Origin of the sequence: Rhodoferax sp. BLA1, from assembly GCF_013416775.1 — a bacterium.
Lineage (GTDB): Bacteria > Pseudomonadota > Gammaproteobacteria > Burkholderiales > Burkholderiaceae_C > Rhodoferax.
Map to the genome: position 1 here is coordinate 1 of NZ_SZVI01000006.1, position 57671 is coordinate 57671.

General features: G+C 56.1%; 47 protein-coding genes and 2 pseudogenes (1 of these 49 running past the window's edge). 26 read left to right on the forward strand and 23 right to left on the reverse strand.

Going from position 1 to position 57671, the window contains the following annotated elements; translation table 11 throughout:
- Positions 1–124 precede the first annotated feature (124 nt).
- The 12 genes and pseudogenes from FDG13_RS07145 to FDG13_RS07200 all read left to right on the forward strand — a co-directional run.
- A pseudogene (locus FDG13_RS07145) lies at positions 125–580 on the forward strand (DUF3473 domain-containing protein); the annotation flags it as partial.
- A gap of 7 nt (positions 581–587) precedes the next feature.
- Complete coding sequence (locus FDG13_RS07150; RefSeq protein WP_180126197.1) at positions 588–1628, forward strand: FemAB family XrtA/PEP-CTERM system-associated protein; 1041 nt, start codon at positions 588–590, stop codon at positions 1626–1628.
- Between the two features lie 8 nt (positions 1629–1636).
- Positions 1637–2857 carry a TIGR03087 family PEP-CTERM/XrtA system glycosyltransferase gene (locus FDG13_RS07155; protein WP_180126199.1) on the forward strand — a complete coding sequence of 407 codons (1221 nt, stop codon included), beginning with the start codon at positions 1637–1639 and terminating at the stop codon, positions 2855–2857.
- Complete coding sequence (xrtA, locus tag FDG13_RS07160; protein ID WP_180126201.1) at positions 2854–4443, forward strand: exosortase A; 1590 nt, start codon at positions 2854–2856, stop codon at positions 4441–4443. Before FDG13_RS07155 ends, xrtA begins: the two co-directional genes overlap by 4 nt.
- Positions 4444–4452: 9 nt before the next feature.
- Positions 4453–6360: an XrtA/PEP-CTERM system amidotransferase gene (locus FDG13_RS07165; RefSeq protein WP_180126203.1), complete on the forward strand. Its 1908-nt coding sequence runs from the start codon at positions 4453–4455 to the stop codon at positions 6358–6360.
- A gap of 69 nt (positions 6361–6429) precedes the next feature.
- Positions 6430–7401, forward strand: coding sequence for a hypothetical protein (locus tag FDG13_RS07170; protein ID WP_180126206.1), 972 nt, complete (start codon positions 6430–6432; stop codon positions 7399–7401).
- A complete protein-coding gene (locus tag FDG13_RS07175; RefSeq protein ID WP_180126208.1) occupies positions 7379–8848 on the forward strand; it encodes a lipopolysaccharide biosynthesis protein in 1470 nt (489 codons plus the stop codon). Before FDG13_RS07170 ends, FDG13_RS07175 begins: the two co-directional genes overlap by 23 nt.
- 18 nt (positions 8849–8866) lie before the next feature.
- A complete protein-coding gene (locus FDG13_RS07180; protein WP_180126210.1) occupies positions 8867–9691 on the forward strand; it encodes a glycosyltransferase family 25 protein in 825 nt (274 codons plus the stop codon).
- An 85-nt stretch (positions 9692–9776) separates the two neighbouring features.
- Complete coding sequence (gene wecB / locus FDG13_RS07185) at positions 9777–10922, forward strand: non-hydrolyzing UDP-N-acetylglucosamine 2-epimerase (protein ID WP_180126212.1); 1146 nt, start codon at positions 9777–9779, stop codon at positions 10920–10922.
- A gap of 15 nt (positions 10923–10937) precedes the next feature.
- Positions 10938–12158, forward strand: coding sequence for a UDP-N-acetyl-D-mannosamine dehydrogenase (wecC, locus tag FDG13_RS07190; protein ID WP_180126214.1), 1221 nt, complete (start codon positions 10938–10940; stop codon positions 12156–12158).
- Positions 12159–12160: 2 nt separating this feature from the next.
- Positions 12161–13378: a TIGR04063 family PEP-CTERM/XrtA system glycosyltransferase gene (locus tag FDG13_RS07195; RefSeq protein WP_180126216.1), complete on the forward strand. Its 1218-nt coding sequence runs from the start codon at positions 12161–12163 to the stop codon at positions 13376–13378.
- Positions 13379–13461: 83 nt separating this feature from the next.
- Entirely contained in the window at positions 13462–13890 is a 429-nt protein-coding gene (locus FDG13_RS07200) for a hypothetical protein (protein ID WP_180126218.1), read from the forward strand.
- A 16-nt stretch (positions 13891–13906) separates the two neighbouring features.
- Here the strand turns inward: FDG13_RS07200 and FDG13_RS07205 are convergent, their stop codons facing one another.
- From FDG13_RS07205 to FDG13_RS21345, 8 genes and pseudogenes are all read right to left on the reverse strand, one after another.
- Complete coding sequence (locus FDG13_RS07205; protein WP_180126220.1) at positions 13907–14668, reverse strand: glycosyltransferase family 2 protein; 762 nt, start codon at positions 14666–14668, stop codon at positions 13907–13909.
- Complete coding sequence (locus FDG13_RS07210) at positions 14661–15467, reverse strand: sugar phosphate isomerase/epimerase (protein WP_180126222.1); 807 nt, start codon at positions 15465–15467, stop codon at positions 14661–14663. The genes FDG13_RS07205 and FDG13_RS07210 overlap by 8 nt, the downstream gene beginning before the upstream one ends.
- Positions 15464–16240, reverse strand: a complete 777-nt coding sequence (locus FDG13_RS07215) for an NAD-dependent epimerase/dehydratase family protein (protein ID WP_370528183.1) — start codon at positions 16238–16240, stop codon at positions 15464–15466. The genes FDG13_RS07210 and FDG13_RS07215 overlap by 4 nt, the downstream gene beginning before the upstream one ends.
- Positions 16237–17259: a glycosyltransferase gene (locus FDG13_RS07220; RefSeq protein ID WP_180126226.1), complete on the reverse strand. Its 1023-nt coding sequence runs from the start codon at positions 17257–17259 to the stop codon at positions 16237–16239. The genes FDG13_RS07215 and FDG13_RS07220 overlap by 4 nt, the downstream gene beginning before the upstream one ends.
- Before the next feature lie 3 nt (positions 17260–17262).
- Positions 17263–18429, reverse strand: a complete 1167-nt coding sequence (locus FDG13_RS07225) for an FAD-binding oxidoreductase (RefSeq protein ID WP_180126229.1) — start codon at positions 18427–18429, stop codon at positions 17263–17265.
- Entirely contained in the window at positions 18419–20002 is a 1584-nt protein-coding gene (locus tag FDG13_RS07230) for a hypothetical protein (protein WP_180126231.1), read from the reverse strand. The genes FDG13_RS07225 and FDG13_RS07230 overlap by 11 nt, the downstream gene beginning before the upstream one ends.
- Complete coding sequence (locus FDG13_RS07235) at positions 19999–21627, reverse strand: GMC oxidoreductase (protein ID WP_180126233.1); 1629 nt, start codon at positions 21625–21627, stop codon at positions 19999–20001. The genes FDG13_RS07230 and FDG13_RS07235 overlap by 4 nt, the downstream gene beginning before the upstream one ends.
- A 275-nt stretch (positions 21628–21902) precedes the next feature.
- Positions 21903–22013 (reverse strand): annotated as a pseudogene (locus FDG13_RS21345) (SGNH hydrolase domain-containing protein); the annotation flags it as partial.
- A 252-nt stretch (positions 22014–22265) separates the two neighbouring features.
- Between FDG13_RS21345 and FDG13_RS07240 the strand changes: the two are divergent.
- The 6 genes from FDG13_RS07240 (at position 22266) to FDG13_RS07265 (ending at position 28293) form a co-directional block, all read left to right on the forward strand.
- Positions 22266–23207 (forward strand): glycosyltransferase, encoded by a 942-nt coding sequence (locus FDG13_RS07240; RefSeq protein WP_370528184.1) that lies wholly within the window; start codon positions 22266–22268, stop codon positions 23205–23207.
- A 22-nt stretch (positions 23208–23229) separates the two neighbouring features.
- Entirely contained in the window at positions 23230–23595 is a 366-nt protein-coding gene (locus FDG13_RS07245; protein WP_180126235.1) for a GtrA family protein, read from the forward strand.
- A 13-nt stretch (positions 23596–23608) separates the two neighbouring features.
- Positions 23609–24676: an acyltransferase gene (locus FDG13_RS07250; protein WP_180126237.1), complete on the forward strand. Its 1068-nt coding sequence runs from the start codon at positions 23609–23611 to the stop codon at positions 24674–24676.
- A 281-nt stretch (positions 24677–24957) separates the two neighbouring features.
- Complete coding sequence (locus FDG13_RS07255; protein WP_180126240.1) at positions 24958–26460, forward strand: hypothetical protein; 1503 nt, start codon at positions 24958–24960, stop codon at positions 26458–26460.
- A gap of 108 nt (positions 26461–26568) precedes the next feature.
- Positions 26569–27321: a bifunctional 2-polyprenyl-6-hydroxyphenol methylase/3-demethylubiquinol 3-O-methyltransferase UbiG gene (locus tag FDG13_RS07260; RefSeq protein ID WP_180126242.1), complete on the forward strand. Its 753-nt coding sequence runs from the start codon at positions 26569–26571 to the stop codon at positions 27319–27321.
- Between the two features lie 63 nt (positions 27322–27384).
- Positions 27385–28293 (forward strand): glycosyltransferase, encoded by a 909-nt coding sequence (locus FDG13_RS07265; RefSeq protein WP_180126244.1) that lies wholly within the window; start codon positions 27385–27387, stop codon positions 28291–28293.
- Positions 28294–29216: 923 nt separating this feature from the next.
- Here FDG13_RS07265 and FDG13_RS07270 read toward each other — a convergent pair.
- Together FDG13_RS07270 and FDG13_RS07275 are read right to left on the reverse strand one after the other, a co-directional pair.
- Positions 29217–30245, reverse strand: coding sequence for a hypothetical protein (locus FDG13_RS07270; RefSeq protein ID WP_180126247.1), 1029 nt, complete (start codon positions 30243–30245; stop codon positions 29217–29219).
- A gap of 1 nt (position 30246) precedes the next feature.
- Entirely contained in the window at positions 30247–31602 is a 1356-nt protein-coding gene (locus tag FDG13_RS07275; protein ID WP_255435145.1) for an MBOAT family protein, read from the reverse strand.
- A 385-nt stretch (positions 31603–31987) separates the two neighbouring features.
- On the opposite strand from FDG13_RS07275, the gene FDG13_RS07280 reads away from it, so the two are divergent.
- From FDG13_RS07280 to FDG13_RS07295, 4 genes are all read left to right on the forward strand, one after another.
- On the forward strand, positions 31988–33298 hold the full coding sequence (locus FDG13_RS07280; protein ID WP_370528187.1) for a phenylacetate--CoA ligase family protein: 1311 nt from the start codon (positions 31988–31990) through the stop codon (positions 33296–33298).
- A 2-nt stretch (positions 33299–33300) separates the two neighbouring features.
- On the forward strand, positions 33301–34431 hold the full coding sequence (locus tag FDG13_RS07285) for a TIGR03088 family PEP-CTERM/XrtA system glycosyltransferase (protein WP_180126254.1): 1131 nt from the start codon (positions 33301–33303) through the stop codon (positions 34429–34431).
- A 15-nt stretch (positions 34432–34446) separates the two neighbouring features.
- The gene (locus FDG13_RS07290; protein ID WP_370528185.1) at positions 34447–35652 is read left to right on the forward strand and encodes a glycosyltransferase; all 1206 of its coding nucleotides are present in this window, start codon (positions 34447–34449) and stop codon (positions 35650–35652) included.
- Positions 35653–35775: 123 nt separating this feature from the next.
- Positions 35776–37083: a putative O-glycosylation ligase, exosortase A system-associated gene (locus FDG13_RS07295; protein ID WP_180126256.1), complete on the forward strand. Its 1308-nt coding sequence runs from the start codon at positions 35776–35778 to the stop codon at positions 37081–37083.
- Here the strand turns inward: FDG13_RS07295 and FDG13_RS07300 are convergent.
- The 9 genes from FDG13_RS07300 to FDG13_RS07340 form a co-directional block, all read right to left on the reverse strand.
- A complete protein-coding gene (locus FDG13_RS07300) occupies positions 37066–37866 on the reverse strand; it encodes a glycosyltransferase (RefSeq protein ID WP_180126258.1) in 801 nt (266 codons plus the stop codon). The two genes, FDG13_RS07295 and FDG13_RS07300, sit on opposite strands and share 18 nt — an antisense overlap.
- Before the next feature lie 206 nt (positions 37867–38072).
- Positions 38073–39683, reverse strand: a complete 1611-nt coding sequence (locus tag FDG13_RS21350; protein ID WP_180126260.1) for a hypothetical protein — start codon at positions 39681–39683, stop codon at positions 38073–38075.
- A 116-nt stretch (positions 39684–39799) separates the two neighbouring features.
- Positions 39800–40765: a glycosyltransferase family 2 protein gene (locus FDG13_RS07310; RefSeq protein WP_180126262.1), complete on the reverse strand. Its 966-nt coding sequence runs from the start codon at positions 40763–40765 to the stop codon at positions 39800–39802.
- A gap of 5 nt (positions 40766–40770) precedes the next feature.
- Positions 40771–41754 (reverse strand): glycosyltransferase, encoded by a 984-nt coding sequence (locus FDG13_RS07315; RefSeq protein WP_180126264.1) that lies wholly within the window; start codon positions 41752–41754, stop codon positions 40771–40773.
- A gap of 24 nt (positions 41755–41778) precedes the next feature.
- Positions 41779–43269, reverse strand: a complete 1491-nt coding sequence (locus FDG13_RS07320) for an oligosaccharide flippase family protein (protein ID WP_255435147.1) — start codon at positions 43267–43269, stop codon at positions 41779–41781.
- A gap of 51 nt (positions 43270–43320) precedes the next feature.
- The gene (locus FDG13_RS07325; RefSeq protein ID WP_180126268.1) at positions 43321–44592 is read right to left on the reverse strand and encodes a hypothetical protein; all 1272 of its coding nucleotides are present in this window, start codon (positions 44590–44592) and stop codon (positions 43321–43323) included.
- 1 nt (position 44593) lies between these two features.
- Positions 44594–44959, reverse strand: a complete 366-nt coding sequence (locus FDG13_RS07330; protein WP_180126270.1) for an EamA family transporter — start codon at positions 44957–44959, stop codon at positions 44594–44596.
- On the reverse strand, positions 44959–46437 hold the full coding sequence (locus FDG13_RS07335; RefSeq protein ID WP_180126272.1) for a UbiA family prenyltransferase: 1479 nt from the start codon (positions 46435–46437) through the stop codon (positions 44959–44961). Before FDG13_RS07335 ends, FDG13_RS07330 begins: the two co-directional genes overlap by 1 nt.
- A 36-nt stretch (positions 46438–46473) precedes the next feature.
- The gene (locus tag FDG13_RS07340) at positions 46474–48645 is read right to left on the reverse strand and encodes a VanZ family protein (protein WP_180126274.1); all 2172 of its coding nucleotides are present in this window, start codon (positions 48643–48645) and stop codon (positions 46474–46476) included.
- A gap of 87 nt (positions 48646–48732) precedes the next feature.
- Between FDG13_RS07340 and FDG13_RS07345 the strand changes: the two genes are divergently transcribed.
- On the forward strand, positions 48733–49743 hold the full coding sequence (locus FDG13_RS07345; RefSeq protein ID WP_180126276.1) for a hypothetical protein: 1011 nt from the start codon (positions 48733–48735) through the stop codon (positions 49741–49743).
- 211 nt (positions 49744–49954) lie between these two features.
- Complete coding sequence (gene ald, locus FDG13_RS07350; protein ID WP_180126278.1) at positions 49955–51067, forward strand: alanine dehydrogenase; 1113 nt, start codon at positions 49955–49957, stop codon at positions 51065–51067.
- 102 nt (positions 51068–51169) lie between these two features.
- Here ald and xdp1 read toward each other — a convergent pair whose 3' ends face one another.
- Together xdp1 and prsT are read right to left on the reverse strand one after the other, a co-directional pair.
- Positions 51170–51979: an exosortase-dependent surface protein XDP1 gene (gene xdp1, locus FDG13_RS07355; protein ID WP_180126280.1), complete on the reverse strand. Its 810-nt coding sequence runs from the start codon at positions 51977–51979 to the stop codon at positions 51170–51172.
- Positions 51980–52168: 189 nt separating this feature from the next.
- A complete protein-coding gene (gene prsT / locus FDG13_RS07360) occupies positions 52169–55051 on the reverse strand; it encodes an XrtA/PEP-CTERM system TPR-repeat protein PrsT (protein ID WP_180126282.1) in 2883 nt (960 codons plus the stop codon).
- Positions 55052–55164: 113 nt separating this feature from the next.
- On the opposite strand from prsT, the gene FDG13_RS07365 reads away from it, so the two are divergent.
- Positions 55165–55956, forward strand: a complete 792-nt coding sequence (locus FDG13_RS07365; RefSeq protein WP_180126284.1) for a serine protease — start codon at positions 55165–55167, stop codon at positions 55954–55956.
- Between the two features lie 20 nt (positions 55957–55976).
- On the opposite strand, the gene FDG13_RS07370 is transcribed toward FDG13_RS07365, so the two are convergent.
- A complete protein-coding gene (locus tag FDG13_RS07370) occupies positions 55977–57245 on the reverse strand; it encodes a GNAT family N-acetyltransferase (RefSeq protein ID WP_255435148.1) in 1269 nt (422 codons plus the stop codon).
- Positions 57181–57468: a hypothetical protein gene (locus FDG13_RS07375; RefSeq protein WP_180126193.1), complete on the reverse strand. Its 288-nt coding sequence runs from the start codon at positions 57466–57468 to the stop codon at positions 57181–57183. Before FDG13_RS07375 ends, FDG13_RS07370 begins: the two co-directional genes overlap by 65 nt.
- Positions 57469–57534: 66 nt before the next feature.
- Here FDG13_RS07375 and FDG13_RS07380 point away from each other — a divergent pair, with 66 nt between their 5' ends.
- On the forward strand, positions 57535–57671 hold the 5' end (the start) of the coding sequence (locus FDG13_RS07380; protein WP_180126287.1) for a PilZ domain-containing protein. Its footprint extends 205 nt past the window's final position; the window shows 137 of its 342 coding nt (coding positions 1–137); its start codon is at positions 57535–57537; its stop codon lies off the right edge, out of view.

Below are 57671 nucleotides of genomic sequence, written 5' to 3' on the forward strand. Positions count from 1 at the left end.
CTCAGACATGCCAGTTGGCTCAGAAGTTTGGCGAAGTCCCTTTGGTTCATGTCGCACCTCCATCACCGCTCTTCTCCCACACTTTGGGTTGCTGTCCAGAACTTCAACAGCTAATTCAGACATAGCCTATGACAGCCTGCTGGAAGCCGGTTACAGCTACAGCTCCAGTATCTATCCAATAGCACACGACCATTACGGCATGCCGGATTCACCCCGATTTGCCTATGAAGTGCGACCCGGTCTGACCGAGATCCCGATCACCACGGTGCGCCTGTTTGAGCGCAACTTCCCCTCCAGTGGTGGCGGTTACTTCCGGCTGTTGCCCTACCCGGTGTCACGCTGGCTGATCCAACGCGTCAACACGCGCGACCGGCAGCCCGGCATGTTTTATTTCCACCCCTGGGAGATCGACCCCGACCAACCTCGCATTGCGGGCATCAACCGTAAGGCGCAGTTCCGCCACTACGTCAACATTGGGCAAACCCAGGCGCGCCTGGACCGCCTGCTCAGTGATTTCAAGTGGGGCCGGGTGGACAAAGTGTTTTTGAACCAGATCACACCGTTGCCGCTGGCGGCCTGACATCGGCATGACACAGGTTAAACGCCTTTCACCCACCGACACAACCACCGCCCAGCGCTGGGATAAGTTTGTGTTGGCCTGCCCACAGGCCACTTTTTTCCACCGTGCCGGCTGGCAAACCATCGTCACCGATGTGTTCAAACACGACAGCTATTTTTTGTACGTGGAAGGTGCAGACGGCCAGATCGAAGGGGTGCTGCCGCTCGGCCATATCCACAGCTGGCTGTTTGGCAACTCGCTGACCAGTCTGCCGTTTGCGGTCTATGGCGGCGCAGCGGCCAGCACTGAACAGGCAGCGGCGGCACTGGAGCAGGAAGCTCAGAAAATCGCCAAAAGTCTGGGCGTAGACCACCTGGAACTGCGCCACGTGGACAACCGCCATCCCGACTGGCCGACGCAAGAGCTGTATGTGACCTTTCGCAAAGAGATCCTGCCGTCGGAAGAGGCCAACATGCTGGCCATACCGCGCAAACAACGCGCCATGGTGCGCAAAGGCATCAAGAACGAGCTGCGCAGCGAAATCGACCCCAAGGTAGACCGCTTTTTTGCCCTGTTTGCCGACAACGTCCACCGCCACGGTACCCCGGCCTTGCCCAAGAAATACTTCCAGGCGCTCATGCGGGTGTTTGGCCCAGACTGCGAAGTACTCACCGTGGTCGCACCCGATGGCAAACCGCTGAGCAGTGTGCTGAGCTTTTACTTCCGCGATGAGGTGCTGCCCTATTACGCTGGAGATGACGAAGCCGCACGCGACCTGGCCGCCAACGACTTCAAATACTGGGAGCTGATGCGCCGCGCCTGCACACGCGGGCTCAAGGTATTTGACTACGGCCGCAGCAAAAAAGACACCGGCCCTTACGCCTTCAAAAAAAACTGGGGCTTTGAGCCAACCCAGCTGCACTACGCATACCGACTGTACAAACGCGACGACATCCCGCAAAACAACCCGTCCAATGCCAAGTTCAAGCTGCTGATTAACACCTGGCGGCGTATGCCGATTGGCCTGGCCAACTGGCTAGGCCCGTTCATCGTACGTAACCTGGCCTGAGGCAGCACATGGGCAAGCTGCTTTACCTGGTGCACCGCCTGCCCTATCCACCCAACAAGGGTGACAAGGTGCGCTCTTACCATTTGCTCAAACACCTGACACAACAGCACCGGGTGTTTCTGGGCACCTTCATCGACGACCCGGCGGACGAGGTTTACCTCGACACGGTACGTGGGCTCTGCCCGGATCTGTTTGTGGCCCGCCTGCACCCGCGCAGCGCCAAATTGCGCAGCCTCGTCGGGTTGCTCACCGGGCAATCGCTCAGCCAGCACTACTACCAACATGCCGGCTTGCAAAGCTGGGTAAAACAAACACTGGCCGAGCACAACATCAACGCCGTGGTGATTTTCTCGTCAGTCATGGCGCAGTACATCCAGGTGTCGTCCAAAGTGCCGATGCTGGTGGACTTTGTGGACGTGGACTCGGCCAAATGGACCCAATACGCGCCCGACCACCGCTGGCCGCTGTCCTGGCTGTACCGACGCGAAGGTGAACGACTGCTGGCCTTCGAGCGCAGTGTGGCCCAGCGCGCCCAGCGCTCATTCTTTGTGACCGACAACGAAGCAGCCATGTTCAGGCAGCTGGCGCCGGAAAGCGCCTGTACCGTCGAGGCCATCAGCAACGGGGTCGATGCCGAGTTTTTTGCTCCTGAGCCGAGCCGACCATCCCCTTTTGCTGGCACAACTGATCAGCAGAAACCCATCCCGCTGGTGTTTACCGGTGCCATGGACTACTGGCCTAACATCGATGCCGTGACCTGGTTTGTGACCGACATGCTACCGACGCTGCGCCAACAGTGGCCACAGCTGTGTTTTTACATCGTGGGCCGCAGCCCGCCACCCGCGGTGCAGGCGCTGGCCGGCCCGGGCGTGGTGGTGACCGGCACGGTGCCCGATGTGCGACCCTATCTGCAGCACGCGGCGGTGGTGGTGGCGCCTTTGCGGGTGGCACGGGGCATTCAGAACAAGATTCTGGAGGCCATGGCCATGGCCCGACCAGTGGTGGCATCTGACTCGTGTGCACAGGCCATCCATGCCGAATCTGAGACCGAGTTGTTGTCCGCCACCAACCCGCCCGACTTCGTCGTCCAGATCAGCGCCTTGTTGGCCTCACCTGAGCGCAGTGCGCGTGTAGGCAATGCCGGGCGACAACGGGTGCTCAGTGATTACAGTTGGTCTGCCCACTTGTCCAAAATCGACACCTATCTGAACCCGAAGGCCCATCCATGACCCCTGCTGTGCAACTCAAACCTCAACACCACTGGCCCCGTGCCGGTCTGTTGTTTGGCTTGCTGGCGGTCGTTTTGGTGGCGCTGTACTTTGACACTGCCAGTGCCATGGTGGGCATCTGGTGGCGCTCCGAGACCTTCACCCACGGCTTCCTGGTGCTACCGCTGGTGCTGTGGATGGTGTGGCGCCGCCGCTTACATCTGTCCCATCTTCAACCTCAGCCCAGCGCCTGGGGTCTGGCGGCGCTGCTGTTGGTCGGTTTTGGCTGGCTGCTGGGTGACCTTGTCGCGGTAAACGCGCTGACGCAACTGGCGTTTGTGGCCATGCTGGCGCTGCTGGTGCCAACTTTGCTAGGGCTGGCGGTGGCACGTTCGCTGCTGTTCCCGCTGACTTTCCTGTTTTTTGCGGTGCCATTTGGCGAATTCGCCATGCCCCAGCTGATGGCATGGACTGCCGATTTCACCGTGCTGGCCTTGCGCCTGAGTGGTATTCCGGTCTACCGCGAGGGTCTGCAGTTTGTCATCCCCTCGGGCAACTGGTCGGTGGTGGAAGCCTGCAGTGGCGTGCGTTACCTGATTGCCTCACTCACCGTGGGCACCCTGTTTGCCTACCTGAACTACCAGTCCTCAAAACGACGGGTGTTGTTCATCATCGTCTCGATCCTGGTCCCGGTGCTGGCCAACTGGTTGCGTGCCTACATGATCGTGATGCTGGGCCACCTGTCTGGTAACAAGCTGGCCGCCGGGGTCGACCACATCATCTACGGCTGGGTATTTTTTGGCTTTGTCATTTTGCTGATGTTTTGGATCGGTGCACGCTGGTCCGAGCCGGAACCCAGTGTCAGCGCGGCCGACATCGACTCGGTCACCCTCAACAAGCCTCTGCCGGGCGGCACCCCAATGACACGTCCCCGGTTCGAGCTGTTTACGCTGCTGGCAGCGCTGATCCTGGCCTGGCCACTGGCCGCACGCTTGGCTCTGGATCACAACAACGCGACTGCGCCGGTACAGCTATCGGCACCAGCCGAGTTGTCGACCAATTGGGTGGCAGATACCAGTGCGCCGGCCATCTTTGAACCCGCTTTCCAGAACCCGTCGGCAAGTCTCAATACCAGCTATGGCCAGGGTGAACAGCGTGTTGGCCTGTATCTCGGTTATTACCGTCAGCAAAACTACCAACGTAAACTGGTCAGTTCTCAAAACGTGCTGGTCCAGTCCCAAGATCCCCTCTGGGCGCAGGTGGTCAGCGGCACTTCATCCATTACTTTTAATAGCAAACAAGTCAATATCCGTCAGGGTGAACTGCGAAAAGTATCCGTATCCGCCAGTCCCACCGATGAACGTCTGATTGCCTGGCAGCTGTATTGGGTCAATGGTCAACTCACGGCCAGCGACATCCATGCCAAGCTGTACGGCGCGCTGCAGCGACTGCTGGGACGGGGTGACGACTCCGCTGTCGTGATCCTCTACACCCACAAAGGCCAAGGTGCAGAAGGTGCGGAGCGCCTGCAGCGTTTTGTGCAGGCCAATGGGCCACGCATCATCGCGTTGCTGGAAACCGCCCAACACACCCCAACCCATCCCTGAGCAAAAACTATGTGTGGCATCGCCGGACTTTTTGACACGCGCGGCAAACGCGACTTTGCGCCCAAACTGATGGAGCGTATCAACAACGTGCAGGCCCACCGCGGCCCGGATGAACTCGGCCTGCACCTGGAGCCAGGCCTAGCCTTTGGTCACCGGCGCCTGTCGGTGATCGACCTCTCCACCGGGCAACAGCCGCTGTTCAACGAAGACCACAGCGTGGCCATCGTCTTCAACGGCGAGATCTACAACTACCAAGCACTGACCACCGAGCTAAAAGCGCTGGGCCATGTGTTTCGCACCCGCAGCGACACCGAGGTCATCATCCACGCCTGGGAAGCCTGGGGCGAGGCCTGTGTGCAGCACCTGCGCGGCATGTTTGCTTTTGCCGTGTGGGACCGCAACCAACAAACGCTGTTTCTGGCGCGTGACCGAATGGGCGTCAAGCCGATGTTCTACGCGCTGCTCAACGATGGCAGCTTTATTTTTGGCTCCGAGCTTAAGGTCATCACCGCGCACCCAGACTTTGTCCGCAACATCGACCCGCTGGCAGTGGAAGAGTACTTTGCGCTGGGCTACGTGGCCGACCCGCGTTGCATCTACACCGGTGCGCACAAGCTGGCGCCAGCACACACCCTGACGCTGCGCCATGGCCAGGGCTTGCCAGAGCCCAAATCTTATTGGGACGTGGTCTTCACACTGGACAACACCATCAGCGCCGAAGATGCGGTGCATGAACTGCGCGCACGCTTGGACGAATCGATTCGACTGCGCCTGATGGCCGAGGTGCCGCTGGGGGCCTTCCTGTCCGGTGGCGTGGACTCCAGCGCTGTGGTGGCCACCATGGCCAGTGTGTCGACCACCCAGGTGCGCACCTGCGCCATCGGTTTTGACGACCCCAAGTTCAACGAATCCGCTTTTGCCCAGCAGGTGGCCGAGCGTTACCACACCGACCACCACCTGGAAATTGTCAAAAGCGACGACTTCGACCTGATCGACACCCTGGCCAGGCTGTACGACGAACCTTTTGCCGACAGTTCCGCCATCCCGACCTACCGCGTTTGCCAGCTGGCGCGCAAACATGTCACCGTGGCTCTGTCGGGTGATGGTGGTGACGAGAGTTTTGGCGGCTACCGGCGCTACCGCCTGCACGCTGCCGAGGAGCGTGCCCGCAACATGGTGCCTCTGGGCCTGCGCCAGCCGCTGTTTGGCGCACTGGGCCAGCTGTTTCCCAAGCTGGACTGGGCACCACGTATGTTCCGCGCCAAAACCACCTTGCAGGCGCTGGCGTTGAACTCCACCCAGGCCTATTTACACAGCGTCTCGGTGCTACGTTCTGATGAGCGTGAGGCCCTTTATTCATCAGGGTTCAAGCGCGCTTTAGCTGGATACCGTGCGAAAGAAGTGTTCAAACACCACGCAGCCAAGGCCAACACCACCGACCCGCTGGCGCTGGTGCAGTACCTGGACTACAAAACTTGGTTGGTCGGTGACATCAATACCAAGGTGGACCGTGCCAGCATGGCGCACTCGCTCGAAGTGCGTGAACCGCTGATGGACCATGAGCTCATCGAATGGCTGGCCACCCTGCCCAGCGAGCTCAAGATCAAGGGCAAGGAAGGCAAATGGCTGCTCAAAAAAGCCTTTGAGCCCAGCCTGCCCAACGATGTGTTGTACCGGCCCAAGATGGGGTTCTCGGTGCCCTTGGCCAAGTGGTTGCGTGGCCCCTTGCGCGAGCGCTTGCAACAAGCCGTGCTGGGGCCACAGTTGGAGGCCACCGGCTACTTCAACACCGACACGCTGCACACCATGGTGCGCCAACACTTGAGCGGCCAGCGCGACCACTCGGCACCGCTGTGGACCTTGCTGATGTTTGACGCGTTTTTGCGGCAGGCAGCAGAGCTGCCTGATGTTTTGTAGCCAAATTAGTCTTTAGCCCTTATAAAACATGGGCATGTTGCTATTGAATCAAAAGTATTCAATCTGAGTATGAACACCCGTCAGCGCCCGTGGACCGTGGTCATTTTTGCCTGCCGGGAGTCTTTGTCCCAGTTACGGCAAACGCTGGATGCCGCAAAGGTATCTGCCACCTCATGCGCGGTGATCCATGTCCTGATCAACGGCAACTCGGCATTGGCCAGCGCCTTTGCGCAAGATCTGACTCAGCGGCAAGTGAGCTCCACCAAAGATGAGGGTGGCCCCGCAGTCCAGGTCTGGTCCATCCCTCTGGGTGACAAAGCCAACGCATGGAACCAATACATCCATCAAATCTGGGCCGGTGAGGAAATTGCTTTTTTTATCGATGGTTATGTCAGAGTCAAGGCCAATGCCATTGAACTACTTGGACATGCTGTGATCAACAACGACCATGCACTCGGAGGTAGCGGTGTACCCACCATGGGACGAACAGCCATGGCGTTGCGGCAAGACATCATCACTAATTTGGGCTTTCACGGTAACTTTTGCTGCATCAAAGGCGCGGCAATTCGGCAAATGCGCGATCAACACATCCGCTTGCCCATGGGTTTGTACCGCACCGACGGTCTGATGAGAGCCATCCTCGTGTACTCACTTGACCCCGGTAGACACGCTTGGGATGAGTCGCGCATCCACGTTCACCCCGACGCAACCTGGCAAATCGACCCGGCTCACTGGTGGCATATTCAGGACGTGCATGCCTTCTTCAAACGCTATTTTCGGCAGCTTCGAGGCACACTGGAAAATGCCGCACTCAAGGACCACCTAACCCGCCGTCGACGCTCACCGGCAGAATTGCCGGCCACGGCCCGAAATCTGGTTCTGGAGTGGGCGATGCGATACCCAGATGACTTCAAACGCATAACGCGTAAAAATGTACTGGCAAAACAAGCACTCGCGTCATTTCAGTCTGTCGGTTTGATGCCAAGTCACACCATTAAGCCAACCCTCGTTTGGCACCATGACACCCAAACCACAAGTTAGTCCCAAGCGGGCCCTGATATCAGGGGCTTTCTGGACCGTGGGCACACGCTGGATGGTCAAGGGGCTGGGCTTTGTCAGTACCCTGATAGTTGCGCGTTTGTTGCTTCCCGCAGACTACGGCATTGTGGCCATGGCCACCCTGGCAGCCGGCCTGATCCAGGCCATGCTGGACTTTGGTGCCTCTACCGCGCTGCTGCGCAAAGGCGCGGTGACCCAGGCTGAGATCGATTCAGCCTGGACCTTGCGCCTGCTGGAAGGCTGTGCCATTGGCTTGCTTCTGCTTGGCGTGGCCCAACCCAGCGCCTTGTATTTCAAAGAACCCCGCGTTGAAGCGGTGATGTGGGTGCTGGCAGCCTGCATGGTCATCAGCAGCGCATCCAATATCGGCTTCACCCTGGCGCAGAAGGAATTCAATTTTTCGCTGCAGTTCCGTCACAACCTGATCTGCAAATCCATGGGTGTTTTCTCCACCATCGCTGCCGCGTACCTGTTGCGTGACTACCGCGCCCTGGTCATTGGTGTAGTGACCGGTTATGTCAGCGGATGCGTCATGAGCTACGTCATGCACCCCTACCGCCCCCGCTGGAACACGACCCAGATTGGCGAGATCTGGGCGGTGACCAAATGGCTCATGCTGGCCGGAGTGGGGGGGTTCTTTCTGCGAAAAAGTGACGAACTGATTGCCGCACGCATCGGCACCACAGGGGAATATGGGCTCTACAACGTGGGCGCAGACCTGGGCCAATTGCCCACCGGAGAACTCGGGCCAGCCATGCTGCGGGCTTTTTTGCCGGTCCTGTCCTCGATCCAGGACGATGTGGCCCGCACCAACCAGGCGGTGCTCAAGACCCTGTCTGCTGTCAACACCATCACCCTGCCGGTGGGTTTGGGCTTTGCGGCGGTGGCGACTCCGGCGACCGTGCTCCTGCTGGGTGCCCAATGGGTGGAAGCTGCCCCATTTGTTGCCTTGTTTGCGCTGGCTGGTGTCGTGCAATTTGCTGCGTCGCCACTCTCAACGCTGCTGGTTCTGCGGGGACACACACGTTTACAAAACCACATTGTGTGGGCTGAATTTGCGGTGTTTGTGCTGTGCAGCCTGGTTTTGGTGCCGCAGCTCCATCTGCCTGGCTTGGTTTGGGCACGCATTGCAGCCAGCGGTGTCAATGCCATGGTCACGGCACTGTGCGCCAGCTTGTATTGCAAGCTTGCACTCAGTGCCATGGTCAAGGTGCTGCTGCGTCCCACACTAGGTGCTGTCAGCATGTATCTTCTGGTCAGCCTGGTGATGCCATGGGTGCCTGGCAGCGCCTGGAGTCTGGCGATTTGCGTCACGCTGGGCGCCTTGGCCTACACAAGCTGGACCCTTCTCACCTGGTTTGCCGCAGGCAGGCCAGAGGGGCTGGAGTCGACCATCTACGACTTTTTGGCATCTGGCAAACGCGCCTGATGCCACAGGAGACACAGCGTGCAAGTGGTTCCCGTTTTTGTTGTCAGTTTAAAAAGCGCCACGGCTCGGCGAGCGGCCCTCAAGTCGCATCTGGATGCTTTGGGCATCCAGTTCGAATGGATCGACGCCGTCAGAGGTGATGCGCTTAGTCCGCAGTACCGCCAAGAAGTCAACCCCACCGGGAATATGTCACCCGGGCAACTGGGCTGCTACCTGTCGCATATCCACATCTATGAACGCATCATTGAACAGAAGCTGCCGGTGGCACTGGTTCTGGAAGACGACGCGGTTTTGCACCCCAGCGTGAAAAACCTTGTGGCAACAGGTTGCCAACATCTGGAGTTTGATTATTGTTTTTTGGGCAGTGACGACCGGGGTGATGCCGGTTTTGTGTTCTACAACGCGGCGACACCGGTCCCCCTGAGTAAGGCACACCTGAGTTACCCGCTTTCCTCTGGGCCTTTTTGCACCCATGCCTACTGCATCACGCTCCAGGGAGCCCAAAACAGGCTGGCGTGTGCGTATCCCGCGCGCAGTGCCATCGACCATTACCACCATTTGCCCTACACCCCCCGCTTGATGGCCGTGGTGCCCATGCTGGCATTTGTTCATGAGCTGAGTGCTGAGCAATCCATGTCTTCACTGAACTGGTCGGCGCTGCAGACCGTGACACGCAAACACTGGTGGTACTACCCGCTACGTGATGTGCTGAAGTTGAAGGTGTTGAAAAAGTGGCTGGCACGCAGGCACACCAGGTTTCCCCATCCGGGTCAATGGCGATCGTTCCCCTCTGCCTTCAGAGTGGTTCGTAAAAACACACTCAAGCGTTCTGCAGATGCCTGATGACAACGCCCTCTGGAGCGCCCGGTTTACACTGTCAGCCACGGTCATTTAAATCCAATCGGCCGCACCGATAGTCTGCCAACCTATGCCTACCCAAAAAGTCCTCATCATCTTCGGCACCCGCCCTGAGGCCATCAAGATGGCTCCCGTGGTCAAGGGTTTTCAAGCAGCTTTCCCAAAGATCCAAACCGTGGTTTGTGTCACCGCACAACACCGCCAGATGCTGGATCAGGTGCTCAAACTGTTTGACATCACCCCGGAGCATGATCTGAACATCATGAAACCCGGACAAGACCTGTTTGACATCACCAGCAACATCCTCATCGGCCTCAAAGCTGTGCTAGCTGCTGAGAAACCCGACCTGGTGCTGGTGCACGGCGACACCACCACCACTTTGGCTGCCAGCCTGGCGGCTTATTACGCGGGTGTCCCGGTGGGCCACGTCGAGGCCGGTCTGCGCACCGGCAACAAACACGCACCGTTCCCCGAGGAAATCAACCGCAAACTCACCGGCGCCATTGCCGACATCCACTTTGCCCCCACCGATGCCGCGCGCCAAAACCTGCTACGTGAAGGTGTTGACCCCGCCACCATCTATATCACCGGCAACACCGTGATTGACGCCCTACTTGCCGTCTCGCAGCGACTCAAAAACCAGCCTGAACTCAGCACCGATTTTGACGAACAGTTCCAGTTTCTGGATGCCAGTAAAAAACTCATTCTGGTCACTGGCCACCGCCGTGAGAATTTTGGCGAAGGTTTCCAAAACATCTGCCAAGCCCTTGCTGATATTGCCTGTAGCGCTCCTGATATTGAAGTACTTTACCCGGTGCACCTGAACCCCAACGTGCGCCAGCCGGTGGCCGACATCCTGGCAGCGCGTCAGTTGTCCAATGTGCACCTGATCGACCCGGTGGACTATTTGCCTTTTGTTTATCTGATGAACCGCGCCCATCTCATCATCACCGACAGCGGCGGTGTGCAAGAGGAAGCACCGTCGCTGGGCAAACCGGTGCTGGTGATGCGCGACACCACCGAACGCCCCGAGGCGGTGGCCGCGGGCACCGTCAAGCTGGTGGGCACCTCACGCGAGACGATTGTCAAGGAATGCCTCAACCTGCTGAACAACCCGGCCAACTACCAGCGCATGTCGCAGGCGCACAACCCTTATGGGGATGGCCAAGCGACACAGCGCATTGTTGATACTGTTTTATCCATCCAAACGCGTTAAAAGGGGATCTTTGTCATGGCACGCCTGAGTCAAAAAATCATCGTCATGGGCCTGGGCTACATCGGCCTGCCCACCGCCTCTATGCTGGCTACCAAGGGGCACCAGGTGCTCGGCGTGGATGTGAGCGAACACGCGGTGAACACCATCAACAGTGGCCGCATCCACATCATCGAGCCCGATCTGGATATCCTGGTGCGCTCTGCGGTCAACAGCGGCAACCTCAAGGCCTCCCTCACCCCCGAAGAAGGTGACACCTTCATCATCGCCGTGCCGACACCGTTCATGGAAGTGGATGGCAACCCCAAAGCGCCCGACCTGACCTATGTGGAGGCGGCCACCCGCGCCATCGTCCCTTACTTGCGTGAGGGCAACCTGGTCATCTTGGAGTCGACCTCACCGGTCGGCACCACCGAGTTCATCTACAACACCATTGTTGACATGCGCCCGGAACTGACGGGCAAGATCCACTGTGCGCACTGCCCCGAACGGGTGCTGCCCGGCCACATCCTGCGCGAACTGGTGGACAACGACCGCATCGTTGGTGGCCTGACCAAATCTGCCAACGAACAAGCGCGCGACCTCTACAAGAGTTTCTGCAACGGTGCCATCCTGCTCACCGACAGCAAAACCGCTGAACTCTCCAAACTGGTGGAAAACTCCTTCCGTGACGTCAACATCGCTTTTGCCAATGAGTTGTCACTGATTTGTGATCACCTGGGTATCAATGTCTGGGAAACCATCTCGTTGGCCAACCGACACCCTCGTGTCAACATCCTACAGCCCGGCCCTGGCGTCGGTGGGCATTGCATTGCGGTGGACCCCTGGTTCATCGTCTCCAGCGCACCAGAACAAGCCAAACTGATCAAAACCGCGCGTCAGGTCAACGACGCCAAGCCGCATTGGGTCATCGACAAGGTCAAGGCCAAGGCGGCACGTTTCAAAGATCCCGTCATTGCCTGTCTGGGCCTGGCCTTCAAGGCCAATATCGACGACACGCGTGAATCACCCGCGCTGGAAATTGTCAAAGACCTGATTGCCCAAAACGTCGGTCGGGTCATGGCCTGTGACCCGAATGTGCGTGCCGAGAAGCTCGCCTTTCCGCTCTTTGATCTGAAACAGGTCTTGAAAGAAGCCGACATCCTGCTGCTGCTGGTGGACCACACCGAGTTCAAGGAGATGGACATGGATGCCATCCGCGACAAAGTGGTGATCGATACCCGGGGCGTGTTGCGTTAACCATGCGAATCCTGCACGTTCTGGACCACTCCATCCCGCTGCACAGCGGCTACACCTTTCGCACCGCCTCGCTCCTGCGTGAGCAGCGGGCACTGGGCTGGGACACCTTTCACATCACCTCACCCAAGCAGGGCGATACCCAGGAATCTGAAGAGTCGGTTGATGGCCTGCACTTCTACCGCACAGCAAGTGGCACCGGCCTGATGGCAGATCTGCCCGTGGGTCGGGAAGTGGCTTTGATGAAGGCACTTGGGGAGCGGCTGGAGCAGGTCGCCCGCATCGTCGAACCCGACATCATCCACGCCCACTCCCCCGTGCTCAACGCTTTGCCCGCGCTCAAGGTGGGGCGCAAGCTGGGCATCCCGGTGGTGTATGAAATCCGGGCCTTCTGGGAAGACGCTGCGGTGGACCACGGCACCACCAACCAAGGCAGCCTGCGTTACCGCGCCACGCGTGGCCTGGAAACGCGGGCCATCCGGCGTGCTGACCATGTGTTCACCATTTGTGAAGGCCTGCGTGCCGATATCGTCGCGCGCGGCATCCCCAGCAGCAAAGTCACCGTCATTCCCAATGCCGTCAATGTGGAGTCGTTCCAGTTAGGTAGCCCGCCTGACCCGGCCTTGCTGGACAAGTTGGGCCTGACTGGCAGCACGGTGGTGGGGTTTATCGGCTCGTATTACGCCTACGAGGGACTTGACCTGCTGGTGGCTGCGCTTCCGCAACTGATTGCCGCCCGGCCCGATATCAAGCTGCTGCTGGTAGGCGGCGGCTCACAAGAAGTCAACTTGCGCCAGCAGGCCCAGCAGCTTGGTGTGGCCGACAAGGTGGTGTTTGCGGGCCGCGTGCCACACCAGGACGTCAACAAATACTACGATCTGATCAAGGTGCTGGCCTACCCGCGCCACCCGATGCGCCTGACCGAACTGGTCACACCTCTGAAGCCACTGGAAGCCATGGCCCAAGGCCAGTTGTTTGTGGCGTCCGACGTGGGCGGCCACAAAGAGCTGGTGCAACACAACCAGACCGGCGTGTTGTTCAAGGCCGGTAGCGCTGATGCATTGGCGCAGTCGCTGCTGGGCTTGCTCAATAACCCGGACTTGTGGCCGGTGCTCAAAGCCAATGGGCGCGAATTTGTCGAGAATGTGCGCAACTGGAAGAACAGTGTGGCCAACTATGTGGGGCCGTATGAGGCGCTGGCACGGCCTGGTCATGGGCGCTAATTTGATGCACAAAATCAACCTCTAGCCCTTATAAAACAAGGGCAGGTAGCTACTGTATTTATATTGACTTGGGGGAAGCCTGCATGTACCCACTCAACCAGACAAGAAGGCGTTATGTGACATCGGCTTTGTCGGTGGTGGCCCTGTTCAGTATGGGTGCATGGTCATCACGCACCCAAGCGGCCACCAAAGCGACTGCGAGTTTTGCGCAAGCCAACCTGCTGCGCCTGGCGCGTCAGCCAGACGCTGCACGGGTGGGCGAGGCGATGCTGCCACAGTTGGCATATCCAACACCCCAGGCACTGGTGCAAACACTGGCCTCTCGGCTATCAGGGTTTCTGGGCAGCGACCTGCGCCAGGTCTGTGACACCGGCCAGCTCCAGCTGGCGTTTCAGAAAGCCGTGCAGGACGACTTTGCACAGGGTCGATGCCAGACAGTCAGCGGCTGGGTATTGACTCACACCGAGGTCGAACTCTGTGCGCTGGCCGCCTTGTCTGCCCACCACGCCTGACTTCGTCCAGACAACATCAGCTGGTTGATTTGCGTTCCCGTGCACCCGCGCGACGGATGTAGTCGCCCAGCACACAGTAGGCGATGGTCGCCAGATAACGCGGCCCAAGGCGACCAACGTTGAACTTGGAGACACCGCCATCTCGGTCACGCCAGCTGTTGGGAATGATCTTGGCGCGGGCCCCTGACAACACCGCCTTAACCGACATTTCCACCGTGAGGTTGAAGTCGGCGCTGATCAGCGGGGCCATGGTCTCCACCACGTGGCGGCGATACCCTTTGAACCCGTTGGTGAAATCACGGTACTCACGGAAACCGGTTAGGTAGGCGATCAACAGATTGCCAGCGCGATTCAACATTTTTTTGACCAGCGGGTAGTCCTGCACCTGAGTTTGCCCGGAAAAACGGTTGCCAAAAGCACAGTCGTAACCGTCGGCCAGGGCCTGGGCGTAGGCCACCACGTCACTCGGGCTGTCGGAGCCATCGGCCATGGACACAATCACCGCATCACCCTCAAAACTGCTCAGGCCAGCACGCACCGCCAGACCGTAGCCACCCTTGCCGTGATTCCTGATCGGTTTAACAGCAGGGATTTCTGCAGACAAGCGACTCAGAATGGCCCAGGTGCTGTCACTGGACTGGTCCTCCACGACGCGGATTTCATAGGCTAGGCCAGCCGTAGCCAGCGCGCTGGACAGCGCACGAACCGTCGGCTCGATCACCGCCTCTTCGTTGTAGGCCGGGATCACCACCGACACTTTGAAATGTGACTCAGCCATAACAACGCGCTGCCAGTTGGGCCGCCTCCTGAATGTCGACCAAGGGTGTGCTGGTGCGCCGCATTTCCACCGAACACCAGCCGGTGTAGCCGACGGCACGCAAAGCATCCCCCACGGCCAGATGGTCGGTCCGTGGGCTGGTAAACGGCCCCAGGTCGGGCTCTGAGGCATGCACGTGCACCAAGATGTCAGCCACCTGCGGCACCGCAGCCACCGGGTCGTCCCCGGCCAGCACGGTGCAGGCGGTGTCCAGATGCAAACCAATGCCGGGGTGGTTACAGCCGCGCACCAGTTCCTCGGCTTCTTGCCAGCGGGTGACAAAGTTGCAGTTGTAGTAGCTGGGGTTGGCCTCAATCGCCAAGATCACCCCGGCGTCGGCACACACCTGCCCGGCTTGCCGGAAAAATCCGATGGCGTGTTGCATCGCCTGCGCAGGTGTCAAGTCACCACGATCGCGGTTTTTGGGGGAGCCAAACACCAGCACCTTGGCCCGCAAAGCGGCGGCCAGTTCAGCCACGCGGGCCAGATGCTTGATCAGGTCCGCCTGCTGCTGCGTTGAGCCAAACACCTGCAAGTCTGGTCGTCCAAACAGCAGCGACTGCAGTGAGGGCGTCTCAAAACCTGCCCCAGCCATGGCTTGTGCATAAGCTGCTGCGGCCTCGGGTGTGGCACCCTCCCAGTTTGGCCACAGCCGTGTCGGTGCCACCTCGACGCCCTGCACCTGGTTGGCGCGCAGCAGGGCGAGCGCCGCCTGGTCTTCATCCGCAGCCCAGGCAATGTTGCTGAACGCCAACTTCATGGACTCACCCCTTCACTTGCCAGATAGGCGCCAAGCTGGTCCAGCACCGTGTCTGCCGACGCGATCCAGCCACCGCTGCCACCATACAGCGCTGCGTAGCGAGTGCGATGGTCATAGTGCGCCTCTGGGGCCGGGGTTTGACCGACCTGTTTGTTGGGAAAGTAGCGTTGCAGAATGGTGTGGGTGGCAACGGGCTGGGTGAACAGGTGCACCAGGTCCAACTGGTGTTCAAGCGCAACCGTGATGTCTGCCCATAAGCGGGTGATGTCGTAGTACTGGAAGCTGCTGGCGGGGTTGATGGCGGCCAGCATGTTGTTGTGCATCAGGTCGTAAATCACGTTCTTTTTGAGCCCGGGGCCAAACAGACCGGGCAACCTGACCACCAGTGTGTTGGCAAACTGCGCCCGCATGAACTGCTCCAATGCCAGCCGATGGGTGCCATAGGCGTGGTTTTTGCCCCTTGTGACATCCGCCGATTCGTCCTGCGGTGCGTCAGACGGGGGAATGGCATCCACCGTCGAGATCAGCACCAGCTGTTTGGCCTGCACAGTCTTGAGCAGCGCCATGATTTGTTGCAGGTTTTGCCAGTCTTGCGCAGGCTCTTTGTTTGCTATCCATTTATTAGCAGGTGCCCCAGAAAATACAAGGGTATCAAAGACTTTTCCTTCTATATCCTGAATGTTTCTGGAGTTAAAAAAAGACTCGAAGGTAGTTTGATTGCACAGGTTGGAACCGACAAACCCGGTATGCCCCACGATGGCGTTGTGTGTCATGCAGCTTGTTCCCTTTCTTCTGTCACGTTCAACTCCGGTGCATACGACATCACACTGCTGTTGCTTTGGGTGGTGTAAAAGTACAAGGGCCGTCGGCCAATGTTCTCAAGAATCTGCTGCATGTATTCCGACATCACCGCCAGCACCAGACTCAAGAAGAAAAACAGGATCGAGATCTGCAGTGACAACGACGCCCATCCCGCCGCCACAGTGGGATGGGTGAGCCAATACAACACCACGTAGATGCTGTAAATCACTGTCAGCAAACTGATGCCCACGGAAACAATCGACACCAGGCGCAACGGTTTGGGAGATAGGGACAAGGTCAGCTCCACCGCGCGGTAGCCCGAATACATCCAGTTCAAACCACCGCCTCCCGAGTTGGGCACGGGTTCGGGGTCGTAGACAATCTTTTCGATGCTGTAACCTGACAGGGCGGGCGCCACCGACAAAATCCGGTGCCGGTCCACCGCTTTCAGAATGAAGTTCAAGGCCCTGCGGCTGAACAGCCGGGCGCTGGAAAGCGCCGGTGGCAGCCGGATGTGGTTCAGCCGTCCGAGCGCTTTCAAAAACCGCTCTTCCATCTTGTAGTACGGTGTCCTGGCGGCGGCCCGCTCGCGGGTCACGGCATACACAATGTCCTTTTCGTCCAAAGCGACCCGGATCAACTCCCGCACCAGGCCCGGCGGGTCTTGGCGGGGGTCCAGCACAATCACATAGTCGCCAATGGCGTGGTCCAGTCCGGCAATGGTGGCAATGGCCATGCTGTATCGGTTGGCCAGGTTGAACAAAGCCAGGTTGGGCAGACGCGTCTGCAGCGCCGCCACTTTGGCCTGGGTGCGGTCGGTGCAACCGTTGTTGACCAGAATCACCTCGTAAAACTCGAAATCTGTGCGCAGGATATCGACCAGCCGCTCCACATACGCCTCAATGAAATCCTCGGCATCGAGCAAAGGCAAAACGACCGAGGGAAACACCTCCCTGGGAAGGCGTGTATTGGGTGCTTTGCTGGTACTCATGGTTTACTCCTGAGGGATGTTCACCCGGATATCGGGTGGCAGCAACTTGTCGATATAGGTCAGCACATCAAAAATGTTGTCGATCTTGCCGCCCATGATAGAGACCAGCCCGGGCATGGCCGCATCCCGGTGAAACAAAATCGGCCGGGCATCGTCCACGGCGGTTTTTGTCATCAAGGTCTTCACGTCAATCAATGGCTCAACCACCTCGACGTTCTGGATGCAGGGCACAAAACGCTGCGCGTCCCGAACCATCCACGGCCCGCGCGACCGGCCGACTTTGCCCTGCGGGTGGCCGCGCAAATAGTCTTCCAAGATCACCAGCGGGTTGACCGGCTGGCAGCTCTGGTTGTTTTCAACCCAGCTCACATGGTGGGTGTGGCGCACATGGGTCAGTGAATGCAAGCACCGTGCCGGAAAAGGCATGATCGAGAAGAATTCACCGTCCATCAAGGTGATGCCCCGGCCTTTGAGCTCGGGCGGCGGCTTAACCAGCAACACCTCTGAAATCTTGTGCTGCAGCGACATCTGCGGCACCCCCTGCCGACCACTGACATGGTTCAGTGCGGCATAACTGCAGTTAAACACCCAAGGCGCTGAAAAAACATCCCCCGCATGCGTTTTCACCAGCAAACCCTGTGCCGCTATGGGTGCGCCGGCCACACCCGTCACCCGGGTTAACAAATGCACCTGGATGCCCAGCTCCGGCATCACTTTGAGCGCCTGCGCCAGCAGCGCCCGGGCATCAAACGCAGGTTCCACCGCTTCAAAGACCTCTTCCACCAAGCGGTGGTCGAACAAACCGCGGTCTTCGGCAGTGGCACGTTGCAGCGGAATGCCCGAGGCCTTGCAAAAGTGCGCAAAACCGCGCGCCGACACCTTGGAGTCGTAACGCGCGATGGCGTACAAGGGCCGAAACTCGGTGAACACCGCCTCTGGGTAAACCTCACAAAACTGCGGCATGTTGGCGCGGCTGCGAATGGCCGTCTGAAAGCTGCGCGGGTAGTGGTAACCGTTGTGCAAACGCGCCTGGTTGACATAAGAGGCGCGTTGCATCAGTTCAGCCCCTTGCTCCAGCACATCCACGCGCCAGCCCTTCTGGGCCAGATGGATGGCCGTGGCGCAGCCAAAAAATCCGCCACCGATCACCACAGCACGTTTATCCGCCATCTTGGACACCCGAAGCATTCACCATGTGATAGATCGCAAAACCTGCACCGACCTGGAACACATTGAGACCATTCAGCACAGGCAGTGCACCATAGCGCTCTGGCCCCACCACCAGCAGGTATACCCCACCCAGCGCAGGCTGACCGGGCGAATGAACCTGTTCTGAGATGCTCTTGGCCAAAGCTATCAGATCAGATGGCTGGGGCACCTTGAAGGGGTTGTCTCCATGAAACTCTTTGATCGGCAAAAACTCGTTCAACACCACCATCGGCTGCTTGTGGCGATCCGCAAACGTCATGGGCACAAACACATTGCCATACACCGACGCGTAAGAGCCAATGTGTTTGAGAGGTGGATGCCACGTTTCGCGCGCGCCCGGCTTGGTCAACACCATGCTCGGCTCAGGCGCGGCCGTCGCGGCGAAAAGTGTTGAACCAGAGGGTATTTTTTGCATGGCGCTGACAATGCCTTCAATCACACCTTGGTGCGCTTTCCAGTCACTCATCAGGCCCACGGTTTTGAGCAGTCCAAGCCCAAGCGCGACCGTCAACACAAGGGCTTCTGCCCAACGTGTCGAGGTCTCCTTCGTGCCAAAGGCGAGCAAAGTCACCATCGCTGCCAATGGCACGATGCGCACATCTGCAAATGAAGACCCCAACATATCCGGTGGCAACACCACAAAGGCCAACCACAACAGAGCGGCTGCGGTCAGTACCCGTCGGTTAAGCATCAGTTGCCGGTTCAACCACAAGGTCAGCATCAAAGCGGCAAGACCCAGCAAAACCACCACGTCCGCCCATAAGACGCCACTTTGCAGGCTGAACAAGGCAGCATAGGGTTTTGCGCCTAACCAGGGGCTGTACACCAGGCCGTCACCTGCACGCTCCGACCCAGGAGACACCAACAAGAACAGCACCAAGGACGCTACAAATGGAAGAGCATCCAGCGTAAGCTCCCTAAGGGCTAATGGCCATTTTTCTCGTGAAATGGCCATCAGGTGGATGTGCAGTTGAAAAGAACCAACAAGAATTGCATAGACCGCAAAACCACCCATGTGACCCCACATCAGGAGCACAGCCACACCAAACGCCACCCAGCGACGTGTCCACCCGGAAGATGACCACAACCAAAGCGCGGCCCCCCACAACGCCAATGCTGCAGCAAACAGATAGTTAAAAAAGCCGAATAAAAATATACCGTTGTAGATCAGCAGTCCAGACAGTAGCGACCATGCGGACCAGCGTTTGAACGCAACGGCGTGCAGCACGACACAACCCCCCAAAAAAGCCAACTGCGTCAGCGCCAAAAACAGCTTGCTCGCCGCCACAGGCGACATCAAGAGAGTCAGGGGCAACACCACCGCATCCATCGCCATATTGGGCAATAACCAGCTACCAAACTGGTAGTAGGTACCTAGCAGCCCAGACTTCTCACCCAGCGACAGAATGGCCATACGGGCCAAGTGAAAGGGGTAGTCGTGCACCGGGACATAGGTCACCCAAAAAACAGGGGCTACAGAGAAAATGGCCAGCAGCAAGCCACCCGTGCCAATCCACCAACGCCGTAGACTCATGACAACCTCGCTTTCAGGTGGTCAGCCAAGCGCAATGCCAGCGCCACAATTGTCAGCGTCGGGTTGGCATACCCCCCGGTTGGAAAAACCGCACTGCCAGCGATGTAAAGGTTGTCGATGGAATGCACCCGAGCATCCGCATTCACCACCCCTTTTTCTGGGGATGTCGCCATACGCGCCGTGCCCATGTGATGGAACCCCCCTTTCATATTTTCTGGCCAAGCTGCCCCCGGGCGCAGGTCCAATCCAATCTTGGTTCGCCCCAGACCGATTTGGCCAAAACCTTCTGCCATCCAATTCAGCGCCGTCATCGCCGTGCGGCGGTCGTCGTCACCCATGCGCCAATCAACTTCAACCCGGCGCACACCATACCGATCCACGGATTTGCCCAAAGTGACACGGCTGTCAAACCTGGGCCGCTGCTCGAAACTCAAGTCAGCGACGGCACCCAGAATCTTGCCTGCACTCGCGTTGATCAAGTTGTCGTCTGACTTGAACAAAGTTTTATAGACACTGTTCGCAATCACATCCCAATCAGCCAGCATGTTGCTCACGTGCTCGCCCAAACGGTCTGGCACCTTGCCTGCAGCCAGTTCGGCATAGGTTTGCCGCATCGAATCCAAACCTTGCGCGGACTCCGTGCTGGGCTGCAACCAAATTCGAAATCCACCCACACCAGCTTCAAGGGCCTTGGTGGGGTTTGACGCCAGCATGCCAAAAAATCGCCCGCCAGCGATTTCTGACATATCAAAATACAGCGGCAGATTCAAAGGAATCTTCGCGGAAGAGGAAAATCGAACTGCGGCGCTGTTCGGTATCCAAGGGTGATCCTGAAAATACCGACCCACCAAATCATGCTCGTTGCCCGCGCCGTGGGTGTGCATCTGGGTCGATGACAGCAGAATTCGCGGCGTCTCAATGCCCCCCACTGCCAGGACGAACTGTTTGCCAGAGATTTTGATGTGCCGACCCGCCTTTGTGACGGCCGTGAGACCCACAACACGTTTGACCGACCCTGTGACCGCCTTGTCTGGCAACAACTCAAGCACATTGGCGCCGAGCAACACCTGAACATTGGGTGCGGCGTCCAACTCTTGCCGATAACGTTGGCCAAAGTGCGTTGGTGGACTCAGTTGGAAAATGGCCGTGCGCAATCTGTCTGTGGCAAAGGGGATCGCTCGCAACAACTCCCCCCCTTTTTGTCGCTGCCAGAACTGCACATCATCAAAAGCCACGGGGCCCAGCTCGGTGACCTTCCCTGCTGCCAGGTAATAACTGTCCAAACTCTTGCGGGATATCGGCCAGCCGCTTTCGGGCCAATCTTTGCGACTCTCAAAATCTTCCGGTTCCAGCGGCCGACACCAACCGGCCCAGCGATTGGTCGCGCCACCAAAATAGCGAACTCGAGACACATCCAGCGGCTGACTGGGTAAACCCACCAAGGCGCCCCGGCAGAGGTCTTGCTGATCCTCTTCCAGCTCCAGCCCACCACTCTCCAGCAGCAAGACAGACGTGCGGGTGTTGGCAAACTGACGCGCCAAGGTGATGCCGGCTGCCCCTGCACCAATGATCACCAGGTCTGCATAAAAGTCACTCACACCCGGGCTCGTCAATTGGATCAACATGCGCTTCCTTACAGGCACTGAAATAGATCAACGTGTCAAATCGCCCGGCTCGACAGCGCGGTGCCACACAATGCTAAGCCCTTGTGGCGAGTTCACGGCCATTTTTAACAGACCCTGTGACAACATGACAACGACACCGTGGCAATAAAACCCACGCGGGGGCATCCAGAACGTGATCGGACAGTCCTGTGTTCAGAAGGCCAGGCTTGCAACACAAGCACTGCCTCCTATGCCAAATCACGCTACAGTCCTTTATTTATAAGGGCAGAATGCTATTAAAAAGATATTTTACCAAACACCTGTGCAAACATAGGCGTCAGTCGCTTGTTGCCAAACTCACTGAGGTGGTCGTCGTCAGAGTAGAGGGGATGGCCGCTCACACTGCCATAACAGCGGCCGGCCGGTACGGATCAAACAACACAAGCACCGCGTCGCCAGCAGCACAGCGCACAACATCAACAGGTCGACCATCAAAAACCCCGACCAACCCCGACATGCCATTTTGCAGATGTACCTGTTGCCACAGGCAACACGTTGGAAGTCTTGTTTTAGCGGTCTCAATACTGATCCGCGGCAAACCGCAAAAGTTTTCACTTATAGTGAAACGAAGAAAATCCGATTTGCACTGGGAGTATGTAGTGAGTGATGTCCAAGGAGCCGTAGCACCGCTGTCTGTCGCAGTACTTCTGCCTTGTTACAACGAAGGCCTGTCGATCCGACAAGTGGTTGAAAACTTCCGCAAAGTGTTGCCCGCTGCAACCATCTATGTTTATGACAACCGCTCCACTGACAACACGTCGGAAGAGGCCCGCGCTGCAGGTGCCGTGGTTCGCGCAGAAAACTGGCCTGGCAAAGGCAATGTGGTCAGACGCATGTTCTCCGACATTGATGCTGACATCTACGTCATGGCCGATGGTGATGGCACGTACGACGCCAGCGCTGCAGACCACATGGTGCAAACACTGGTGAACGACCATCTGGACATGGTGGTGGGCACACGGCGCGATGTGTATGCCAACGCGCACCGCCTCGGGCACGGTTTTGGCAACCGCCTGTTCAACGGCATGTACCGCAGTCTCTTTGGACCGTTGTTCAACGACATTTTTTCTGGTTACCGCGTCTTTTCAAGGCGTTTTGTCAAAAGTTTCCCCGCTGTGTCGAGTGGCTTCGAGATCGAAACAGAAATGTCGGTCCATGCCAGCCAGTTGCGCATGCCCATTGCCGAAATTGCCACAGACTACGGCGCCCGCCAGGAAGGGTCTGTCAGCAAACTGCACACCTTTCGGGATGCATTTCGCATCATGTTCACCTTCTTGATCCTGTTCAAAGAGATCCATCCAGCCCGGTTTTTTGCGGTGTTGGCCTCGGGCTTGTTGCTGCTGGCGGTGCTGCTGGCGGTTCCCATTGTTCTCACCTTCCTGGAAACGGGCCTGGTGCCCCGGTTTCCCACGGCCATTTTGGCCACAGGAATTGTCCTGGTGGCCTCCATCTTCATGGTCAGCGGTTTGATCCTTGACAGCGTGGCGCGTGGCCGACTTGAACAAAAGCGCATTTGGTACATGACCAATGCCAAAAAGTAGCAGTTTGCAAAATCTGCGCCCCATGTTTCTCCGCTTTCTGCTCGTTGGCGGCTCGGGCTTTGTCATTGACGTGGGTTTGACCTATCTGCTCATCAGCTTGGGTGTTGCACCCTGGTTGGCCCGCCCACCGGCTATTGCCAGCGCAGCCGTTTTCACCTGGCTGGCCAATAGGCAGTTCACCTACCAGGTGAGATCTCAGAAAAGCACCCAAGAGGCAGCCCGGTACGCGCTGGTGGCCACCCTCATGGCTGCACTGAACTATGCGGTTTACCTTGTCTTGCTGGGGCTCAGCGTGGCCCCAGTCTTGGCAGTCACGCTGGCGACAGCCATTCAGACGGTAGCCAGCTTTTTCGCTTATCGGCGCTTTGTGTTTCATCTGCCACGGTGATGCCATCCAGTCCATGAATCGCCAACTCTCCGCCTATCTTGATCTGATGCGGGTGGTCTGCGCCACGCTGGTGGTGCTGAGCCATTTGGGACATGGCCATCTGGTAGGTGGGTATTTGTGGCCGTTCACGGCGGTTGGCAACGAGGCGGTGATGGCCTTTTTTGTGCTGTCGGGTTTTGTCATCGCCTTTGTGACGGATCAGCGCGAACACAACGCGTCCACCTACGCTGCGGCCCGCCTGGCCCGGCTCTATTCGGTGATCCTGCCAGCCATGCTGCTGACTCTGGGTTTGGATGCCATCGGCCAAGCGATCAACGCCCAGAGTTACACCAACTCGCATGCTGCCGCCAGTGACAGTCCGCTGACGGGTTATGTCCTCTCGGCCCTCATGCTCAACCAGTCTTGGGCGCTGAATCAACACTTTGGCAGCAATGGTGCTTATTGGTCGATCCCTTTCGAGTTTTGGTATTACTTCATGTTTGGCGCGTTCATGTTGCTCAAAGGCTGGGCGCGCTGGTTGTTCACTTTGCTGGGGGCCACCCTGGCCGGGCCAAAAATTTTGGCCTTGTTGCCGGTCTGGCTGATGGGTGTGACGGTTTACCACCTGCTACAGCGCCACAAACCAAGCCATTTGGCGCTGGTGGCCGCACTGGGCAGCTTGGCACTTCTGGCTGGCATGCTCTGGACAGACGTCACCTCGTTTGGTCAATCCACCTTTTGGGGTATGGCCCCCGACAGTCGGCCATGGCAGTATGTGGTGGGCCTGTGTTTTGCAGTGCACATTTATGGCGCGACCGGGTTCGCTCAGTGGTTGGCCAAACCTTTTATGTGGTTTGCGCGACCATTGGCACTGCTGTCAGGCTCGACCCTGGCGCTGTATCTTTTTCATTTGCCCATTATTGGCGTCGTGAATGCGGTTGCTGCGGCGCAGGGACGTTCGGTTTACACCACCACCGCCATGATCGTCTTGCCGTTTGCTGTGGCACTCACGCTGGGTTACTGGTGTGAGCTGCAAAAGAAGCCGCTGCGCGCCCTGTTGCTCAAACTTTGGCGGGTGAACCAATGCCCACCAAGCCGATGAACCGAACCCGCCATACCGCTGTCGCGGTGGCCGCAACGTTATTTCTGTTGTATGGCGCTTTTGCTGTTTTCCTGGGTCAGGACACCAGTTGGGACACCCTCAATTACCACGTCTACAACCCCTATGCATTTCTGACTGGCCGGCTCAGCCTTGATCTGGCCCCCGCTCAACTGCAGAGCTACTTCAACCCGGTGCTCGATCTGCCTGTGTATTGGCTGACACAACATGTGCGGCCTTGGCTCGTCGGGTTTTGGCTTGGCGGGTTTCAGGGACTCAACGCTTTGCTGATTTTTTTGATTGCGCGTTTGCTTTTATCCAGCGGTGAGAAGGTACCCCTTTGGACGCCGCTTGGCTTGGCCTGCCTGGGCTGCCTGAATGCCAGCTTTGTCGCTCAGTTGGGCACGGCGGCGGGTGACAGCAGCAGTTCACCCTTTGTTCTGTTGGCGCTGTATCTGGCTTGTCTGTGGCATACCGCATTGCCCCAACACCAAGCAAGGTCAGCGCCTTGGGCGGTTTGGATCGGCTTGCTGATGGGGCTGGCCGTCGGCCTGAAGCTCACCAATGCGCCGTTCGGTTTGGCGATGGTGTTGGTTCTGGCGGTGTTGCCCATGCACCCGGCGAACAAGGTTCGCCAGATTTTCCTGTACGGTTTGGCTGCCCTCTGCAGCTTTGCAATCAGCGCTGGATGGTGGTTTTACCTGGTGTGGATCAAGTTTGGCAACCCGCTGTTTCCGCAATTCAATCGTTTGTTCAAGAGCGACCTCGCTGCCGCGACCTCGGTCATAGACACCCGCTGGGGCCCAGTCACGACGCTGGAAGCCTTGGCCTGGCCGTTTTGGATGAGCTTGCGCCCCTGGCGCATCCATGATGCTCTGCTTTACAACCATCTTTGGCTGCTTGTTTTCATTGTGGGCGTGCTTGCTTTGGCAAGCCACCTGTGGCGGCGCAGGCAGAGCCAGAACACAAACACAACCCCCGCGTTGCTGGTGCTGGTCTTTGTCGCTAGCGGCTATGTCGTCTGGCTCAAGGTGTTCAGTATTGGCCGCTATATGACGGTGGTGGAAATGCTGCTGCCTTTGCTACTGTTGCTCGGTCTCAAGAGCATTATTTGGCCGAAGCCCTCACTGATACTTACTTTTACGCTCTCTTTTTTGAGCTTGATCTTGGGTTTGAAACATTCCAACTTCGGCGTGCGGGCGGCTTGGGCACAGCAAAGTTATGTGGTGACCGTGCCAACCATACAGAACCCAGCCAGCGCCACGATCTTGATTGCGGCGGGTGGCGAACCCATCAGCTGGCTGCTGCCGCACTTTCCCAGCCAAACCGCTGTGCTGCGAGTCTCCGGCAACTTTCCCAGATCCAACGTATATGACCAGATGGTGCGCCAGACCGTGGCGACACGGGCAGGCCAGGTGTACGCGATTCTTCCAACAGCGGTTGATTGGACTGCCACCCGCGCGACGCAACTCAATGCCCGGCTGGCAGCAAGCAACTTGGCGCAGCATCCTGCGGCCTGCAAGCTGATGGGCCAGTTGATCCACTCGACGCCGCGCTATCGGGAAATCCAATTGCTGTATGGCGTTGACGGCCGCTGTCACGCACAAGCGGAAGACAGGGGGGCATCTTTGCTTCACAATCCAAACGACCAGATCGACCAAGGTACCCAGGAACTGGCTGACATCGGTTATCGGCTTGCAAAAAAAACCTGCCACAGTTACCCCGCTTTTGTCGGACAGATGTCACTACCATATCAGTTTTGCAATATAGAGAAGATTGACTCTTAGCCCTAATGACCGAAGCCCTAATAGCTATTTATCTCATAGCACTCGAGAGTTTCCATAAACATGGTCTCGCGCAATTCGTGGCCAAACCGTATATTAAGGAAATGCCCTATGGGTAGCGAATTTGGTTCCAAACCGACTGTTATTGTTGATCAATATATAGCTGCCTCGAAGGCATCAGGTACAAAACAAAATTACAAGGGACTTGCCATTCATGCATTGCCTGGTTTGCACGAGTTTATTCACGCCAAAATTGAAGAAGTCATCCCCGCCGGAAGCCATGTTTTAGAGTTGGCAGCAGGATCCGGCGCCATGAGCCTGAGGTTAAAAGACAATGGTTTTCATGTCACTGCAACCGACTACGTTTCCAATAACTTCAGATTACATGAAAAAATCCCGTTTTTTGAAACTGATTTGAATGGGGATTTTTCAGATAGATATGAGGGTGTATTTGATGCCGTTGTGGCGATCGAGATCATCGAGCATATTGAGAATCCAAGACATTTTGCACGACAATGTTTCAGATTGTTAAAAAAGGGTGGACGGATCATCTTTTCAACACCCAATGTCGACTCGGCAGCATCCATCGTCAGTCATATCCGGCATGGAACATACCAGTGGTTCAGCGATGCTGATTATGCACACGATGGTCATATATCACCATTGATGCAATGGCAAATTGATAAATGCTTTAAAGAAGCTGGTTTTGATTTTATTTACAAAGGCTCATTCGGCAATCTTTATGAGAGACTCCAAGGTTCACCGCGCCTCATTTTTTTATCGAAAATTGTCAATAAGTTGTCATCACTTGAGAAGACATTAAAAGGACAAATATTTGTCGCAGTCGCAGAAAAAATACAATAAACAGATCTGTACATATTTTCTGCAAGCATCATCCAAATCAGATTATCTTCACCATTAACAAAAATGAAACGCATCGCCGTTATTACCAGAACAAAGAATAGGCCATTACTGCTTAGCCGCTGTCTAGATTCGCTTGCCAAACAAACTTACAAGGATTTTCTCTGGGTCATTGTTAACGACAATGGTCATGCTGAAGAAGTTGACGCCATTGCGCGCAAGGCGGCGGAGCAGAAAATATCCGTTCAGGTCATTCATCGAACTGAGAGTATCGGCATTTCGGCTGCAGCAAACAATGGCATTACGAGTTCAACATCAGAGTTTATTCATCTACATGATGATGACGACACTCTTGAAGCAAATTTTTACCAGGAAACAATTGCATTTCTGGATGAGAAACCTCACTACTTTGGTGCAATCACGTCAACAACACGTGTTGACGAAAAAATTGAGTCTGATCGTGTTGTCATCTTAAATCGTTATGAGTATTATAAGTTTGACAGCACGCTGTATATCGCTGATTTAATCTGGAAGAATCAGTTTTCACCCATATCTTTCATATATCGACGAAAAATACTAGAAACAATTGAAATGTATGATGAATCCCTTCCTGTGCTTGAGGACTGGGATTTCAATTTACGTTTTGTTCAAAAATATGATATTGGTGTGATACCAAAATTTCTTGCCAACTATCATTGGCGCGTCGGAGCTCAAGCAGGTCATCTTGCTCAAACGGTTACCTCTGGATCAGGTCTACACAAGGAATTTACAGCGCTTGTTCGAAATAAACTCCTTCGCCAGGATTTGACTTCCGGGAAGTTTGGCTTGGGTACATTGATGGCATTGGGACGGTACCATCAACTTCAGCACAATACACTGGGTTTGATGAATGACAAACTTGATGCGCTTTTGCTATTCAGACGTATGATCAAAAAACTAGTGAGCATTTTCTCTCTTCGTAATTTTCAGCGCTGATCACCAGCATCAGGATTTCTCATACTCCAGATATTGATTTTTTCATTATCCTCTTTTCAACAAACGATAACCACCTTGTTAGATGTTTTCCTCACCATCAATGTTGAAATTTGGTGCAATGATGGCAAGAGTATTGAGGAGCGATTTCCACATGCTTTCCGTGAATACGTTTATGGCTCAACGAGCGTGGAAATTTCGACCTGGCCTTCCAAGCAGAAGTTTTTAAAGACATGGTTTAAAAAGCGTGTGTTTTGTTGAGCCACTTTTCTCACTTCGATCCGGTACTGAACCATTGACCGAGATGGTGAATTTATTCACTAGGAACACGCAAGAAATTCAACTCCATCTGGATGCGGAGTGGCTCGCTGAGTCTCCTGTGGCAAGGATCGACGTCCCACATGCCAATCGGCAAAATTTTCGGCAAGTAACAAGCCCCCGGCAAGGCCGGGGCTTGTTACTCACCGTCTTGAAATGTATAGTCTTTTATATCTATCGCCAGACGTTGCTGCAAATCTACATCAAAAATAACATGCTGTTTTTACGGCTTTATGGAAAACCGATAATCCTTTCTGCGTTGACAGACCTATAAAGTGGGCGCTCTCACCCAAAAATTGGGCGACTTTATTGACAAAAGCGCTTCGATTTATATTGCCAAGGCATACAAATACCAATCGCTTTATCCGATTGGCATCGGGATAGATATGTTTATCAATACCACCGACCATCAAAGCAATTTATGCCAGCATGATCCGTATCAGACCATGGTATGCCCCATAATTTACACCCATGAGGCGAATGATATTTTTATATATTTGCATGAATTGACTTTTAACTAATTCAAAATAGTTCACTCATTGTTCTGCGTCGGTACACCATTCTGATTGGCATTGCCGCAAGTCCGAGAAACTGTTTCACAGTGATACCTATAACCCACCCAGAGCTTTCGATGCCGCCTGAGAAATCAGTCCGATTGCCAGCGGATTCAAATGTTGATCATAAGGGCCAACTTCGAGCTTCAAGGCAGAGTTGGCCACATGCGCTGCAAAGATCGGCTGGGTGTCGATCACGGTTGCACCTGCTTCGTTGGCCAATTGCATAAAGCGTTCCCGACCCTCATCAGAAATAGACTTACCGCTATATAAAACAGAGCGATCACTGTCTAGCACAATAATCAGTCTGCCCTGCACATGCGGCTTGATGCGCGCAAAGAACACCTGGGTCACCCTGTCGACGATCCGTAATTCCTCGCTGGTGGTGATAACAGAAGCTTTGGCGGCAACAGGTTGCGGCGGCGACGCCGGCTTGAACAACGCGCCCAAGCCCGCTGGGGTGACCCGCAGTTGGCTCACCAGGTACTGCGCCAGCGCTGAATGGCGCAGTAGCCGTTTAACCATCCCCGCTGGTAGCAGCGTCTTCATCAACGGCGCCAATGTGATCGGGTCCAAACACGGACCATTCACATGACCTGACCCACACAGCGACTGCGCAACATCACCTCGTTCCATCAAGATCACAAAGTCACGCACGCCCAGCTTTTCATGCGCATAACGAATGCGCTCGGCATAGTCCAGCAACGATGTGCCCGGGCTGCCCATGGCATATACGGGACGACTGCCCAGCCAATGTTCCAACTGCTTACCGGGGCGGTCTGGCGCCGGCAGCATAGAGGCCTCAACAAAACTGTCACCAATCAATGCCACCGCGCGCGCATCCCGAACAAAGTCACGGTGCGCGGCATAGCCCAGATTATTGGCCGTTAGATGCTGGGCGTTTCGCAGATCCCAGCCTGTCGCCGCTACCCATTGGTGTCGGGGAGGGTAGGTCAGAATCACCGGATCGGTGTAATAACCCGTATCCGTCGAGGTTGACACCGGCAACACCCGGCACAACAATTCCAACGCCAACAACACACTCAGAACGCCCACCAGCCACAACGTAAATGTGCGCAACATGTCAAAAATTAAAGTAAATGAAAGCGCTGACCGAGGTGCGTGTCGCATTTACCAGCAGCAGCAGCAACACCGCTGCCGCCCCAGCGCCCAGCAACACAACCCGTAACGACGGATAGCTTTGACATAAGTCCAAAAGCTTTATTCCAAACAAATTGCTGTTCGGCGCCAAGAAGGCCATCACCCCCAGCCCAGTGCACCACATCAAACCAGTCGGCAAGTTCAGCCCGGCGTTCCACAAAAGCACGTGTGGCGCGGCATGGCTACCCATACCCAGCATGCTTTGCCACAACCGCACTGCACCCGACAGGGTCTCGGCCCTGAAGACCACCCAGGCCAACACCACCGACAACATCGTCAGTAGCCAAGCCAGCAGTGTCCACACCCGGCTGGCAGCCAACTGCTGGCAAAGACGCTCACCACACAACGCCCTGAAGGCGTGGTTCACCGCCAAATAAAGCCCATGCAAAAAACCCCACACGGCAAATGACCAACTGGCGCCGTGCCACAACCCACCAAGCACCATGGTCAGCATCAGGTTCACATAACGTCGCACCATGCCATGCCGGTTGCCCCCCATAGCAATGTACAAATAGTCCCGTAAGAACTGCGACAGCGACATGTGCCAGCGCCGCCAGAAATCGCTGATGTTGGTTGCCCGGTATGGTGAATTGAAGTTGAATGGCAAACGCACGTTAAACATCCACGACAGACCGATGGCCATGTCCGAATAACCCGAGAAATCAAAATAAAGCTGAAACGTATAAGCCAGTGCCCCCAACCATGCCTCTTGCATGGACATGATCGAGCCCGCGTCAGCAGCGTGAAATATCGGATCTGCATAGGGGCTGATGCCATCGGCCAACACAATCTTCTTGAGCAATCCCAGCGCAAAAATCGCCACACCCGCCGTGAAGTTGCCCGCGTTAAACCGATAAGTGGCTGACTGCCGAAACTGCGGCATCATCTGCGCGTGGTGCAACACCGGGCCGGCAATCAGGTGAGGAAAATAGGTCACAAACAAGCCGTAGTGCACCCAATTGCGCTCCCGCACACCTTTTTGCGCTGTATCCACCAAATAGGCAATTTGTGTGAAGGTGAAAAATGAAATGCCAATGGGCAGCACCACTTCGGCCAACTCCCAGGTCTGGCCCAACGCTGCATTCAGGTTGTCGACAAAAAAATTGGCGTACTTGAAATAGCTCAGCAACGCCAGATTGGCCAACACGCCCAGAATAAGCCACCTCTTTTGGCGTGGTTTCTGGGCCTGCGCTGCAACATCTGCAGCCAAAGCGATCCTTTCACCGACCAAGTAGTTGCCAGCAACCGATGCCAGAAGTAACAAGGTGAACTGTGGCATCCAGTAACCATAAAAGAATACCGATGCAACAAATAACCACAACGCTGCTGCCCTGTGACTGAATCGCGCCACCGCAAAATAGCCGCCCAATACCACTGGCAAAAAGAAAAAAGTGAACGTTATGGTCGTGAATAACATGGATGAACTTTACTGGGTTGCGCAGCAGAGACTGTGACCGATTGCGCGCATGGCATTCCTAGCCGTTCGGACCTGCCCGGACTCAGCAAATGCCCGCCAGTGCATGAGAGCGGGACAAACAGACGCCAATGTATGCCCGGTCATAATCTGATCAATGGTCTGGACAGTCTTCAAGACACAGCATTTGGAAGTTGAATAGGGCAAGGATAACGACATGGGCTTGTACACATCTCTGGTTTCATCGTTTGTGTTTCCCTTGCATGAACGCCTCAAACACCACAACTCTGTGGCATTGCGCCAACAAATGGAAGAAGTGCAATGGTGGTCCACTGACCGCATCGCGGCCTACCAATTACAACGTCTGCGGGATTTGTTGATGGATGTAGGCACCCATGTGCCCTACTACCAAGCACTCTTTGCAAAACATGGGTTTCACCCTGACCGCGTTCAGAATACGGCCGATTTGCAGCGTTTACCCTTCTTGAACAAACCCATCATCCGTGCCAATACAGATGCCCTGAGGCATACCAAGGCACAGAGGTTGGCCCGCTTCAATACGGGCGGCTCGTCTGGGGAGCCTCTTGTTTTCTACATCGGGGAAAAACGCGTCAGTCACGATGTGGCGGCCAAGTGGCGCGCCACCCGCTGGTGGGGTGTAGACATTGGCGATCCGGAAATTGTGGTGTGGGGGTCTCCCATCGAACTGGGTAAGCAAGACCACATCAAAGCTTGGCGCGACAAGCTGTTGCGAACTCAGTTGTTGCCTGCATTCGAGATGTCGGAGTCAAAGTTGGACCAGTTCATAACCACCATTCGCACGGTCAAACCAATGATGCTGTTTGGCTACCCTTCGGCGCTGACGCACATCGCCAAACACGCGCAAAAACGTGGCATCAAGATGACGGACCTGGGAATCAAGGTGGCCTTTGTCACATCAGAGCGGCTCTACGACGAACAACGCAGCACCATCGGCCAAATATTTAATTGCAAGGTGGCCAATGGCTACGGCGCGCGCGATGCAGGCTTTATCGCCCATGAGTGCCCTGCGGGCAACATGCACCTGACAGCAGATGACGTCGTGGTTGAAATAGTCAACGAAGCGGGCCAGGTGCAGCCAGCAGGGGTTGTCGGTGAGATTGTGGTAACCCATTTGTCTACCAATGACTTCCCGTTCATTCGATACCGTACCGGTGACATTGCCGCACTGGGTACTGCGCCCTGCAGTTGTGGGCGAGGGCTGCCACTGCTGCAAGACATCCAGGGCCGCAGCACTGACTTTGTGGTCGCAGCTGACGGTACGGTGCTGCATGGTTTGTCGCTGGTATACATATTGCGAGATCTGCCTGGTGTCCAGGCGTTCAAAGTCATTCAGGAAACCCGGACGCTGACCCGGGTGCTGTTGGTGGCGGATGCGCACTTTTCCGACGCATCTTTGGCATTGATTCAAAGCGGCTTCAAACGCAGATTGGGTGATGAAGTGGAAGTGATTGTTGATCTTGTGGATCACATCCCGGCTGAAAAGTCTGGCAAATACAGATACATCGTCAGCCACGTTTGACCATGAGCCCACGCCTTCGCCTCGTGCATGTGGTGTACAGCTTCTCGGTGGGCGGTCTTGAGAACATCATCGTGCAGTTGATCAACCGATTGCCCGCAGACCGGTTTGAACATGTGCTGCTGTCGCTCACCACGATCGGAGACTTTGCCCAACGCATTGAGCGACCGGGCGTGCAACTGATTGCTCTTGGCAAAGGCCCTGGCCACGCCGTGCCGCTGTACCCAAAAATTTGGCGCCTGTTTCGCCAACTCAAGCCCGACGTTGTGCACACCTGCAACCTGGCGGCGCTGGAGGTGTTGCCGCTGGCGTGGGCGGCGGGTGTGCCCAGACGCATACACGCCGAACACGGCTGGGATGCCCATGACCCGCAGGGGCGCAACCCAAAGTACCAACGATTGCGGCGACTGTACCGTCCGTTTGTCAGTCACTATGTTTCCGTCTCCAAAGATCTGGACAACTATCTTGCAGCCGCCATTGGTGTGCCAGACCAGCGGCGCAGCCTGGTGGCCAACGGCGTGGATACGGATGTGTTCAGACCTGCTGAAACGGGTGTTGCGCCGCAGGCGTGTCCGTTTGATCCGGTACAGCATTGGCTGGTGGGCACCGTGGGTCGGCTGCAGACTGTGAAGAACCAGCCCTTTTTGGCGGCGGTATTTGTCATGCTGTTGGCGCAGCACCCCGAAGCCGCAGCACGCGCCCGCCTGGTGTTGGTGGGTGAAGGCCCGCTGAGGGCAGAAGTGGAGCGCATCCTGGCGGAAGGCGGCGTCAGCCACCTGGCGTGGTTGCCTGGTATGCGCCACGATGTGGCGACCATTTTGCAGAGCATGAGCTGCTTTGTGTTGCCGTCCCTCACCGAGGGCACCTCATGCACATTACAAGAAGCCATGGCGACCGGCCTGCCCACGGTGGCCACCGCTGTGGGAGGCACGCCAGACCTGGTGACGGCAGGCCAAACCGGACAGCTGGTGCAGCCCGGGGATGTGGCCGGCATGGCGCAGGCGCTCTGGGTTTATTTGAGCCAACCCGCGTTGGCGCTGCAGCACGGCACACAGGCACGTGCCCATGCCTTGCAGCGCTTTGCTTTGACCAGCATGATCCAGCGTTACGATGCATTGTTTTCGGCCCAAATCTAGCAAGCTATCTGCACTGTGGACACGCACTCCCCTCACATCCTGGTTTTTTCAAGCCTTTTCCCCAGCCAAGCGCAGCCGACGGCGGGGGTGTTTGTACGTGAACGCATGTTCAACGTGGCCAAACACTTGCCGCTGTGTGTGGTGTCACCCAAGCCCTGGTTTCCGTTGCAGGGCTTGCTGCGTCTGATCAAACCACACTTCAGACCCGAGACCAATCGGTATGAGGAGCAAGCGGCCGTCGATGTGTTCCAGCCGCGCTACCTGTCTTTTCCTGGTGTGCTCAAGCGCTTTGACGGTGTATTGATGGCGCTGGGTGCTTGGCGCTCGGTGCGCCGCCTACAAAAACAGGGACGGGTGCAGTTGATCGATGCCCACTTTGCGTACCCGGACGGTTATGCAGCCACACTGCTGGGCAAATGGCTGAATCTGCCGGTAACCATCACCCTGCGTGGCACCGAACACCGCCATTCAAGAGACAGGACATTGCGCCAACCACTGCACAAAGCGCTGCAACGCGCCGTGCATGTGTTTGGCGTGTCAGAGGACCTGTGTGATGTTGCACGGCGACTTGGCCTGCCCAACAGCAAGTTGCAGGTGGTGGGCAATGGGGTTGATTTGACCAAGTTCAGTCTGACTGAAAAACCGCTGGCCAGATCAGCGCTGGGATTAGACAGCAGTGACGTGGTGCTGGTATCGGTCGGTGGCTTGGTGGAACGCAAGGGGTTTCATCGCGTGATCGAGGTTTTGCCTGAGCTGCTGAAACAGTTTGCCAATTTGCGGCTTCTGATTGTGGGTGGGGCCACAGCAGAGGGCAATAACCGAGCCCAACTGGAGCAACAGGTCAAAGATCTTGGCCTGCAACGCCAGGTACAGTTTTTGGGTCCACGACCACATGACCAGTTGGCGCCAATACTGAGTGCCGCTGATGTGTTTGTCTTGGCCACAGGCAACGAGGGCTGGGCCAATGTATTTCTGGAAGCCATGGCCTGTGGCTTACCCGTGGTCAGCACACAAGTGGGCGGCAACAAAGAAGTTGTTACAAGCGACGACTACGGATTTCTGGTGCCTTTTGGCGACAGCGCTGCGTTGTGCACTGCACTAGCCACAGCCATTCAAAAACAATGGGACACCCGTGCCATTGTGGCTTACGCACAAAACAACTCGTGGGAACACCGCGTGAAAACCTTGGTACAAAAATTCAAGGAACTGACACATGATTGAAGGCATGCTGTTTTGGTTGGATCTGGGTTTGATGATCTATTTGTGCTGGCGACTTATCAAACTCAGGAAGGGCGAGGCCCCTGATCTAGGCCTATTTTCATTCAAAGAAACGGATAAAAAACCATGAGAGATATGGTCATGTTTTTGGCCATGCTGGGCATGGTACCCATGGCCATTATGAATGGTTTTGTGGCTTTTTTGTTTTGGGGCTACACCACGGTATTAACACCGGCTCACTACTTATATGGTTTCATGCTGGGTGTGCGGTTCAACTTTATATTTGCCGCCGTTGCCTTGGGTTTGCTTTTTCTTGGCAAAACAGGCACCAAGGGAACAAAATTAAAACTATCCGCTACTTACTGGCTTCTACTCGCCTTTTTTATACACGCCAGCTTGAGCACCCTATTTGCGCTACGCCCCAACCCCATGCTCGCCATCCGGTATGAAGATTTTGTCAAGGGATTCGCATTTACACTGGCTATTCCATTTTTTGTAAGAGATCGGGCCGGGATTCATGCTTTGTTGGTAATGCTAGCACTTGGACTGGGCTTACATGGTGTTGTGGAAGGGTTGAAATTCATCGCCTCAGGTGGCGGTCATAGAATGAACGGTATTGGCAATTCGTCACTGACCGACAACAACTTATTTGCTGTAGGAATGGTTATTGTCTTGCCTATTTTGCTTTATTTTTCTACGGTATTTAATAACAAATACAGCAAAATTGCTGCCATCATCGGCGCACTGTTAACAATATTAACCATTATTGCCACCAATTCTCGGGGTGGCTTTCTGGCGCTGTCCGTCCTGGGCTTGTGGTATTTCGTAGGAAGTCGTCGCAAGGGACTTGCTTTATTGGGCGTTCTGGCAGGTGTCGTGATCATTTTTTTGGCCGCACCTGACAGCTGGTTTGACAGGGTGTCTTCGATTCAAACTGCAGATGAAGATCTCTCTTTCATGAATCGGGTTGCCGCATGGAAAGTCAGCGCGGCTTTGGGCTTGGCAAATCCTGTATTTGGGGCGGGATTTTCAGCCATTCAAAATTTCTGGATTTGGGAAATTTATAAAGACATGCCAAGCTTTTTCTCAATGGACATGAGCCAATACAGCACCTTGGTAGCACACAGTGTTTACTTTCAAGTCCTTGGTGACATGGGGTTTATTGGTTTGTTTCTATTTTTGGCATTGCTTGCCTCCAGTTATTTCAACAGGCGATCCATCACTCAAAAAATAAAAAAATTTGATCGTCCTGATTTAATTTGGGCACGTGATATGGCAGACGCCATATTTTTGTCGCTGCTCGGCTATATGGTGGGGGGGGCTGGTGTCAGCTTAACCTACTACGAGGTGGTTTATATTCTGATTTGCCTGATGTCGGTATTGCACACCGTTGTTGACGCTCAAATCAACAACAAGTTACGCACGCTGGCTTGATGCTAGTTTGAGATAGGCTGAAGCTGAAAGTGTTTTCCCGTTCAATTCATTGACAAAGAACGAAATGTATTCATCCAGCACAGATAAAAAATTCTCAAGATCTTCAGGCGACCTCACATAAGGGGTGTTGCCTGGCGACAAAGAAGGGCTGTGATAAGTCAGGCCAAAGAAGCTGCAACCCTGCGCATGCAGACACCGGGTCAGGTTGATGAGTTCTTTGGCACTGTAACCCTCGGGGGTGAGTTTGACCCGTTCAAGCAGGCCAGCCCTGGAGGCCATGCCAGGCAGTCGCAGGTGTTTGGCCAGACTCTTTTGCATGGCGGGGTACAACCAGCGCCCTTGGCGATGTAGTTTGCCTGCATAACCCGCGGTGGCAGGGAGTTCCAACAAGGTTTGGTTATGGGCTGTGAACCAGCGCGGGTGGGCGTCATGTTTTGAGAAGTTGGGGCCGCCATCACCACGCATGTCAGTGTAAGGAACAACGCTGGCATCGATCAAATAACCTAGCTGGGCGATGGTGTCTGCTGTGTGCGGGCCAACGCCGTAGCGCCCAGCTTTGAACACGATGGGCCGTTTGCCAAAGCTGGCGTCAATGGCTTGGGTCAACAGTTCAAGCTTTTGATACTCGAGTGCTTGCGGCAGGTTGCCGGCATAGGAGTTGTGGGTATTGACCTCTTCGTCATGCGGCGGCGACACCCAGGGGTGCAAATGGGTGCCTATCTCACACCGCCCGACATTCATGAGGGCCTTCAGCACCTTGACGGCCTGAGGGTCGTTGGCCACAGGCCAATCTATGACGTAGGTGGGGACCACTCCGTGTTTGTCAAATACCCGTTGATGAACCAAAGGCTGTGCGGCAATAGACCGCGTGCAGGTATTGCTCCTGGAAAAAGGCTGGCTCCAGTCAAACTCCTCTTCTGTGTCCACCACCACCGTCAGAACCGGAGGTGCACCAACTGGCAAAACCACCGGCTGATGGTTATCCAAATTCAGCATGATTTCAGTTGCTGGGCCAGATTGACCAGACACTGGTCAATGCGGGCATAAACTTTTTGGAAAGCATCAAGGTCTTTGCCATCGGGGTCTTCCAGGTACTGAAGTGCTCCAGTTTGTGGGGTGAACGAGGATAAAAAAATCAGTTTGTCCATCTGCTCAGGATGTCGTTGCCTGAAATGGGCATAGTTGATGTCATCAAAAATCACGATGAGATCGGCAGCCGCCACCAACTCGGCATCAACACATTTGGACAGGTGCGAGCTCAAGTCAACACCTGCAAGCCTGGCAGCCTCCATGGCAACGGCGGGCGAGGCTCGCTGGTTGCGCGGCAACATGCCAGCAGAATCAACCTGCACCGCCAACCCAACGCTATCGAAAATATATCTAGCTTTCCTTTCTGCATAAGGGCTACGGCATATATTTCCTTGACAGACAAATAGGAGATGGCGAGGTTGCCCTGCCCCCAGGGTCTTCAGTCGGGGTTTGCTGTTCAGGGCAGCAGACGCCTCAGCACCCGACGCAAACCGTTGCAGGACAAATTGCTTGACTTCCGCCCAGGCCGGGCGCGGATCGTCTACCACCAGCATGTCGTGTTTTTCACGCCCTGTGAGCAGGCGCGCGAAACCGGCCAACCAACGTAGCGTCACTTTGGCCAGGGTGATGGGCTGGTGTTTGAGCTGCGCTACCCAAGCACGCATCTGCCAGATATCACCAATCAAGTTGCGGTTGTATCGGCCCGCCGGATACGGTATTGGTGAAGTGAGCTGATGGGCACACAACAGCTGGTACAGGCGATAAGGGAAATCCACCCCCCAAGCCAGTGGCAGGGGCAACGAACCCCACGGACGGGCATTGACCTCCAAAAGCACCCATTGGCCAGAGTGGGTGTTGAGCTTGAACTCAAACATGGCCAGGCCGGTGTACTCGATGGCCGCCACCATACGCGTCACCGCCGCGACCCGCTCAGCATGAAGCGGCATGCTTTTGCGGTAATAGCTGCTACCAGCCAGTTCGTTGGCACGATGGTGTTCAAACGCTTGCAATACCTGGCCTTTGTGGCACAAGACCGAAACGCCAATGCCGATACCGTCTACCACCTTCTCAAAGTAAACGGTATCGGGAGCAGGCTGGTTCCGATCAAGCCATTCGACCAGCTCTGCAACGTTGTCGAGCATGCGAACCTGAGTTCGAACATACAGTTGAGACAGGTTGTAGGAATGGCGGTGCTTGGCTACCATGGGAAAGCCGATCTCAGCCTGCAACTGCGTGATGCTGCTGTCAGCTTGCCAGATGTAGCCATCAGGGATGGCCACATGGCAGCGCTGGGCTAATTGACGGGTGTTGACCTTGTCAAAAAAGACCTCCAGTGCCACGGCATCAGGTATGGCCAGCACAGTCGTGCCCGGGAATTCGGATTGGTGTGCAAAAAGGGGGAGCAGGCTCCGCTCTTCACACGGCAGAACCATATCAAACCCCTCTTCAACCAACAATCTGCGCATCGCCCGCAGCCACTTGGCACCGTCGTCCAGGTAATACGGAAGAACATGCACTTTGCGGATGTAGCGAGACTGCAAGGCTGGCGCATCCAGAGAATAAGGTGCCACATGCACCTCCACCCCGCGGCGACCCAGCGAGCGGACACACGCCAAAAAACTGCGGGTATCGTCACCAATGATGAGAACTTTGGGGGGGGATGCCATTTCCTGAGTCTAGCGGACAACTACCACGGTTTAAGCGACTTGGCCCAGGCCCAGACGCAGTAGATAGCCCACTTGATAGAGAACCTGGCCCCCAGTGCTTGGCGCGCCAGGAGCAAACTGGCACTCGGCTGGTGGTGCTCTGCACAGTGGAGCGCCAGTCGCCTGAGCAGGTCGCCCTCGTGGTGCAAAAACAGTCGCGCCACGACTGGCGACTTCACGCTAATCGCGATGTGCCGGCTGACCAAAGCGGCCACCAGCCAGCGTTCCTGCTGCTGGATGGCCGAGGACACATTGACCCGACGTGCCGGGTCAGGCACATGATGTTGTGCCACCGTGGTGGCGGTGTAGGCCAGGCCACGGCAGACGTCAGCGCAGCGCCAAAAAAAATCTCGGTCTTCCTCGTAATTGACCGCCTCCCAGAAACCGTCCACTGCAGTGACCACCTGGCGACGCACACACAACATGTTGAGGTGGGCAAAGCCGCCACTCTGGCAAAGTTCTGCCATGGAGACAACGCTGAAGCGATCATCTAGCCGAGGCAAAGCGTTGATGCGGTTGGACAGGGCGGGCAGCCAATGCTCTCGAACCTTGCCGTCCACAAACACAGCGCGCTGATTGCTGATGCACAAATCAACACCCGCCTGCGTCTCAAACAGTCGCGAGACTGCCGCAAGGTGTGCTGGATCGATCCATAAATCGTCATCGTCACAAAAGGCCAGAAGCTCTCCTTGGGCCTGGCTGATACCCATATTTCGACTGGCCGATGGGCCTTGCCCGCGCTGGCCGTCTGTACCCACATGAAGCAGCCGAAAACGGTCTCCCAATTCGGCGCAAAGAGCGGGATACAGAGCACGCGTCTGGGCGTCAGAACCATCGTCGACCACCAGCACTTCGTAATGTGGATAGGTCTGTGATCGAATCGCCTGCAACGCACGCGTCAACAGCGCAACACGGTTACGGGTCGGGACAACGATGGAGATAAACATGCTGATCAGCGCCTGCGGTTCCACCAGCGGTCTAAGGGCCGCAGCAGATGAAGCCAGAGGGGTGCACGGCGATTCAAATCGGGCGGGCCACCTTTTCCGGCCAACCCATCCACGATACCCAGCAAACAGGCATTGGCTTTGTCGCTGTACCCAAGTTGGTACAGTTTTTCAGCCCATACCAGAGAGTGGTCAACAAGACGGGTGCGCAATAGTTTCCGATGAGATTGAGGTGTATAGGCCAGAAAAAACAAAAAAGAATTACGAGCCATCAGGTAAAAATAATAGGGCTTCCGGTCCGTGATAACACCATCAAAACATGCATGTTCAACACCACTGCTGAAGCACATCTTATTTATCCAGCCACCTTGATTCAACCGTGCACCAATATCATCGTCTTCGTAGTAAGCAAATAGCTTTTCATTTAACAGTCCGACTTGCCGCAATGCATCCATTCGAAGCAACAACGCGGTACCTACAAGCCACACATTTTCTGAATGTGCTTCACAGAAGGTAGGGGCGACATCTATGCTGGCGGGATTGAGCATACCCAAGCTCTGCCAATTGTGAATGGCTCCACAAAAGTCAACTACACCAGGATTTCCAAGTCTTTTGATGACTGGGGAACAGGAACCACACCGGGGCTCTTTCTCCATGAGTTGAATGAGTTCAGACAGCGTATTGGCATCGGTGACAGCATCGTTATTGAGCAACCAAACATATTCGAAATCTTCTTCCAGGCACCGTTGAAGAGAGATATTGTGTCCACCTGCAAAACCGAGGTTTGTGACATTTCTGCATATTGGAATACGTAATCCTTCGCCAGCCTTCCTCAATATGTCATAGTCATCTGCTTCTGACGCATTGTCAATAACCGATATCTCTACATCATATTCATCTATGGGATTTAGCTTCAACACAGATTCGACACACCGGATTGTGTCTGCAGCTGAGTTCCAATTGAGGATGCTGACCAGGATTTTGTGACTCATATTTTTAGTCGATGGCGCCTATGCTCAGGTAGAGCGGCGCTTTATTTTGGCTTGAATAAACTCAATGGCAGTTGATTCCAAACCTTCTGGGCATTTTGCAACTCGCCAGGTTAACAACAGCCATGTCGTGTAGAAAAGGGCGCCAAGTAGCACGTTCAACACAAGATTGACCATCGGAAGATCAACCCATTGTCCGCAAGTCACCAGCAATCCATACATGGCCAAGGAACCACCCAATGGTCGGACGACTGACCCGACACTCTTGCGCAAGGACAACTGCATGTGTTGACGCGCTGCATACATCATCAGTATGGCCTGAAAAAGCCCACTGCCAATACGCGCCAACATCAATCCTTGCAGGTAATAGGTGGGCGTTAAAAGCAGTGCCAAGGCGACAAAAGACAAAAACTCCATCCAAACGATGCGGCTTTGCACACGCACGTGCCCCGCAACATTCAGCAGGGTACCGATGGGCCCGGTGAGATATTGAACCACACCAATGATGGCAAAACCCGCCACAAAAGGTGTTGCATCTTTCCATTGGCTTCCCAGCAAAAGCAAAGTAGCTTGTTCACTGACGGCGGCCAGACCAAACCCCAAAGGCATGGTGATGGCGTTGGCACTTGCCATGGTTTTGAGTGTGGCGGCCTTGGCTCTTTCCCAATCGTGCTTCATGGATGAAAGAATGGGAAAAAGCGGGCGAGTGAGTGTTGGGCCAAGCTCCCCGGTAGGCAGCTGACCGATATCAGCGCCCACGGTATACAAACCATACTCTTGTGTGTTGCCGACGCGCCCGGCCATGAGTTGATCCGTTTTGTGCAGGAAAAAGCTCCCTATACCGGTGATCAACAACCATTTCGAGATGGCCCAGATGTCCTTAACATTCTCGGTACACCAACGAGGGCGGTATGAATGCAGTCGATAGGACAACAGCCACTCCATGAAAAAACCCGCCAGAATGCCACTCACCAACGCCTTGTAGTCCGCAAAATACAAAGCGGCCAACAAAGTCACTGTGACAGAGGTGAGTTTGGTGCAGAGCGCCAATTTGAACTCAACTGAAAACTGCAGATCACGGTATGCCAGAGTCATGCCAATGTTGGAAAAACCCATGAAGGCGAGGCAAGCGCCAACAACCCAAATAATTGGCGCGACACGCGGTTCATTGAAATACATGGCCGCCAATGGTGCCACCGCAGCCAAAACAAGGGCCATGACGCAGCCCTGCAGGCCACGCAAAGTCCAGGCTGAGTTGATTTGATTCACCGTGGGGTTGGGTCCCAACCTGACCAACGCATGTGCTGCCCCGGTATTCAAAAACGTTTCAACCAGTGCCACCACCAGGAAAGCCATGGACACGACGCCATAGTCTTGAGGTGAGAGAAACCTGGCGAGTATTGCGGTGCTGATCAAACCAAGGGATTTGACCGACCAGCGCATGCTCACAGCCCACAACGCGCCGGCGAGCAGTGCTGATTTTGGGTCCTTTCCGGGTGCGGGCGTTGGCCGAGACATTGAACGATTCAGGCAAAAATTGCAATAACAGCGAAGAAGTGCGGATGTTTCTCAGCGCCTGATGGCCGCCGCATCTGCGGAGAACAGCAGCGTATCAAACATCACGACAAAGTCAGAGGCGCGCTGCAAGTTGATTGCCAGCGCAGCCACGGCCAACATGAGCAAAATGCCCACATAGCCGATACGAATCCGCAAGTTTTGGCCGGTCACCCAAGGCGCAGCGCCCATCCCGAGTGCAAATATCGGGAAATGCAGGTGCGCCGCATAGAGATACAAGCTTCCCCTGAACTGGTAGTCAAGATGAAACAGCAGATTGAGCACAACAATCAACGCCAGTGGCATCGCCACTCGCCGGTACTGAGGATGCATCAAACCCAGCACGGCACCTGCCACAGCAAAAACCCACCAAACAACCACAAACAAACTTTCAGCCAAAGCGTAGCTGAACGTTCTGAAGTCGCTCATAAAAATGTCTGGGCCAATCACAACCTTGGCAAACGCAGGGGAGAAAAATGAGTACCCAAAAAAAGTCAACAACAATTCGGCAAGGCCAGTCGTCTCACCTTTGGTTCTGAGCCAATAGATTTCTTTCGCAGTTTGTACAGGGCGGGCAAAGACCTCCCACAGCTCCAGCGGCTGCAGAACAGCAAGCACAAACACCAAGGCCAAGCCTGCGTAACAACCAAATAACACGGCTCTCAGGATGGCCTGTTTGACGCTGTCGGTGCGCAGCCGACTGAACAGTTCGGCAACAAAGGCGTGCATGATGTTGGTGATGGTGACCCCCGCAACAAGCACCGCAGCCAACAAAGGAGCCGTCACCGGAGCGACTTTGGCACGCTGACCCAGCATGAAAACACACCATACCAGCACGATGGAGAAACTGGCCCACCCATAGGACTCAACAATGATGGACGTGAAAACCGGCGTTGAACTGGCACCAAAAAACAGCGTTGCAGCAATGGCTGGCAAACGGCCAAAACTGGCCAGGCAACCAAATGCGTAAACCAGCGCCACAGTCAGGCCGCCAAACAGCGCCATGACCAGCGCTGCTGCCGCTTTAGGTTCGAACCCAAAAACCAAAAACAGGCTTGCAAATGGTCGAAAGAGCATAGACAGGGGATGTTTGTAATTCACCCCTGAAGGCAAGGTTCCCACCAGGAAATCGATGAAATACGGTGGGTCAAAGTCAAACGCCAGATTCAGATAGTCGAAGTAGATGCCCTGCGCCAGCCTGAGTCCAAAATGGGCGTACAAAAAGAAGAACCCGCTGGCCAATACCAACGCAATGGCCAAGTCTGGCAGATTGTTGCGCCGCACCATGCTAGGTGCGACCCATGACAAAAACCCCGGCACAGATCAGCGTCACACCCACAACTCGGGCGGGTGTGACCTGCTCACCCAGCAGGTAACCGACCACCACCGTGAGCGCAAAGCCCAGTCCCACCAAAGGGTAGGCCTTGCTGACGTCCCACTTGGACAACACGGCGAGCCAGACAACGGCACCCAGACCGTACAGAACAAAGCCACCCAAAACAAACTTGTTTAAAAAAACCGTCAGCACAGTTTGCAAGCCAAAGGGCTGCGCCAACACGGCTTTGACCGCCGTGCCAGACATGCCTGCCTTTAGCGAGAACTGTGCAGCAACTGATATTGCAACGCTGAGGATGGCAATCAAGAGGGTATTCATCAGGCAGTACCAAATTTGAGGAAATGCGCAGCAAGCATGATGCCAACCATGGCCAAAACCGTGATGCGACTGCCATGGTCTTTGATGGCATAGATGACAGGGTCATCATGCATTTCACCACGGGAGGTTTTCACCCACAACCGCGCCAACCAGTAAATCAGGCCCACAGCCACCAGCCACAGGAGTTGAGGGGTAGCGTAGCGCAACTGGGTTTCAGGGGCGTTGATGAACAAACCAAACACCACCACGGCAGACAGCGCGGCACCTACGCCCAGCGGCCACAGCACCACCAAGTCAGCCACGCGGTAGTCACGGCCATGGGCAGCTTTAACGCCCATTTGGTCGAGCGTGACGAGCTCAGAGCAGCGCTTGACCAGAGCCAGGCTGAGAAAAACAAACACGGAAAACGCGAGCAACCAGGCACTGGTGGCAATGCCCACTGCCACCGACCCCGCCAGGATGCGCAGGGTGTACAACAGGGCCAGCATCAGAACATCAACCAAGACATATTCTTTCAGGGCCCAGCTGTACGTGCTGGTGAGCACCACATACAAGACAAGCATCAGGAAAAAGCCAGGGTTGACCGCCCAGGCCAGCACAAAAGCCGCAACAAGGGCCACACTGGCCACAAGAACACCCTGGATGATGGGGATTTTGCAGCTTGCAAAAGGGCGGCTTCGCTTGCGTGGGTGAGCGCGGTCATTGTCAAGGTCCCACAAATCGTTGACCACATAAGTGGCCGACGCTGCCAGGGAAAAAGCCATGAAAGCCACCACCATGGTGGCGAACAGCCAAACATCTGAAAATGAAAATGCCGTGAGTAAAGGTACAAAAAGCAGCAGGTTTTTGAGCCACTGATGCACGCGAAGGGCTTTGAGCCAAGTGGTGACGCCAGGCCGTGCTTCAGTGAACGTCTGTTCTACTGGCACGCTCTGGCTGACAGCCTGGGCCAGCGCTGGAGAAACGCCCACCAGCACAGCGGCCCGCGCCGCCTGCCAAATGGGCATATCGGCCTGACAATCACCTGCATAAACAAAGTTGTCCCCGAATTGGGCCTGGATGGCAGCCAGTTTGTTGCGACCTTTGAGGTTATGGTTGGCGTCCGTGGCCAACACACCGTCGAACAAGCCCAGGTGGGCTGCGACTTTGTCTGCAATCGATCTGTGGGCAGCGGTAGCAAGGATGATTGGCCGACCCTTGAGTTTTTCGCCGTTCAGATAATCAAGCAGTGATTGGCGGTAGGGCAAAAGGTCGACAGCAATACTGACGCGCAAAGCGATTTGGTGCTTGAACCCGGCGCGCCCCAAAAGCAGCCAGTAGACAACCCAGAAAATACTGAACGGCGACTGCTTGATGAACTGGACAACCGACTCAACCAGCGTGTCAGTTGGTGTGAGGGTTCCATCCAGGTCAACAACCAATGGCCCCAATGATGGAGGGCCAGAAACCACATCAGTCAGTAGGTTGTTGTTGGTCATGAAGTCATGATGTGAATTTTGCTGGCTGCAGTGTAGCTAGTGACTGCTTTCTTTTTGGCCTGTGGGTGGTATCCCGCAAACATGGCGCCACGAAGTCCATTGCAATACAGCCAAGCCACAACAAACACCCAAGAACGCTGCACCAAACCGCAGAACCAACTCCCCTCCTTGGGCGTAATGGGTGCGGTCGGAACTCAACAAAAACTGGAAAGCTGAAAACACCTTGCCATATTTGACGATGGTGTGTTCTGCCCCTGTCCAATACATCGCCACCGCTGCAACTGCTGCCACCACAGCCAGTGCACTCAAAGTGATGGCGCGAGGTGCGCCAGCCAAGGCAGCAGCCACACAACTGGCGGCCAGGCAAGTCAGAAAAAATGCACCGAGCAGCGCGCTACTGGCCCAGAAACCCGCGTCATCGGCAATGAGTTCGGTGAGGTTGTCGGTGGCGGCCCCTTGCACCACCAGCAGATACAGCGGCCAGGCCATCAGAGCACTGATCACGGCCCAGTAAAGCGCATCAGCCAACTTAGGCGGTTGTAGGATCGCCCGCACACACAAAATAGCCCCCAGCAGTTGCAGCATGATGACCATGTGTAAAGCGACGTACCGGCCAAGTGTCTCCCACTGCCACGGCCAGCCCAACACAGGAGAGCCAACAATGTCGGCCAGACTCTCCATGGGAACACTGCGCCAAAGTACCCACCAGACAAGGCAGCCGTGAACCGCAATGACGACCGGAAACAGCAAGAACCACTTCCGGCGGCGGGGACTGAACAGCAAAAACGTCCCATTGGCCATGCTATAGACGATCAGCGTTAGTCCAAGCACAGACCCAACACCTTCCAAACCAGGAGGCAGCAACTCGCGCACGTTGTAAGGCACAGCAGGCAGATGAAACAAGATACCAGCAAGGGCAGCCAGCACCACACAGGTGATGAAATGCGCACGATAGCCGGGTGCAACCAGCCGAGGTGGCGGTACAGCATTTGGGGTGTCGGGCGGCAATGTCTGTTGCCCGTTGGACTGTTGCACCTTGAACGAGACGAGGAACGACGCCAGCACCCCTGCCAGAACAATGGCGGTGGTGTCTCCGTGGTAGCCCACAAGAAAAACCCGACCCAGTTCCAGCACAACCAATGCGACAAATACGCTGACAACCCACAGGCTCAGCGATAACCGGACCGCGTCTTTGAAAAGGCGCCCCGCCCAAAACAGGGCCCCAATGCTCAAGGCTTCGAAGGCGGAAGGCGATATGTCTTTGGTGTTGCCCCACCAAAACAAATAGGAAAAAGGTGTCCATGTGAAAAATGCACCCACTGGCTGGCCTCTGTAAGGCGTAAGAACCGTGATCAGAAGCGCACCACCTGCAACGGCCAGCACTGCCCACAGTACATTTCTGGCAGATCGGGCTGACAGCCAATAACCAAGCAGCAAGCCACAAACAATGCCCAGCAAGGTTTCGCGGCGCAAATTGCCGTAGGCGACAAAGATCTCCAAAAATACAGCCAGCGCACCGGGCAACAACACATTCAGCCCGCGTGGCTGAAGCCAGTTGGCCCGCCACAAAGCGAAACCAGCCAGCGCGGCGGCCAGGCTGTGCTGCAACCAACGCATGGTCTCGAAAGGCGGTGCGATCACAGCAGATTTGATGTGCTCACGCAGCAGGCCAATGTCGAGCGTCGGGATAAAGGGGAACGACTCATAAAAGAACCAGATCACCACAAGCAGCATGGCGTAACTATCGGCTTGCCCAGCTGCCACGCGCTGCAAGCCTGACAGGGCCACGCGAACATGTGCAAATAACATCACCCCCACAACCAGGCCCACCGCGTTCCAAAGCACATCAGACATGGCCGACGTTCTGCTGGGCAGGTACAACTGCAGCAACTGCACCCCCACACCCAGCAACAGCAGGGCAGCCAGCCCAGCGACAAGGCGGGCGCTGCGGGTGCGGAAACAGGCGTCCAGCGCTATCCCCAGGGGAATGAACAGCAGAAAATTGTCTGACGCGTCTGACAGATTGCGAAACATGTGCCAGTCGGAATAGAACTGGGTCAATGGTTCAGGGTCAGCCTGAAAATTGAACGGAAATAACGAGCCGTAAACAATGAAGCCGACGCAGGCCCACAAAAACACCCACCAGTTCAGGCCATGAGGGGCACCGCGTGGGTGGGCATCAGTGGTAATGGTGGGTTCCTTCAACATGAGCGCTCTGGTGACAATGTCGGGCTGGACTGTCATAGTATCTGTACTTTGCTGCCGTTTGGCCTGCACCTGTTTCAGGAACGCATCATGATGCCTTTTCACCACCGAATGCCCAATGCACTCACGCTTGTCGGCATGTTGATGTGTGCCAACGCAAGCGTGGCGCAGCCGTTGCAGGCGCAGAATCAATTTGAGCTGATGCGAGTCGGGCCTGCTCACACCATCAAAACGCTGGCTGAAGCATCGAAACTGGCAAAGGCTGGCGCAGTGATCGAGGTTGAATCTGGCAACTACATCGCCGATGTGGCGCTGTGGCAGCAGGACAACGTCACGGTGCGTGCGGTGGGTGGCAGGGTACGCCTGCTGGCCCAGGGCGCCGCTGTGGAGGGCAAAGGCATCTGGGTGGTGCGAGCCAAAGGCATGCGCGTAGAGGGTTTTGACTTTGAAGGTGCTGCGGTGCCCAGCCGCAACGGCGCAGGCATTCGGCTCGACACCGGCACGCTGCACGTGAAGAACTGCGGGTTTTTCCACAACGAAATGGGACTCCTCACCAACAACGATCCCAACACCGAGCTGGAGGTGGAAGACAGCGAGTTTGCCTACAACATGCGCCCGGATGGCCACAACCACAACTTGTATGCGGGGCGCATAGCCCGACTGTCAGTCACCGGCAGCTACTTTCACCATGCACACATTGGCCACCTGCTCAAGAGCCGGGCGGCTGTGAATCACATTGCAGGCAACCGGCTGGTTGACGGGCCCGGTGGGCGCGCCAGTTACGAACTGGAGTTCCCGAACGGTGGGATGGCGCATGTGACAGGTAACACAATTTCGCAAAGCCCCACGACTGAGAACAGACTGCTGATTTCTTTTGGCGCAGAGGGTTACACCTGGCCGCGCAACGAAATCCATCTGGAAGGCAACACACTCATCAACCCCCTTCCATTTGGCGGCCAGTTCTTGCGTGTGGCGCCTGGCGCTGACGTGATCCGTGCCGTGGGCAACCAGTTGCAAGGACCCGGCGCGCTGGAGCTGGCCGGACCCGGTGTGTACAACAACAACCTGCGCTGCGTTGAAGGTATGGGGTGCAGGCCGTAACTTCTATTTGTATAGCTGTTAACCCTTTTATCATAAGGGCTAGAGCATGATTTGAGTCAACTTACAGGCAGCAGAAGCGCGCTACAAAGATGGCACGACACCGGTCACACACCATTAGCCCCGCGAATGCTCCCCTGAAATGCCTGATCTTTGTTCCATTCACAAACCGCTTGTTACACACTGTGCGCTTTCCTAACCCCCGGAGCGCGCCATGCTGATCGGACTGCCCAAAGAAATCAAGAACCACGAGTACCGCGTCGGTCTGACCCCCGCCAGCGTACGTGAGCTCACCAGCCATGGCCACCAACTGCTGGTGCAGTCCGGTGCCGGCGCCGCCATTGGCCTGAGCGACGCACAGTACCAGACGGCTGGCGCCACGTTGGTGGCCACCGCCGCTGAAGTGTTTGCCACTGCCGACATGATCGTCAAGGTCAAAGAGCCCCAGCCTGCCGAATGCGCTTTGCTGCGCCCCGGGCAGATTCTTTACACCTACCTGCACCTGGCTCCAGACCCGGACCAGACCGCCGCCCTGCTGAAATCAGGCGCGGTGTGTATCGCCTACGAAACCATCACTGGCCCCAGTGGCGGTCTGCCACTGCTGGCACCGATGAGTGAGGTGGCCGGTCGCATGGCGATTCAGGCCGGTGCCACGCATCTGGAAAAGAGCAAAGGCGGCATGGGCATCCTACTGGGCGGTGTACCGGGCGTGCCTGCGGGCCATGTGGTGATCTTGGGTGCAGGGGTTGTGGGCTCCCATGCACTGCAAATGGCCGTGGGTATGGGTGCTCGCGTGACCGTGCTGGACAAGAATGTGGACCGCCTGCGTGCGCTGGACCTGGTGTTTGGCAACCGCATCCACACGGTTTACTCCAACGCCCAGAGTGTGGAAGACGCTGTGCTGGATGCCGACCTGCTGGTAGGTGGTGTGCTGATCCCTGGTGCGGCCGCACCCAAGCTGGTCACGCGCGACATGGTCAGCCGCATGAAAAAAGGCGCGGTGGCAGTGGATGTGGCCATTGACCAGGGCGGCTGCTTCGAGACCAGCCGCGCCACCACCCATGCCGAGCCAACCTATTTGGTGGACAACGTGGTGCACTACTGCGTGGCCAACATGCCCGGCGCGGTGGCGCGCACCAGCACCTTTGCACTGAACAACGCCACCATAAGCCACGCCGTGGCGCTGGCCGACAAGGGTTGGAAGCAGGCCCTGCGCGACAACCCACACCTCAAGGCTGGTTTGAATGTTTGTGACGGCAAAATCACCTACGAAGCCGTGGCGCGAGACCTGGGGTATGACTACGTCAGCGCCGATACAATGCTATAAATTGCATACCTATCAGCCCTTATAAAATAAGGGATAGAGACTGAAAAGACATAAAAAAAGCACCGCTTATGCGGTGCTTTTTTGTGCCACAAGGCTTGATGATCAGATTGCTTTTGACTTGCGGCGACGGGTAGCAACAAAACCTGCCATGGCGATACCCATCAGAGCCAGGGAACCGGGTTCGGGAATCTTGCTGGGTGGTGGCGGGGCGACTACATTCCCCGCCAAAGACAACACTTTGAAATAGTCGTTGCCAGACCCCAAAGTACCACCTGCGGTCTCTTTAGATGAGCCAAAACCTTCACTGTAAGCACTGATCAGCCACCAGCTGGATGACGTGTTGGTGCTGTTCACGGCCCGCGCACCAGACGTGCTCAGATCCGCATAATTGCCGACCAGCTCCCAGCCCCCCGTAGACATATTGGTGACAGAGAGACCAGCTGGCGTTGGAGAGGCAGAGGTGCCTATGTACCGAAACACACTGATATCGGCATCTCCATTGTTGTTCCAACCGATCTTGACGCTGTCCAAATCAATCTTGGCACTACCAAAATTCAGCAGGATCATGTCTGTGTAACCACTGTTATCAATGGCATGCTGCGGTGTCCCCGAGTCGTTCACAGCACCGTTGGCCTGAACGCCCAAACCACCATCCCACGATGTCAGAGTTGCTGCAGCAAACGTCCCGGATGCTCCTGTGGTCGAAAAAGCGGACACGCGGACGCTGGGTGATCCTGTCGTGGATCCAGCCTGCGCAGCACAACCACCAGCTGCTTCGGTAGCGTTGCATTCGTTTGTCGGGTTATTGTCACCAAACAACCAAGTTGCACCCGCGAATGCAGAAGAACCAAACGCGGCAGCAGAGGCCAAGGTCAGCGCCTGAACAATTTTCTTGAGAACAACGGTTTTCATAATCTTTTTTCCTTATACCTACGATGTCTAACCGTGGGCAAAGCCTTCAAATGGGGTACGGCTATCCCGAATAAGCGAAATCTGTGCCAACAAGAACTTTCTTTTAATTTTCAATCAGTTACAGTTTGCAACAATGAAAACCCTTTCAATGTTGTAAACAATATCGACAGGGTGTTCTGGCACACGGTGTCATTTCAGGGTTTGCAGTAAAACACGCGCGTCAGCGCCACCCTCAAAGCTTGCGCCCCCTTTCAACGCTGCCTCCAATTCCTCGCGCGCCTCGTTGTTGCGTCCGGTTTTCGCCAGCACTGCCGCCAGGTGATAACGAATCTCCGGGCTGGCGGGCTGGCGCAGGCGGGCGTCACGCAGCAGTTGCAGGGCGCGGTCGGTTTGGCCCGCCTGGAACAATGCCCAACCCAGGGTGTCGATGGCGTTGTAGTTGGTGGGTGCTTTGGCCACAGCTTGTTCAGCCACGGTGATGGCGCTGGGGTCTTTCAGGCGTAACAAGACGTTGGCCAGGTTGTTCATGACGTCGCTGTCGTCTGGAGTCAGCTTCAGCAGAACCTCAAACGTATTTTTGGCAGCGGCAAACTGGCCATTACGAGCATAGGCGTTGGCCAGCGTTTTTTGGGCGATGGCATCTCTGGGTCGTGCTTTGACCCAGCTCTGGGCCAGTTGCAAGGCGGGTTTGCCACCGTCCTGGCTACTCAACGCCCCAAACAACTTGAGGAAGCTGCCAGTGGACGGCTCCAGCTGGTGGGCCTGTTTGTAGAACGCCAGCGCTTGCTGCGCCTGTCCGCGCGACTGGGCAATATCGCCGAGCAAGCCTGGGCCGACGGCACGCTTGGGGTATTTGGCGACGATTTCACGCGCGCGTTGTTCGGCTTTGGCGGGCTCACCCTGCATCAGCTCCAACTCACTCAACAACGCCCAAGCGGGCAGGTAGTCTGCAGAAGTTGATATCGCCTTATCCAGGCTGTACAAGGCCCCAGACCAGTTTTTGGCAGACATTTGCAACAATGCGACCTCCACCTGCTGACCCGGGTCGTAAGCGGCCACCCGGGTGGCCGAGGTCAAACTGCTTTTGGCACCCACGGTGTCGCCATTGGCAATTTGAGCCCGCGCATACATCATCAGCACAGGCAAATCGTCAGGGGCTTTGGCGGCAGCCTTTTTAACCGCATCAAGCGCCGGGCCCGGACGGCCGCGCTGCAGGTGAAAGTCTGACAGCGCCAATGCCCAGCGAGTGTCTTTGGGGCCCGACAGGTCAGTGGCTTTCTCCAGCCAACGCTGGGCTTGCGCTTCCTGGCCGCGCCGGTCTGACAGCAAGGCCATCTCGTACATGGCGTCGGTGTCTTTCTCGTTGTCTTTCAGAATGGCTTCTAGGCGGGTCTCGGCGACATCAAACGCCCGGGTGGCAATCTCAACCCGGGCCAGATTCAGCTTGGGTTGCACAAAGGCCGGGTCCTGCGCGATGGCTTTCTCGAATGCGGTTTTGGATTCGGCCACCCTGCCGCTTTGACCACGCGCCATGCCGAGTAGGTTATGGAACCCGGCGTTATTGGGCTGCTGCTTGACCAAGGTGTCCGCCAAAGTCACGGCCTTGGCCGCCTGGTTGCTGCGCAGGTACAAGCCAATCAGGGTGGTGGCGGCTTGGGTCTGGCGCGGGTCTTTTTTGAAGGCGGCTTCCAGCTCGGTCATGCCACTGCCCGCCTGGCCGCTGCGGATCAGGCTCAAACCCAGCACCGAGCGAAATTCAGGACGGTCCTGGGTTTGCAGGGCCTGCTGCATCAGGGTCGTGGCTTTGGCGTTCTGGCCTTTGGACATCAGAGCCCCGGCCAGCATGGTCATGGCCTGGCCGTCGTTGGGGTTGGCCCGGAGGTAGGCCTCCAGCAGGTCGACGGCACGGTTGGTATTGGACTGGGCAAAATAAATCTGTGCCAGCAGCTTGGCTACCGGGGTACTGCCCTGCACTTTTTGAAAATACTCCAGCGCCTGAGCGGCCTTCTCGGGTTCATTCAGGCCGTAATGTGCCAGGCCGTTGAGCATGAGCAACTGAGGCCGGTAACGAATGAAGTCAATCGGTACCGGATCAAGCAGCGTGGTGATCTCTTTCAGGGCCTTTTGTGCCACCTCGGGTTGTCGGTTGCGCTCGGCCAGCAGCGCCTGCAGGTAATAGGCTCTCGGCTCATTGGGGCCGCTGGGTTGCACAGGCTCTTTGCGGGCAATGCTGGCTTCGCGGGCATAACGGGTCAGGGCATCAATGTCGGCCTGGGTGTCAGCCGGGCGGTTCAGGTCCAGGTAGAGCCCGGCCCGGGCCACGCGCGACTCGATGTGTTTGGGGTCGAGTTTGAGGGCCTGGTCGTAAGCGGCCAAACTGTCTGGCAGGTTTCCAGACACATGGGTCACCGAGCCTTTCTGGTACCAGGCGTCAGCCGAGTTGGGGGTGAGTTCCAGCGCACGGGCAACCGAGGCTTCGGCTTCCTTGAACTGTTTGGCGCGAATACGCACTGCCACTTCTGCCAGCCAGGGCGCCGCCGAGCGGGCATCCAGCACACGCGCCTCGTCCACCGCTTTAAGTGCAGCACGCAGGTCCCCCGTGTCGGCACTGGCCGCAGCCCTGAGCAGCCAGACCTGTAATTGCACGTCCGGTGGCAAACCTGCCGCAGCAAACTGGGGCTGGCTCAACACCTGCGCCTGCTTGCCCTGAGCCATGTATGCCTGGGCCAGCGGCACCACCACTTCGGCCCGGTTCACACCCAGACGCAATGCTTCGTTGAACGCCACCTCGGCAGCCACCACATCACCGTTTTGCAACAAGGCTTTGCCCAGCAGCATCTGTACCGGCAGCATGTTTTTGTCGATCTGCAGGGCATTTTTAAGCTGGATGATGGCACCCGTTGTGTCCTGCTTTTCAAAGCGGGTGAGTGCATCTTCGTAATATTTGGAGGCTTTGGCGTCAGCGGCCCAGACTGTTTGGCTGGAGCACAGGACGGCACAAGCCAATGCGGCCGAACTCAGCTGGCGCAAATGGGCAAACAAGCGGAGCTTTTGGGTGGTGAGGTGAGGCATGGCATCTGGCTCAAAGTAAGTGACGCTGGGTCTGGCAAAGCCGCTCAATATTAACGTGAAAGCGCTTTCCAGCTCAGCTGTGGCAGGGCTGAGTCAGGTCGCATAATGAACGCATGAACCGAACACCCACTGTGGTCGCCCTGGCAGTTGCCACCTGCCTGGTTTCCACCACCGCCTTCGCCGATTTAGCCAGCACTGTGGCGCGGGTCAAGCCCGCCATTGCCATCGTAGGCACCTACAAGGCCACCAACAGCCCACGTTTTGCGCTGCGCGGTACCGGGTTTGTGGTGGCTGAGGGTTCACAAAACCAGGGCAACCGATTGGTCACCAATGCCCATGTGTTGGTACCACCTGCGGACGTCGACCCGGCGGCTAGCCTGGTGGTGCAATTGCGCACAGGCAACAACAGCTGGCAAAGCCGCCCGGCCACAGTGCTGGAGGTGGATGTGTTACACGATCTGGCCTTGCTGCGTTTTGACGGACCGGCCAGCGCTGCCTTCAAAGTCCGCAGCTCGGACTCGGTGCAAGAGGGGCAGTCGGTGGCCTTCATGGGGTTCCCGATTGGGGGTGCACTGGGGTTTTCGCCGGTGACACACCGGGCCACGGTGTCGTCCATTGCGCCAGCTGCGCTGCCCACACCCACAGCCAGCCAGATCAACCCCAAGCTCATCCGCAGTGTGCGCAGCAACAGCCCGTTTGATATTTTTCAACTCGATGGCACGGCCTATCCGGGCAACAGTGGCGGCCCGTTGTTCGACCCGGACAATGGGGAGGTGCTGGGTGTGGTGAACATGGTGCTGATCAAGGGGACACGCGAATCGGCACTGAGCAACCCCTCGGGTATCAGTTATGCAGTGCCGTCACGGTATGTGCTGGAGTTGCTGGAAAGAAACCCCGGCAATTGAGTGCGTTTTGCTTAAACGGGTCAGGCGGCGTCAGGTAAAAACCGGGTGGCGTTGTCCAGGTCCTCATGTGTGCTGCCCGACTGCATGGCGTTGACAAACTTGCGCCAGGCCAAGTCAGGCTCTGCCAGTTGGAAACCGTAGAACCCGGCCAGGCCATTGGCCCGGTCACGCACGGCCTTGGCCTTGGTGATGGATTTTTCGGCACTTCCAAGTTTGATCAAGGCCTCGCCCCACTCACCCAAGGGCAAGGCCACCTGTGAATACACCTGAAAACCGTAAAGCGACAGATCCACCACCAGCAATTCATAAACCCGGGCACCCGACGCCAGCTCAACATCAAAACTACCAGGGCATTTGACCGAATAACGCTGGTGACTGCGCTGCACCTGATGGGCGTTAAGCTGGGCGGTGGGTGGCAAGACCGCTTGAAATGCCTCCAAGTTGTAAATGGCGTGCAACAACTGCTTTTTGTGCTCATCCAACTGCGCAAAAACCTGGGTACGTTGGTTGAAAAAGTAGTCCAGCAGCGCTGGCGTCATGACCGGGTCGTTGGTGGTGAAGTAACGCCGCGTCGGCAACACGATGTTGGGCATGACCGATTCAATGAAGTAATGGTGCATGTTGCGACGCAAGGGCTTCTTGCCGTACACCTGCTTGAACAGAATCGGGGCGGTTTTGAGGTCCAGCGTGGCACCCACAGCGGGTGCGCCGTTGGCAAAGTCGTAGTTATCCACCGAGTTCTCGCTCAGGCGTTCAAAAAACAGCAGAGACTCATACATTTCGATGCGATTGGGGTTGACCGCAATCACCAGATGGCGTGTGTCAAAGAAGGTCGTGCAATAGTTGTACATGAACTTCATCAACGGGAACAGGATGGTGCCACCGGTCTTGCGGAACTTGGGGTGCACCGCCAGCGCCGAGACCTCGGCAATCTGCCCTTTGCGCTCGCGCACCTGGTTCAGGTCAAAAATCGCTTGCAGTGGAAAGCCAAACAGGCTCTCCCGAATCAGCGACAAGGTGCCGACCACTTCGCCGTCGTATTTGGCGCACAGCGTGGTGGTGGTGGGCAGGGCGTGGTAAACCGTGACACGCATGCCCGAAGGATCTGGCTTCATGAAACCACTGCCCACATAAGCATCGTGCAACAGCTTGAAGCAGGCCTCCAGCTCTTCCTGAGTCTCGGCAATTTTCAGGACCAGACGCGGGCTGGGGTTGGCATCACACTCAACAAATGAGCGATAGATGGCAAACCGGGTCTGGCGCGGCAAAAAGGCAAACAGTTTGCGCAAACTCTGATTGAGAGACCGCCCAAAACTCATATTTGCTTGTCCCTTCCAAAAGCCGCCAAAAACAATCCGGCGCATCGCGCAGATCAACGAGCAATGATAGCCCCGCGCCTTGACCTTTGGATGTCGGATTAATTGACACCCTGTGTTTCAGTTCGGCCGAATAAGCTGCCAAAAGTGCCGCAACTTGTTGTTTTGAAACCAGGCAAACTGCTATCATTTTCATAGGCACAGTTCGTGCTTCTCATTATCGTTGGTCCGATCAAACACGCCGTCAACAGACATGGAGCACATGCAAACATCCCATCCAGTCGTTGCGGGTCATTCCCGCAGAACATCCGACAGAGTCTCGTCCGAGTTGCCGTTGGAAATCGGCGGCATAGCGGGGTTAACCAAAAATGTCAGTGCCACCGGCGTCTACCTGGAAAC

Excerpts from the sequence above, each read along its gene's own strand:
- FDG13_RS07250 (WP_180126237.1), top strand. The coding sequence starts at position 23,609 with ATGAATCGCCAACTCTCCGCCTATCTTGATCTGATGCGGGTGGTCTGC.
- FDG13_RS07215 (WP_370528183.1), bottom strand. The coding sequence starts at position 16,240 with ATGACACACAACGCCATCGTGGGGCATACCGGGTTTGTCGGTTCCAAC.
- FDG13_RS07205 (WP_180126220.1), bottom strand. The coding sequence starts at position 14,668 with ATGGCTGAGTCACATTTCAAAGTGTCGGTGGTGATCCCGGCCTACAAC.
- wecB (WP_180126212.1), top strand. The coding sequence starts at position 9,777 with ATGCCTACCCAAAAAGTCCTCATCATCTTCGGCACCCGCCCTGAGGCC.
- FDG13_RS07260 (WP_180126242.1), top strand. The coding sequence starts at position 26,569 with ATGGGTAGCGAATTTGGTTCCAAACCGACTGTTATTGTTGATCAATAT.
- FDG13_RS07315 (WP_180126264.1), bottom strand. The coding sequence starts at position 41,754 with ATGAGTCACAAAATCCTGGTCAGCATCCTCAATTGGAACTCAGCTGCA.
- FDG13_RS07170 (WP_180126206.1), top strand. The coding sequence starts at position 6,430 with ATGAACACCCGTCAGCGCCCGTGGACCGTGGTCATTTTTGCCTGCCGG.
- xrtA (WP_180126201.1), top strand. The coding sequence starts at position 2,854 with ATGACCCCTGCTGTGCAACTCAAACCTCAACACCACTGGCCCCGTGCC.
- FDG13_RS07365 (WP_180126284.1), top strand. The coding sequence starts at position 55,165 with ATGAACCGAACACCCACTGTGGTCGCCCTGGCAGTTGCCACCTGCCTG.
- FDG13_RS07285 (WP_180126254.1), top strand. The coding sequence starts at position 33,301 with ATGAGCCCACGCCTTCGCCTCGTGCATGTGGTGTACAGCTTCTCGGTG.
- FDG13_RS07165 (WP_180126203.1), top strand. The coding sequence starts at position 4,453 with ATGTGTGGCATCGCCGGACTTTTTGACACGCGCGGCAAACGCGACTTT.
- FDG13_RS07230 (WP_180126231.1), bottom strand. The coding sequence starts at position 20,002 with ATGAGTCTACGGCGTTGGTGGATTGGCACGGGTGGCTTGCTGCTGGCC.
- ald (WP_180126278.1), top strand. The coding sequence starts at position 49,955 with ATGCTGATCGGACTGCCCAAAGAAATCAAGAACCACGAGTACCGCGTC.
- FDG13_RS07200 (WP_180126218.1), top strand. The coding sequence starts at position 13,462 with ATGTACCCACTCAACCAGACAAGAAGGCGTTATGTGACATCGGCTTTG.
- FDG13_RS07150 (WP_180126197.1), top strand. The coding sequence starts at position 588 with ATGACACAGGTTAAACGCCTTTCACCCACCGACACAACCACCGCCCAG.
- FDG13_RS07235 (WP_180126233.1), bottom strand. The coding sequence starts at position 21,627 with ATGTTGATCCAATTGACGAGCCCGGGTGTGAGTGACTTTTATGCAGAC.
- FDG13_RS07345 (WP_180126276.1), top strand. The coding sequence starts at position 48,733 with ATGATGCCTTTTCACCACCGAATGCCCAATGCACTCACGCTTGTCGGC.
- FDG13_RS07155 (WP_180126199.1), top strand. The coding sequence starts at position 1,637 with ATGGGCAAGCTGCTTTACCTGGTGCACCGCCTGCCCTATCCACCCAAC.
- FDG13_RS07270 (WP_180126247.1), bottom strand. The coding sequence starts at position 30,245 with ATGTTGCGCACATTTACGTTGTGGCTGGTGGGCGTTCTGAGTGTGTTG.
- FDG13_RS07330 (WP_180126270.1), bottom strand. The coding sequence starts at position 44,959 with ATGAATACCCTCTTGATTGCCATCCTCAGCGTTGCAATATCAGTTGCT.
- FDG13_RS07220 (WP_180126226.1), bottom strand. The coding sequence starts at position 17,259 with ATGAGTACCAGCAAAGCACCCAATACACGCCTTCCCAGGGAGGTGTTT.
- FDG13_RS07340 (WP_180126274.1), bottom strand. The coding sequence starts at position 48,645 with ATGTTGAAGGAACCCACCATTACCACTGATGCCCACCCACGCGGTGCC.
- FDG13_RS07210 (WP_180126222.1), bottom strand. The coding sequence starts at position 15,467 with ATGAAGTTGGCGTTCAGCAACATTGCCTGGGCTGCGGATGAAGACCAG.
- FDG13_RS07325 (WP_180126268.1), bottom strand. The coding sequence starts at position 44,592 with ATGGTGCGGCGCAACAATCTGCCAGACTTGGCCATTGCGTTGGTATTG.
- FDG13_RS07195 (WP_180126216.1), top strand. The coding sequence starts at position 12,161 with ATGCGAATCCTGCACGTTCTGGACCACTCCATCCCGCTGCACAGCGGC.
- FDG13_RS07175 (WP_180126208.1), top strand. The coding sequence starts at position 7,379 with ATGACACCCAAACCACAAGTTAGTCCCAAGCGGGCCCTGATATCAGGG.
- xdp1 (WP_180126280.1), bottom strand. The coding sequence starts at position 51,979 with ATGAAAACCGTTGTTCTCAAGAAAATTGTTCAGGCGCTGACCTTGGCC.
- FDG13_RS07265 (WP_180126244.1), top strand. The coding sequence starts at position 27,385 with ATGAAACGCATCGCCGTTATTACCAGAACAAAGAATAGGCCATTACTG.
- FDG13_RS07245 (WP_180126235.1), top strand. The coding sequence starts at position 23,230 with ATGTTTCTCCGCTTTCTGCTCGTTGGCGGCTCGGGCTTTGTCATTGAC.
- FDG13_RS07275 (WP_255435145.1), bottom strand. The coding sequence starts at position 31,602 with ATGCCACAGTTCACCTTGTTACTTCTGGCATCGGTTGCTGGCAACTAC.
- FDG13_RS07310 (WP_180126262.1), bottom strand. The coding sequence starts at position 40,765 with ATGTTTATCTCCATCGTTGTCCCGACCCGTAACCGTGTTGCGCTGTTG.
- FDG13_RS07335 (WP_180126272.1), bottom strand. The coding sequence starts at position 46,437 with ATGACCAACAACAACCTACTGACTGATGTGGTTTCTGGCCCTCCATCA.
- FDG13_RS07320 (WP_255435147.1), bottom strand. The coding sequence starts at position 43,269 with ATGTCTCGGCCAACGCCCGCACCCGGAAAGGACCCAAAATCAGCACTG.
- wecC (WP_180126214.1), top strand. The coding sequence starts at position 10,938 with ATGGCACGCCTGAGTCAAAAAATCATCGTCATGGGCCTGGGCTACATC.
- FDG13_RS07375 (WP_180126193.1), bottom strand. The coding sequence starts at position 57,468 with ATGAAAATGATAGCAGTTTGCCTGGTTTCAAAACAACAAGTTGCGGCA.
- prsT (WP_180126282.1), bottom strand. The coding sequence starts at position 55,051 with ATGCCTCACCTCACCACCCAAAAGCTCCGCTTGTTTGCCCATTTGCGC.
- FDG13_RS07225 (WP_180126229.1), bottom strand. The coding sequence starts at position 18,429 with ATGGCGGATAAACGTGCTGTGGTGATCGGTGGCGGATTTTTTGGCTGC.
- FDG13_RS07295 (WP_180126256.1), top strand. The coding sequence starts at position 35,776 with ATGAGAGATATGGTCATGTTTTTGGCCATGCTGGGCATGGTACCCATG.